The organism is Micromonospora sp. IBSANI012, from assembly GCF_052814045.1.
Window position 1 is genome coordinate 222609 of sequence record NZ_CP199933.1, and the last position, 53245, is coordinate 275853.

Here is a 53245-nt window from a genome sequence, read left to right on the forward strand (position 1 = left end):
CCGTCGGTGTCGAACTGGAACAGGTCGGCCTTGCCGTCACCGTCGGTGTCCACCACCCACACGTCGGTCTTCCCGTCGTTGTTGGTGTCGGCGCGGAGCAGGTCGACGCGCTCGTCGCCGCGCGTCTCCACGGTCTCCCCACCCTCGCTGGTGCCGGTGCCGTCCACGGTCTCCGGTGCCTGGCTCATGCGCTACGTCCTTCCCTTGACGTTGAGGGCCGTCTGTACCCGGTCCGGCGGTCCCCCACGCATGCCGCCCGGGGCACTGCTGCATAGGGTCGCACCCAGGAGCGGGCGGCAGGGCGCTACGGAGACCCCGGCGCGTCGCCGCGTGCAGCGAGGGAGCGTCATGAGTGGTCGTTTTGTCGTCGTCGGTGCCGGCACGATGGGGCTCGGGATCGCCTACGTCGCCGCCGGTGCCGGACACGCCGTCGAACTGGTCGAGGTGGACCGGGGCCGGTCGGAGGCGGCGGCCGCGCGCCTCGGTGAGCTGTGGGACCGGGCCGTGCAACGCGGGAAGCTGGGCGCCGACCAGGCCGCCGAGCACCGGGCCCGGGTGACCCTGCGCGCGGCGCTGGCTGAGGTCGCGCCGGAGCCGGACGTCGTCGTGGAGGCGGTGCCCGAGCGGCTCGACCTGAAGCGCGCCGTGCTGCGCGAGGCCGAGGGGCTGCGCCCGGTGCTGCTGGGCAGCAACACCTCCAGCATCCCGATCGCCGAGCTGGCCGACCCGCTGGAGCGGCCGGAGCGCTTCCTCGGACTGCACTTCTTCAACCCGGTCTGGGCGATGGCCCTGCTGGAGGTCGTGGTAGGCCCGGCAACCGCCCGGGAGACCACCGAGGCGGCCGTCGCGCTCGCCGGCCGGCTCGGCAAGGACCCCGTCGTCGTACGCGACATGCCCGGCTTCGCCACCTCCCGGCTCGGGGTCACCCTCGGCCTGGAGGCGATCCGGATGGTCGCCGACGAGGTGGCCAGCCCCGCCGACATCGACAAGGCGATGGTGCTCGGCTACCGGCACCCGGTCGGCCCGCTGGAACTCACCGACCTGGTCGGACTGGACGTCCGGCTCGACATCGCGCGCACCCTCCAGGCCGCCTACGGCGAACGCTTCGCGCCGCCGCCGCTGCTGGTGGAGATGGTCGCCGCCGGGAAGCTCGGCAAGAAGTCCGGCCAGGGCTTCTACCGCTGGGTGGACGGCCGGAAGGCCGACGGGGAAGGGGCGGGCCGGTGAGCGGGCTGCGGATCGAGGAGCTGCCGGACCGGCTGGTGGTGACGCTGGACCGGCCCGAGAAGCGCAACGCGATCGACGCCGACCTGATCGGCGAACTGCACGAGGTCTGCGCCGAGCTGGAGGCCCGGCCCCGGCTGCTGCTGCTCACCGGCGGCACCGAGGGCATCTTCGCCGGCGGGGCGGACATCGGCCAGCTGCGCGAGCGCGGCCGGACCGACGCGCTCGCCGCGATCAACCAGGCGGCCTTCGCCCGGATCCGGGCCCTGCCGATGCCGAGCGTGGCCGCGGTGGACGGGCCGGCGCTGGGCGGTGGCGCCGAGCTGGCGTACGCGTGCGATCTGCGGGTCTGCACGGCCCGGGCGGTCTTCGGCCAGCCCGAGGTGCGGCTGGGCATCCTGGCCGGCGCCGGCGCGACCTACCGGCTGCCCGCGCTGGTCGGCGAGGCCCGGGCCAAGGAGCTGCTCTTCACCGGCCGGCGGGTGGACGCCGAGGAGGCGCTGCGGATCGGCCTGGTCAACCGGGTGGTGACCGAACCGGCCGAGCTGCTGCCGAGCGCGCACGACCTGATCGACGAGATGGCGAAGGGCTCGGCGCTGGCGCTGCGGCTGACCAAGCTGGCGGTGGACGCGCCGCCGGCCGCGCACCCCCACCTCGACCTGGTCAGCCAGGCGGTGCTCTTCGAGGACGAGGAGAAGCGGCGGCGGATGACCGAGTTTCTGGAGCGGCGCCGCTCCCGCTGACCCACCCCGTACGCGCGACGGCCGCACCGGATGTCCCGGTGCGGCCGTCGTCGTCGGTGCTCAGTGCCGGATGGGCACGTCCGCGTCGTCCAACGCCCGGATCAGCCCGGCGGACTCGGCGAAGCCGATGACCAGCACCGCCTCCGGGGCGTAGCTCTTGATCTCCTTCGCGGTGCCGACGAAGTCGACGCCGTCGGCGCCCTGGCCGTCCGGCGGCGGCTCGTAGGTCAGCAGCTTCACCCGGTCGCTGCCGAAGCCGGCCCGCTCCAGCTCGACGCGGACGGTCTCCTGGAGACCCTCACCGTAGGAGTCCTTACGGGCCACCACGACGATCTTGTGCGGACCGTCGCGCAGTATCACGTCGGCCAGCGCCCGGCCCTGGAGGCTGTCCGGCGGGGCGGTGCGGAAGTAGAGGCCCTTGTCGTCGGCCTTGCTCAGCCCCGAGTCGGTGTTCGACGGGGAGAACAGGATCAGGCCGGCGGCGACCACGTCCGGCAGCACCGAGCTGGAGATGCCGGACCCGCCGGCACCGATGATGACCTGCACCTTGTTGCGGATGTGCGAGGCGACCGTGGCCTTGGCGACGGTCGGGCTGGTGCCGTCGTCGCCGTCGATCCAGACCATCGGCTCGCCCAACACGCCGCCGGCGGCGTTGATCTCCTTGACCGCCAGCGCCGCGCCCGCCGCGATCGGCGGGTTGGCCAGGGCCAGGTCACCGGTCTTCGGCAGCAGGCCGCCGAGGATCAGCGGGGAGCCGTCGCTGCGGTCGTTCTTGCCGCCGCGCTGCTTCTTGGGCTTCGGCGGGGCCTTGGTGCTCGCCGCCGTCTCGAAGCCCGCGCCGACGAACTCGGTCTTCGCGTCGTTGATCTTCTGGGCGTCGAAGTGCAGCGTCGCGTAGCTGGCGGTGGCCGGCTCTCCCTCGTCCGTGAAGCCGGCCCGGGTCAGCGACGGGCCGCGGTATTCCACGTCCTGTCCGTCGCGGGCCAGGGTCAGGCAGGTCTCGGCGTCCGAGCAGCGCTGACCGTTGGTGGTCACGCCGACTATCTGCTTGGCGATGTCCGCCGGGTCGGTACTGCCGGCGAGCTGCGCCGCCAACGCGCTGATCATCACCGCGTCGTACGCCTCGGCGGAGTAGAGGAAGTCGGTCAGCTTGGGGTCGACCGCCAGTAGCCGGTCCTTGAAGTCGTCCGTCAGCGGCGTCAGCGGGGTCGTGCCCTTCATGCCGTCGACCAGGTCGGCGCGCTCCTTCAGCTCGCCGGCGAAGGAGTTCAGCATGTTGCCGTCGGTGCCGTACAGACGCACCTGTTGGGTGGCCGTGTCTTCGGGCTTGTCGGTCGTCCCGCAGGCGCTGGTGACGAGCAGGAACGCCGCACCCGCCGCCAGGATGGCAGCGCGCGGGCCGCGTGTTACGAGCATGGTCGTCCTTACCTTTGGGGAGTTCCGCTGGGCACCATAGCGCGCCGGGGCGGCGGGTGGGAGCGTGGATGCCACCGGTAGGCGTCGGCCATCCGTCACGGATACGCTCCGTGATCAACGGGCTGTTCCGGGTCACCGCTTGACCCGCCCTCCTACTGTGCGGCAGGTGACCGAAGTACCTGACCAGACGCTCGACGACGCGACCGCCGTGCTCCGTTCGGCGCTGGCCGGGGACGGTGACGCGGTGGTGGGAACGTTCGACGCCGTGGTCGACCGGTCCGGGCTCGCCGGGGCGTACGGGGTGGCCTGGTGCCTGGCCGCCACCATGGTCGGTGACCCGCCGCCGCCCGGCGCCTGCGCGCTGGACTTCCCCGGCATCGACGAGGCCGGTTACGACACCCGCTGGGTGGCCCGCTTCGTCAGCGCGTACGCCAACCACGACGCGGACACCGGCGAGGCCCTGTTCGGGGCGGCGGCCGCCGACGGCCTGCTGCCGGACTGTCTGCTCACCCTCGCCGGCTCGACCGTGGCCACCCTGCGCAGTCGGGCCGGTTGACGGCGCGGCGCCCGGTTCGGGCGCCGCGCCGGCCTCCCTCAGTACGCGTGGTACGCCACCAGCGGCTCGTACTCGTAGCGCAGCGTCTCGAAGCGGACCTGGAACCGGACCCCGTCCCGCACGTTCGTCGCCACGGTGATGAAGCCCGACTTCGACGGCAGGTACGTCCGGTAGTTGCACTTGTCCGTCTTGTCCACGAAGATCACGCACGCCTCGACGCCGAACTCGCTGGCGTTGCGGACGTTGATGTCCTTGCACCGGGTGCTGGTGCGGTACGGGCCGGCGTCGCCGCCCCAGCCGCCGGTCTGGAAGTACGAGCGGACCGCGCCGCCGTAGCAGGTGGCGTACGACTCGAACAGGTTGGTCTCGGGGGCGGCCTGTGCGGGGGAGCCGAGGGCGAGCAGCGACAGCGCCGCCGTGGTTGCCGCCAGGCGGGCGACCGGGGATGCCATGCGGTTGCCTCCAGGGATGGGGGTGCACCCTGCGTTGCGGACAGGGTGCCGAGCGTGGTGATGGTACCGGCGGTTCGTCCGCAGTGGACCATCCCGCCGATGTGATAGCTCTGGTGACATGTCCGAGGCGATGCTGAGCAAGGTGCGCAAGTTGCTGGCCAAGGCCGAGGACCCGGCCTGTACGCCCGCCGAGTCGGCGGCCTTCACCGCCAAGGCCACCGAGCTGATCGCCCGGTACGGCGTCGACCGGGCGCTGCTGGCCGCCCGCGACCCGGCCACCGACCCGGTCGGCGACCGGGTGGTCGACGTCGTCGCCCCGTACGCCCGGGACAAGGCCGGGCTGCTCGCCGCCGTCGCCGACCCGCTGCGCTGCCGCTGCGTACGCCAGGCCCGGGGCGACGGCTTCGCCCTGCACCTGTTCGGCTTCGCCAGCGACCTGGAACGGGTCGACCTGCTCTTCACCTCGCTGCTGGTGCAGGCCGCGCACGGGCTGTCCGGGACGGCCGTGCCGGCCGGCGAGCATCCGGCCGCCTTCCGCCGCTCCTGGCTGGCCGGATTCGCCCGGGTGGTCGGGGAGCGGCTGCGGGCCGCCGAGGCGGGCGCGGTGGCCGAACGGGACGGCCCGTCGGTCGCGCTGGTCCTCGCGGACCGGTCGGACCGGGTGGCGCGCCGGGTGACCGAGGTCTACCCGAGGCTGCGTACCGCCCCGGTCCGCCGGCTGGCCGGCACCGGCTTCGGCGCCGGAGCCGAGGCGGGCCGCCGGGCGGACCTCGGCGGTCGCGGGGTGGTCGACGGCGCGGGCGGCCGGGGGATCGCGCGCTGAGCCGCGCCGGCCCCTTCACGGGCTCGGCCTGGTCCCGGCCTGCCGCTCGTGTCGCCGTTGCTCGGCAGCCGCGCGGATCGGCCTTCGTCGGCCCGGCCGCCGCCGGTGGGCGCACGGTCGGGTGGCTCAGTTCGACTCGGCGTCGTATCGGGTGAGGGTGTCCAGGTAGCGGCTGAGCAGCTCGTGCCAGCCGGCGGTGAGCGCCTCCCGGTAGCCCTCGGCGGCCGCGCCGTGCCGGTCGAAGTGCCGGTGCTCCACCTCGATCTTGGTCTGCCCCGACCCGTCGGGCAGGAACAGCACCTCCACCTCGCTGGCCCGCGCCGGATCTGGCACCGGCACCCGGTCGGGGCCGATCTGCCAGGTGAAGACGAGCCGCTTCGGCGGATCCCAGGTGAGCACCCGGCCCCAGTCGCTGCGGAAGCCGTACGGGCCGATCTCGTAGAGCATGCCGCCGGCCTTCGGCTGGATCCCCAGCTCGGCCAGCGCCTCCGGCCCCGACCAGGTGTATTCGCGGACCCACCAGTCGGCCAGCGCCCCAGTGAACACCGCGAACGCCTCCTCTGCCGTGGCTGGGGCGAGGAGGGTGCTGCGGAGTGCGTACCGCTCGACGTCCTGCCGGACGTCCGCCATCTCCTGTCCCATAGGCCCGGACCATACCGGCTCATGCCTCGCTGTGCAGCTTCGCGTACTGCCCCGTTTCGGACACTCGTTCGGAACCCACCGTGTCGGACCCGCCACGGATGGCCATCGGGAAACCGGGTAACCGTGCCTGACGTGGCCCGACGGCCGGGCCTCGGGTGAGGGAGCGGGAAGCATGAGCGAGAGCGGGACGGCGGCGCGCGGACCGGACCGGACCGGCGGGGGTCCGAAGGTCGAGCCGGACGTCCTGCTGGACGTCCCCGGGCTGTCCGTCGACTCGCTCCGGCTGGCGGTGGACGGGCTCGACGCGGATCTGTCGCTGCGCGCCCGGCTGGCCAACCTGCTCCAGCTCGACGCCGGCGTGCGGGTGCACCTGGAACAGGTGGAGCTGGACATCGAGGGTGTCCGCGCGGAGGCGGTGCTGAAGGTCCGGCTGGAGAAGGTGCTGGAGATCCTGGACCGGGCGTTGAGCACCATCGACCGCAACCCACAGATCATCGCCGCGCTGGCCAACAGCGCGAACCTCACGCTGAACGACGTCAACCGGGTGGCCGACCGGGTCGCCAACGTGACCACGCCGGTCGTCAACGAGGCCGGCCAGCAGGTGGGCCAGGTCCGCCAGGTGGTCGAGCCCCAGGTCGGCCAGGTCGGGCAGGTGGCGCAGCAGGGGATGCAGGCCGGCGGGCAGGTCGGTCAGGCAGCTGAGGCCGGGCAGCAGGGCGGGCAGCCGGGGCGGCAGGGTGCTGAGGCCGGACCTCAGGCGGGTCAGGCTGGTCAGCAGGGCGGCGCGGCGGCCGGCGCAGGCCCCGGTGGGAAACCGGCGGGCCCCGAGGGCCAGCCGGCCGGACAGACTGCTGGCCAACCGGCGCCGACCGCACCGGAGCGGCCCGTGGGTCCTCGCCCGGAGTCGCCGGCCGGTCCGTTGCCGGCGGGGTCGCCGCCGGAGCCGCCGCTGGGCCCGCCGCCGTCCGGCCGGACGGGAGCCGAGGGGGGCCGACCCGCCGACCGGGGTACGACTGCGGGCGACCGCGAGTCGCGCGGCGAGGCCGAGGGCGGCGGGCGAGGCGAAGAGAAGCCCGGCGAGCACGCTCCGGGCGGGGCTGAAGGCGCCCAGGGTGGGCGGCAGCAGGGCGGAGCCGCGCAGGCGTCCCAACTCGCCGGGCAGGCGGGCGAGACGCTACGGCAGGCCGGTCGGAGCGTCTGGGAGGCGATCCAGGGCGGCATGGCGCAGCGACGCCAGGGGCAGCAGCGTCGGGACCGCTGACGCGAGACCGCGCGCCTCGGCTCCGTCCGCGCTTCCGCTGATCCGGCTCCACGTCAGTCGGCCGGCGGCGAGCCGGCCACTCCAGCCCGTCCGGGTCGACGGGGAGCGTCGGTGGGAACCGTCACGGCGGCGGCCGACACCTCCGCCGCCAGAGCAGCCGGCGGCATCCACCATCGACGGAAGCCCAGCCGCGCCAGTCGTTCGTAGGTCAGCCCGCCTTCCAAGTGGCACAGGCTGGACCGACGATCCGTCTGATCGATCGTCGCCTTCCTGTGGCCTTGATTTACGCGACCCACCGCCAATCGCTACCCAGCCCGCAGCCACCAGCAGCAGTACGACCAGATGCCGTAGAGCGAGAATTCGCGCCGGTGTTGCTGCGGCTGTTCACAGGAATGCAAGAGGAATCATCGGTCTGGCGCTCGACGACGGTCGCGTCACGTCCTCCGGTCGGTGCAGCAGCCATCGGCGCAGCCCGGGGACCCGCCGGCGGCGTCGACGGCAGGCAGGGGTGCGCAGTCGTCGCAGTGTTCACCCCGCCAGGCTTCGACGCCTTCCTTGACCGCGACTGCGGCGATGACGAGCGCGGCGATCGGGTCGGCCCACGACCAGCCCCAGGCGGCGTTGAGAACCAGACCGACGAGCAACACCGCGGAGAGGTACGTGCACAGCATGGTCTGTGTCGAGTCGGCCATGACCGTTGCCGAGCCGAGTTCCCGCCCGGTGCGCCGCTTGGCCGCCACGAGGAGCGGCATCACGAGCAGCGACGCCACGGCGAGGCCGATCCCCACCGGGCTGGCGTCGGCGTCGCCGCCGGCCAGCAGCGAGCGGACGGCGTCGAAGGTCACCCAGGCCGCGAGGGCGAAGAACGACGCGCCGATGAGCCGCAGCGCCAGGCGTTCCCGATCCTCGGGCACCCGAGCGCGGAACTGCCAGATCAGCACGGCCGCGCTTGACACCTCGACGAACGAGTCCAAGCCGAAGCCGATCAGCGCCGTCGACGAGGCGGCCGCGCCGGCGGCGATGGCGACCAGGCCCTCCAGCAGGTTGTAGCCGGCGGTGGCGTAGGCCAGCCAGAGGCTGCGCCGGGACAGCACCGCCCGACGCTCGGGGGTCAGCAGCGAGGCGCTCACGCGCTCACCTCCGCCGGGGGCTCGGCCGACGTCCCGTAGGTCGGGCACAGGGCGACCGCCTCGCCGGTCGCGGCGAGGACCTGTTCGGCCGAGCGCAGCAGGTCCAGGAGCTCCGGCCGCGTCAGGGCGTAGAACGACTGGCGGCCCTCGGCCCGATAGTCGATCAGCCCGCAGTCACGAAGACACGCCAGGTGCTTCGACACCGTCGACTGCGCCAACCTCAGCTCGCTGGTCAGGTCCACCACCCGAGCCTCCCCGGTCGCGATGCGGCGCAGGATGGCCAGCCGGGTCGGGTCGCCGAGAGACCGGAACAACGCCACCGCCGGAGCCAGCCCGGTAGCGCAATCAATCGCCATAGCGTGATGATAGCCAAATTCAGCGATCGATCTGCAAGCCATGCCAACAGGGGCGGGAAGCCGGGACGGCCGGCTCCCAACGGCGACCTTGACACCGCGTCAATGATGGCCGCATGAACCCGAGTGACACGGACCCGCTGTTGGTGGCCGGCCGCCTGGTGATCGTGGTCGTCAGCCTCTTCGCGCTCGTACTCGGCGTGCGCGTCGCCCTGTCGCGACGGTTTCCCCGGGCCTGGCTCCGCTTCGGGCGTCCGACGAAGAGCCAGCCATCCCAGCCCGTCCGCATCGGCGGCGGCGTGGCGCTGGTTGGGGCGAGTCTGCTGATCCAGCAGGCTCCGTTTCTGATCCCTACGCCTTTCGTGCTCGGCACCGCTCTGCTCGCGGTGGGGATGCTCCTTGCCGCCGCCGCGGCGGGATGGTTCGTCCTGCGACGGGATTAGCCACCAACCGCCCGCTCCGGGGCGGTCGTGCGCTACGACTTCGGCGCCGGGCATGAACTGCTCGGCAGGCGGGTGCGCGACATCGGCTTGCAGCGGGGCCGCCTCTACGAGCTGCTGCACACCGGTCGCGGGCTGCTCCTCGACCGAACCGGTCGACTCTCGGTCACCGGGTGGGCCGACCGGATATCGACCACGTCGTCGACGGCAGCGAGGAACTGGATGTGCCCGCCGTGCTGCTGCGGCCGGACGGTCACGTGGCCTGGGCCGGCGAAGACCAGGCGGATCTCCTCAGCCAGCTGCCGAGGTGGTTCGGCACTGCCGTCAGCTGAGCAGCCCGGCGGTCACTGTCAAGCATGGCGTACTACGCAAGTGGACCGACAGGTTGCGCTCGCCGGTTGAGCCCCGTTCTGAGAAGGCCCATAGGACATGGTCCGATGCCCACCTCCCGCAGGGTGACCGTGTCGAAAACGGTGACCGATGTAAGAAGCGGCGTGCCCGAGACATTTACTGGTGACGGAGAAACTCTGACCGGAAGGGCCGAAGCCAGTGCCAGAACCCCCGGACGATCATTTCAACGCTGTGTACCAGGCGCACCACCGGCAGGTGTACGCGTATGCCGTCGCGCGCGCCGGTCGCGAGCCGGCCGATGAGGTCGTGGCCGAAACGTTCCTGGTGGCGTGGCGGCGGTTGACGGAGCTGCCGAGGGCAACGCCGCTACCGTGGCTGCTTGCCGTCGCCCGCAATGTTGTAGGTGAGCGATACCGCGCAGAGGAACGGCAGCAGGCCATCGCTGCCGAGATGCGCGCGTGGATCACCGACGAGGAGCTGTCCGTCGCCGACGTGGCAGACGGCGTCGCCGAGCGGGCCGCGGTGCTCACTGCTCTGGCTCAATTGTCCGACGGCGACCGCGAATTGTTGACGCTGGTGGCCTGGCATGGGCTGACGCCAAGTCACGCAGCTCGGGTCCTCGGCTGCTCTACAGCGACGTACTACGTGCGCCTGCATCGCGCCCGGCGTCACTTGAAAGACGCCATGGCTGTCGCCACCGAACTGGAATTGCCTCGACCCGCCGCCACGCTCGTCCCGAAGGAGTCGATCCGATGAGCCGATCACCAGATGTCATGAACCTGCTTGCCAAGGCCCGGCCGGCACGACTGGACCCACCGCCGAACCGGGGCGAGCACACCGCACAGGCCGTTGCCGGCATCTTGGCCAACGTTCGGGCGGCCGGAGGGCAGGCCGCGCTCGACCGGCCCCGCAGGCCTGGGCGGGTACGGCTGGCTGTGCTTGGGACGATGGGAGTGGCCGCGGCGGCCGTCACCGCCGTCGTGGTGGCCGTGCCCGGACCAGGCGCCGCTCCGCGCAATGGACCCGACGCCGCACCCGACGTCGTGTCGCCCGCCACGCAGGCGCCGATGGACTCCAGGCGGTTGTTGCTCGTGGCAGCCGAACGCAGCGACAACGCCCCGCAGACCGGCGGGCGTTATCTGACCATCCAAACGGAGAGCGGCCACGCGGTGCCAGTCGAGGCCGCCGACGGCACGTACACCATGTTCCACAAGACCGGTGGCCATTATTGGCTGGCCCGCTCCAGCGCCGACAGCAGTTGGGCAAGTTCGCAGCCGCTCGGCGCCGCGCCCGCCACACCGAGCGACGAGGCTGCCTGGCGCCGCAACGGTTCCCCGACCGTTGTCAGGATCACCAAGCCGAAGCCGTACGACCTGCAGATCGCCCCGGGCAAGGTCTACCGCGAAAGGGTGGACCCGGCACACCTCTTCGCCCTCGGCGACCGAAACGTGTCGCAGGCACAACTCGATGCGCTGCCGACCGACCCGGCCGCTCTCCGCGCCGCACTGCTCAGCCGCTTTCACGGGGGAGGTGGCGACATGCCCACCGACCGCGACCAGTGGCTGTTCACCGTCGCCGCCAGCTTGGTGATCGACCTGCCGGTCAGCAACGAGGTCCGCGCCGCCGCATACCGCATGCTCGCCACGGTGCCCGGAGTGCGCGGGCTGGGAGTTGTTCACGACATGCGTGGTCGGCCCGGACAGGCGGTTGCGTTCGCGCAGGACAGCCCCGGGAACGGCCGCTTCGAGGTGCGTCTGATCATCAACCCGGACACCGGGCAGGCCCTGGCCAAGGAGATGCGCGTGATGAAGCCGCGTGGCTCGTGGTCGTGGATCGCTCCGGGCGCGCTGTACACGTATGACCTCGTACTCGTATCGAAGAACACCAACGACAACCCGCCGACGGTGGACGTCGAGAACTGACCTCCTGAACACCCGGCCGGCGGCGGCACAACAGCGCCGCCGGCCGTCACCCGCCGGCGGCCGGCTTCGCTATCGTCTTGTCGGTGCCCGTCTGGACCATGCGCTCGGCGACTGTCGCCGACATCGCCGCCGTACTCGAGTTCTGGCAGACCGCTGCCGAGGGTGCGCACCGCCCGCCGGACAGTGCGCAGGCGCTCGAGGTGCTTCTCGAACGTGATCCTGAGGCTCTCCTCCTCGCCGTGGACGACTCAGCGCTGATTGGCACGGTCATCGCCGGGTGGGACGGCTGGCGTTGTCACATTTACCGGCTGGCAGTAGCACCCGAGCGGCGTCGGCAGGGCATTGGTCGCCTGCTGGTCAAGGCAGCCGAGGAACGGTTCCACCGACTGGGCGGGATCCGGGTCGACGCCATGGTGCTTGACGACAACGCCGCGGCACACCCTGCTTGGCAAGCATGCGGCTACGAGCGGCAGGCCGAGTGGTCACGGTGGGTCAAGCCGCTCCCGTAGGAGTCGGTAACCACCTACCTGGCCAAGGAGATAGCGAGGGTCAGACCAGACAGACGGACTGCCGGGGCGCAAAGCAAGAGCGCCGACCGGCGTTTCCGCTGGTCGGCGCTCTAGTAGCCCGGCGAAAGGCTATGTGGCCAGGGGCGGGGTCGAACCGCCGACCTGCCGATTTTCAGGCACCTGCATTTCCGCAGGTCAGAGTGCCACCCGAGACCGTCGTGCGATCTGTCGGGCGATTGCGGCCTTGACGTGCCTTCGATGATGGGCGCATGAGTCTGGATGACGGTGACCTGGTCTTGATCGCTTTGAGCCTTGCGGCCGTGGTCCTCGGCCTCGCCTGGGTTGTGCTCGGCGTGCGTGTGGCTGTGTCACGACGGTTTCCCGCAGCCTGGATTCGGCTGGTACGCCCGACGCCGAGCCAGCGGGCCCAGCCCGTGCGTATGGGCTGCGCCCAGGCCATGAGCGGTGCGGGCCTGGTCGCTTTTGGGGCAACGTTCCTCATCCCCATGCCCTATCCAGTTGGAGTTGCCCTGATCGCGGTGTTCCTGTTGCTTCTACTGACTGCGGCGGGATCGGTGGCGCTGCTCCCCCGCTAGCCGCGCATGGTGATGTGCCGGGGCAGTCGCGCGACATCACCGTGCGCGGCCAGCTCGGACAGGGCCTTGGCAATCTTCCGGTCGCGGCCGTCAACGGCGTGCAAGTACCGGCGGGCCGCCGCCATGGACGAGTGCCCGAGTCGCTTCATCAGGTCAGTCAGGGTCGCGCCGGGGACCTAGCGATCGATACATCTGCCGTCTCTCCGGATGAAACTGCCAATCAGGTGCACGAGCGCCTAGCGCAGCTCACCGGATGACGTTGCCGAATTGCGCTCTATCAGATCAAGGCGGCCCGCAAAGCGGGCCGCGCCGGCCCGGCCCCGGCCTGCTGGCGACCTCCGGCCGGCATCGGCCGGGCCGGCCGGCCACCTTGAGGGACGACGGACCTTGGAACACCTCGGGGCTCCGCCCCGAACCCCGGCCCTCCTCAGAGACCAGCCGCGGATCACCTCGTCGGGCACCACAAGGGCTACCAGCCTCCCGGGACGGGGCCAAGGTCGTTCGGACGTAGGGCGCTCCACCTTGTCCCCGTCCCGGGAGGCTGGACGGTCTACGACTGCCCGACGAGGAGATCCGCTTGAACGGCTACAGCCCTCGTTGCCGACGAGGGCCGTCAGAGTGGGGCGAGGCGGCGCTTGAGCAGGCAGAACTCGTTGCCTTCGGGATCGGCGAGGACGTGCCAGGACGCATCCGCAGGCTGACCGATGTCGACGGGTTTGGCCCCGGCGGCCAGGAGGCGCTCGAGCTCGGCGTCCTGATCGCGGTCGGTGGGGTTGACGTCGATGTGCAGCCGGGCATGCCCGTTCTTCGGCTCGTCGTTGCGGATGAGGAAGATCGTCGGCTGCGGGCCGCCGAACCCTTCGCGCGGGCCTATCTCGATGTAGACCTCCGCTTCGCGATCGAGCTCTATGAAGTCCAGGACCTCGCACCAGAACCGCGCCAGCACCTCGGGGTCGCGGCACTTGAGCACGAGCTCACCGATACGGCATGCCATTGACGAAACCTACTCTCAGCATGGGAACTGCCGGGGTGGCCGCACGCGCATCTCATGGGCTCCCTGCAGTGAGAACACTCTCGCGGACCGTACCGGGCGATGCGAGCAGGGGCGAAGTGATTTCAGGCCCTCGCCTGGCCGGGCTGCCAGGCGAGGGCCGTAGGTCGCGCAGTAGGGCAGCTGACTTTGAGACACACCCTAGAGGCGCCACTTGAGGGCCCGGCTTGGGAGCCACGGTTGGGAGCCACGGGGGGCGAACGTAGCCGGACGAGCCCGTACCGATTCAGTTGCCGAGGGCGCGGCCACAGGGCGACGCGGACGTTGCCGAACGGCTGCGGAGTGGTCTTGGGAATCTACGGATTAGAAGGTGGCTGTACAGCCATCCGTACAGCCAAGCCGGCCGACGGAGACGGCCCGGGGTCGACGCGAGACGACACGGCGGGCAGGTCAACGGCGGTCACTGACGCCGGCCGACAGCAGTCTTGATCTTTGCAAGGCAGCGGTCGGTGATGCTCTCCCGGCCAGCCGGGATGGCGAGTGGCCGTGCGATCTACGTGCGACAAGGGGCGGCCAGCAGCGGGATTCCGGGGTCAACGAGGGTCAGGCCGGACAGCCTGGCCTACGGGGCACAAAGCACAACGCCGACCGGCGTTTCCGCTGGTCGGCGTTGCTGTAGCCCGGCGAAAGGCTATGTGGCCAGGGGCGGGGTCGAACCGCCGACCTTCCGATTTTCAGGCACCCGCATTTCGGCAGGTCAGGGAGCCGCCGGAGGTTGCCGTGCAACTAGCGTGCAACTAGGCGCACGCCCCCTCGGTCGCCCGCTCCCGGTGCGTGGTTGCCGAGTCGTCCAACGGGCGCCCCGGCACCGCTATGCAGAACTGCCCAGGCTTGGCATTGCACACTGGGCAGTGGCGATATTCCGGTCTCTCGGGGCACGGCTGCCCCAGCTTTTCCAGCGCTCGGCTGATGCTTCCGGCCGCCTCGTGCAGTTGGTCGTCCTTGTGCCTTACGGCAGCGCGGTGAATGATCAGGAGCGCGTCCTGCATGTCGATGTTCATGTGCTGCTGTTGCTCGGTCACGAGGGAACCTCCTACAGCTCGCCCGGTGCGCCGTCTCCCCGTTCCAGGCTTCATGAAACACCCGGGAAAGGCTTCCATGGCACTCACCAACTAGTGCCGCATGGTGATGTGCCGGGGCAGCCGTGCAACATCACCGTGCGCGGCGAGTTCCGACAGGGCTTTGGCGATCTCACGATCACGCCCGTCGGCGGCGTGCAGGTACCGGCGAGCCGCCGCCATGGACGAGTGCCCGAGTCGCTTCATGAGGTCGGCCAAGGTCGCGCCGGTCTGCGCGGCGAGGGTCTGCCCGGTGTGCCGCAGGTCGTGGAAGGTCAGATCGTCGAGACCCACCTTCTTCCGTGCCCGGACGAACGCTTGATACAAGGTGTTGCCCCGCAGCGGCGTGCCATCCCGGCTCACGAACAGCCGATCTTTACCCGCGTACTCATCAAGGCGGCCCGCAAGCGGGCCGCGCCGGCCGCGCTCGGCCTGCTGGCGGCGCAAGCGCCGGCATCGGCCGGCGCGCCGGCCGATAAGACCTTTGCCTCCGGCGGGGGCCAGACGACTCCGAGATGGGGTTCCCGAACGGTTCCGGTGGGTGGGTGGTTGGGGAGCTGCCATCCCGTCTACCGCCGACCCAGGCGAGCCGAGCAGACCAGGGCCAGGGTGCCAAGGTCGTTCGTCCAGTAGGGCGCTCCACCTTGGCACCCTGGCCCTGGCCCGCTCCACGGTGTGTGGGTCGGCGGCAGACAGGGATGGCGGCAGTGATCTCCGAGCGGCGCTCCCTAGTTCTCTGGCTACGGCTTCGGGAAGGCGGAAGCCGAAGTCTGCTGACCTCGCGCCGCAGTGACGCGTGCCGCTCGGCTTGCCTTCACCCGGGCGACCTTCGCCGGTGACTGGAAGACCTCGCCCAGAATGTCGTCCATGAGGTCCAGGACCTCTTGCGCGTCCTCCTTTTCGACCACCATCGAGGCGAGGTCACCATGGGCTGCGTCGTTGCCAACCAGACGGATTGCATGAGCGGCCTCGCGTGTGTCCTCTCGAATCAGACCCTGCGCCGCCAGTCCGTCGATCTTCTTCTCAAGGGAACCACTCGTGATCCCCTTCTCCTTGGCTGTCGCCTCCACCACCGCGCGTGCCATCGCCATCGCTGCACGGTATGCCCTGATGCTGAAGCAGCGGTGTGCTTCGTCTGCGGCGGCGGCGATCTCCGACGGCACGTCCGGGAAGCTTTTCCCCCCAACGTGGGTCGGCCAGCTCTGCGCCACACGTGCGCTGCTGCCGGCATGCCGTACGCCGCCGATCACGCGACCGCAGGCTTCGTTTGAACACCGAAGCGCGATGTCGTAGAAGGCCTGGCCCGCGTATTCCGAGCCGGAGAAAACATCTCCACGCCACACCTCACCAAAGTTGGTGAGCGCCCGGCAGTGAGGGCAGACCAGAGCTGGCATGTCGTTCAGCGTAGCTGCGTAACCACAAACTTGCTGCTACCACACGGCGTCACAAGCGCCGCGTTCCCGTCATGTTCCCGCGACGGATTTGCAGGCTGCGCTTCGAACGCTCACGCCACCAGGTTCCCAGCGGTACTCAAGATAACGCCGAGTGCCAAGAAGGCTACGGTCGCCAGAGCGCTCCGAGCCGAGGAGCGACTGATGGCGTGCGTGATCAGAGTCCGGACGAACATGAGATCCCGCATGGTCATGTCAGGTTCAACGCCTCGTTGACGACGGTACTCAGCCTCAGCCTCCCCGTCGTCTCCGTGCAGCTCAACAGATGCTCGGATGATGGCAACGCGTGAGGCCGCCGTCCGGTAGGCAAGCACTGCAGAGACGGTGGCGATGCCGATGGCGAAGATTTCGAGGACGCCGCCGATAAGCGACAGCCACTTGCCGAGGGTCATGAGGCCATGGTGCGGCATCTGATCAACCCGGCAGGCGAGGGGCGGCGTGCAGCGAACGTGCAACTTATGGCGGTGATCACCGGCCAAGAGCGGTCAACCACGGCAAGGGCAACCGGCACCACACGGCCCCACAAAGCAAGATCCCCACCGGCGTTTCCGCTGGTGGGGACCTCTGTAGCCCGGCGAAAGGCTATGTGGCCAGGGGCGGGGTCGAACCGCCGACCTTCCGATTTTCAGTCGGACGCTCGTACCAACTGAGCTACCTGGCCGTGGTGCTCGGTCCATGCTACCCGGAAGGCGGGGTCTCCGCCGGAAGGGTCACATGCTCCGATACGCAGAACGCCGCGCAATGGTTCACGCGGCGTCGGCGCTGGCGGTCCTGACGGGACTTGAACCCGCGACCTCCGCCTTGACAGGGCGGCGAGCACTCCAACTGCTCCACAGGACCTGGCTGGTGTTGCATCCGGCGTGAGCCGGACCGTGCCCCCAACGGGATTCGAACCCGTGCTACCGCCTTGAAAGGGCGGCGTCCTGGGCCGCTAGACGATGAGGGCGGCCCCGCCATCATTGCACACTCGCAACTTCAAGCGGACTTGCTCCCATCCGGCCCCGCCGGAGGCATGAGAAGCATATGCCATGCCCGGTCAGTGGACCAAACCGGTATGGCCGGTGGCACATTCTCGAGCAAAACCGCAGGTCAGAGGGGGTGTCACCGGGGTGGGGCGATGCCGAAGCGCCGCTTCAGGTCGATGATCAGGTGCGGGCAGGCGGCCAGGGTGCGGCTGCGATCGCCCCCGCCGTCGTGCATCAGCACGATCGCGCCGGGGCGGGCGGCGCCGTGGACCCGCTGGGCGAGGGTGGCGGCGGTCGGCTTCGCCCAGTCCTGCGGGTCCACGCTCCAGTGCAGCGACTGCATGCCCAGCTGTCGGGCCACCGCCACCACCTCCGGGGTCCACCGGCCGCCCGGTTGGCGGTAGAACGGCACCTTGGCGCCCGGCACGGCGGCCTGGATGGCCCGGTTGGTCCGGGCCAGATCGGCCCGGATCTCGGCTACCGGCCGTCGGCCCAGGTCGAAGTCGTGCCGCCAGCTGTGGTTGCAGAGCTGGTGACCCTCACGGACGATCCGGGCGACCAGCTCCGGGTGCTTGCGTACCTCGGTGCCGACCAGGCAGAACGTCGCCTTCACCCGGGCGGCCCGCAACTGGTCGAGAACCTTCGGCGTCCAGGCCGGGTCCGGGCCGTCGTCGAAGGTCAGCGCGACGGCGCGTACCCCGGTGGCGCGCCGCAGGCCCGCGGGCAGCGTGGTGGGCTTCGGCCGCAGCTTGGGCTTGGGTTTCGTGGTCGGCCGCGGGGTCGCTGTGGGTGACGGGGCGGTCACCGGTGATGGAGTCGCCGCCACAGTCGAGGCGGGTGCCGCAACCTGCTGGGGGTCCCGTTGCGGTTCGCCGCAGCCGCCGGCGAGGAGCAGGACCAGGCCGAGGGCAGCCGCCAGGACGGGGCGTGCACGCATCGTCACTCCGAGGGGGGTCGGGTACGCGGTAGGCCCCGACGGTAGTGGACGACGCGCCGATTCGGCAGGGTCGGTCAGGCCTCGCCCGACTGATCCAGTGAGTCCCGGACGGCCAACGCCAGCGACACCGCCTCGGTCAGGTCGACCGGCCGGACCACTCCGGCGGGCAGCGTGTCGGCCTGCCAGCCGGGGCCGGCGGCCAGCACCAGCAGGGGCCGTCGAACCATCCCGAGCAGGGCGGACAGCTGCCGCGGGTCGGCGGTGGCGCGGGTGTGCGACCAGAGCACCACCGCGGCCGGCCCGGTCCGGTTCACCGCCTCGATCAGCGCCGCGAGCGGCACCCGGGCACCCAGCATGCGATACGCCACACCCGCCTCGGCGAGCGTGGCGGCCAACGCCTCCAACGGCAGGGTGTGCTGTTCCTCGTCGGCACAGGAGAGCAGGATCCGGCCCGGGCCGGCGGCCGGGCCGGGCCGGGCCACCGTGGCGAACGCCTCGGAGACGCACCGGGACACCAGGTGTTCGACCTCGATCAGACCGGCGGTCGCGGCGTGCCGCTCCCCGATGCCGGCCAGCACCGGGCGCAGCAGGCCGTCCCAGGTGGCGACCACGCCGTCCCGGGCGAGGGCGTTGGCGATGGTCTCGCTGATCGCCGCGGAGTCCAGTCGCATGGCGGCCCGGGCCAGGCCACGGGCGACCGGGCCGGCCCGGCCGATCGGGATCGTCTGCCCGCCGCCGGCCCGACCGGCTCCGGCGTGCAGCCGCACCTCGGCGGTGGGACCGACCCCGGGGCTCTGCTTCGCCCAGCGGGCCGCCTCGGCCGGGGTGATCCCCTCCGCGGTGAGCCGACGCATGATCTCCAGGCGCGCGAGGTCGGCCGGCGTGTAGCGCCGGTGGTGACCCGGTACGTGCTGGCTGGGACCGAGGCCGTAGCGCTGGTGCCAGGTACGCAGCGTGGTGACCGCCACGCCCAGTCGGCGTGCGACGGCCCCCGCGCTCAGCGCCTCATCGGCCACCCGACCGCTCCGACGCGTCGTCCGCCGGAACGCCGGACGGGATGGTGGTGTCGGCGGGGCCGCCGGCGCGCAGCAGCCGGCTCACCACCCCGCCCAGCCAGGGCGCGTACGCGCGGGGGTTTGCGTCGATCTCGGCCATCAGCCGTACCGGGTCGACCCAGCGCAGCTCGGACACCTCGTCGGGGTCCGGCAGCACGGTGACGTCGGCCGGCACGTCGGCCCGCAGTACGTGGTCGTACTCGAACTCGACCCGGCCGGTAGCCGGGTCCTCGGCGTAGTAGAGGTAGACGCCGACCTCGGTCAGCGTGACCGGGGCCGCGCCCAGTTCCTCGGCCAGCCGGCGGTTGGCGGCCTCCACCAGCGACTCGGCCGGTCGGGGGTGGCCGCAGCAGGAGTTGGCCCAGCGCTGCGGGAACCGGGTCTTCACGGGGGCCCGCCGTTGCAGCAGCACCCGGCCGGCCGGGTCGACCAGCAGCACCGAGAAGGCGCGGTGCAACCGCCCCGGCGCCTGGTGCGCCGCGGCCACGGTGGCCTCGCCGAGCACGTTGCCGCGGTCGTCGACCAGCTCGACCAGGTGCCCTTCCCGGGACGTCACCGGACCCGCCCCCCGTTCCGCGTGTGCATCGTGCCCGTCCTGCCTGTGCAGTGCCGCCGGGCCGCGCTCCGGGCGCTCACCGCCCGGCACCCGTGATCCGGTTGGCCGCCAGCTTGCCGGAGATCAGCACCATCGGTACGCCCACTCCCGGCTGGGTGCCGGAGCCGGTGAACACGACGTTGGGCAGCTGCCGGTGCAGGTTCGACGGGCGGAACGGGCCGGTCTGGAAGAGGCTGTGCGCGGCGGCGAACGGCGTACCGGCGGCCATGCCCTGCTCCTCCCACTCGGCGGGGGTGATGGTACGCAGCACCTCGATGCCGGCGCCGAAGCCCACGTACCCGCGCTCCTCCAGCGTCGCCACGAGCTGGTCGGTGTAGCGGCGGCTCAGGTCGCCGCGCCAGTCGAACGGGCCCCGTTCCAGGTTGGGCACGGGCGCCAGCACGTAGTAGGTGTGCCGCCCGGCCGGGGCCACCGTCGGATCGGTCCGGCTGGGGTTGGTGACCAGCAGCGACGGGTCGGTCATCAGCTCGCCGCGCCGGATGACCTCGTCGAAGGTGCCCTTCCACTTCCGTCCGAAGTGGATGTTGTGGTGGGCGATCTTCTCATACCCCTGGGTCGAGCCGACGTGCAGCACGACGCAGGAGGGTGAGTAGGTCAGCTTCCGTTGGCGGGCCGGGGGCAGCAGGTCGCGGTAGGCGACCGGCAGGTCCGGGTTGAGCACCACCACGTCGGCCGGGATCAGCTCGCCGTCGGCGGTCAGCACGCCGGTGGCCCGGCCGTTGGCGGTCTCCACCCGGGTCACCGTGGTGCCGTACCGGAACTGCACGCCGTGCTTCTCGGCGGCGCCGGCCATGCCGCGGGAGACCGCGTGGATGCCGCCGCGCGGGAAGTAGACCCCGGCCACCGAGTCGAGGTACGCGATGACGCTGTAGATGGCCAGCGCGTCGTGCGGCGCGAGGCCCGCGTACATCGCCTGGAAGGAGAAGATGCGCTGGGTACGCGGATCCTGGAAGAACTGGTTGATCTTCGTCTGGAGTCGCCGGAACGCGCCGTTGGCCAGCAGCTTCACCAGGTTGGCGGTGAGCAGGTCGGTCGGGGCGTCCAGGTTGCGGTCGATGAAGTCGGTCCGCTCCCAGTGCCACAGGTTGCGCGCGTAGTCCACGAAGCGCAGGTAGCCGTCGGCCTCGCGGGGGCCGCAGACCCGGGCGATCTCGGCGGCCATGCGGGTGGTGTCGGTGATGACGTCCAGCGTCGAGCCGTCGGGGTACCAGGCCCGGTAGGCGGGGTCGAGCGGGGTGAGGTCCAGCCAGGCGTCGAGCTCCTCGCCGACCGCGCCCAGTGCCTCGGCGATCAGGTCGGGCATGGTGAGCACGGTCGGGCCGGTGTCGAACTCGTACCCGTCGACGGCCAGCCGGCCGGCCCGGCCGCCCGGCACCGGCTCGCGCTCCACCACGGTCACCTGCCGGCCGCTGCCGGCCAGGTGCAGCGCGCACGCCAGCCCGCCCAGGCCCGCGCCGACGACCACCACCCGGTCCGTACGCCCGTTCACGGTCCGCACGTGACCACCTCCTTCGCAAGGTCGCTCATCATGCCCGCCGCATGGTCGCGGCGGTGGCGAGGCCGGTCAGCGCGGTGCGCGCGGTCTCGTCGATCGACGCGGTGTCCAGCGCGGTCAGCGCCTCGGACACCCGGTCGGAGATCATCCGCTCGACCCGGGTCACGGCCCCGGTGTCGGCGACCAGTTCGGCCAGCCGGGCCACGTCCCGGGCGCCGGTGACCCGGCCGGCCCGCTCCAGCGCTCGCCGCTGGCCGGGGGTGGCCAGTTGGCGGGCCAGCATCAGCAGTGCGGTCGGCTTGCCGGTACGCAGGTCGTCGCCGGCCGGCTTGCCGGTGGTCGCCGGGTCGCCGTAGACGCCGAGCAGGTCGTCGCGGAGCTGGAACGCCTCCCCGACGGCCAGGCCGTAGCGGGTGTACGCGGCGATCACTGGCGCGTCGGCGGCGACGCCGGCCAGGCAGGCGCCGAAGAGCAGCGGGCGCTGGACGGTGTAGCTGGCGGTCTTGTAGCGGGCCACCCGTAGCGCCCGGTCCACCGACCAGTTCGCCGGATCGTGCTCGCCCAGCACGTCGAGGTACTGCCCGGCGATCGTCTCGATCCGCATCTGGTCGTAGCAGCGCCGCACCTCGAACAGCCGGGCTGGGGGAAGGGGGGCGTGGCTGAGCAGCCGGTCGGCCCAGACCAGGCAGAGGTCGCCGACGAGCACGGCCACCGCCTCGCCGAACCGGGCCGGGTCGCCGGCGTACCCGGCGGCGACGTGCCGGGCGGCGGCGGCGCGGTGCGCGGTGGGTCGGCCGCGCCGGGTGTCGGAGGCGTCCATCACGTCGTCGTGCACCAGTGCGAAGGTGTGCAGCAGTTCCAGGGCGGCGAACGCCGGCAGCACCGTCGACAGTGGCTCCGCGCCGCCGACCACCCCGCGCCAGCCCCAGTACGCGAAGGTCGGCCGGACCCGCTTGCCGCCGGCCAGCACGCAGTCGCGGGCGGTGGCCGCGAAGCCACCGATCGCCGCGTCGATCTCGGTGAGCGAGCCGACCTCGGCGGCCAGGAAGGCCGCCAGGGTGTCGTCCACCCCCTTGATCAGCTCTTTCGTGAACGCGGCCAGTACGCCGCGGACCGGATCGTCCGTCGCTCCCGGCTGTGCCGGCGCGACGCGGAGCGTATTACCCGCGACTGCGTCGTTGGCCATGGGAGCGAGCGTACCTTAGGGTTACGAGTTGCGTCGATTGCTGCGTCGAATTTCGAGGAGGGCCGGTGAACACCGATCTCACCGCTGCCTATGCCCGCTGCCAGGAGCTGCACCGACGGCATGGTCGCACCTACTATCTCGCCACTCGGCTGCTCCCCGCCTGGAAACGACGTCATGTGCACGCCCTGTATGGATTCACGCGCTACGCCGACGAGATCGTCGACCGCACCGAGGACCTGCCGCCCGCCGACCGCGCCGCCCGGCTGGACGAGTGGTCGTCGGAGTTCGTCGCCGGCCTGCACGGTGAGCCGGTCGACGACCCGCTGCTCCCGGCCGTGCTGCACACCATCGCCGTCTTCGATCTCGACCGCGCCGACTTCGCGTCGTTTCTGCGCAGCATGGCGATGGACCTGACCGTGCTGTCGTACCCGACCTACGACGACCTGCTCGACTACATGGAAGGCTCGGCGGCGGTCATCGGCACCATGATGCTCCCGATCCTCGGCAGTTCCGACCCGGCGGCGGCCCGCGAGCCGGCCCGCCAGCTCGGCTTCGCCTTCCAGCTCACCAACTTCATCCGGGACGTCGCCGAGGACCTCGACCGGGGCCGCACCTATCTGCCCGACGAGGACCTCGCCAAGTTCGGCGTCAGCCGCGAGGACCTGCTCGCCGCGAAGGAACAGGCCCGCGCCACGCCGAGGATCCGGGACCTGATCGAGTACGAGGTGAGCCGCGCCCGGGCGCACTACGAGGCCGCCGCACCGGGCATCACCCTGCTCAGCCCCGCCTCGCAGGCGTGCATGCGGACCGCCTACGCGCTCTACGGCGGGATCCTCGACGAGGTCGCCGCGCAGGGCTACGACGTGTTCGTCCGCCGGGCGCTGGTGCCGCAGCGCCGCCGGCTGGCGGTGGCCGCCCGGGCCCTGCTCACCCCGACCGGCAGCCCGGTCGCCGTACCCGGACCGAGCCTGGTCTCGCGGTGAGTACGCGTACCGCCGTAGTGCTGTTCACCCGCGACCTGCGGGTGCACGACCACCCGGCGCTCGCCACCGCCTGCGCGGCGTTCGACCGGGTGGTGCCGCTGTACGTACTCGACCCGGCGCTGGCCGACCGGTCGCCGAACCGCACCCGGTTCCTGCACCAGAGCCTGGCCGAACTGCGCGAGGCACTGCGCCGGCGCGGCGGTGACCTGGTGGTGCGCCGGGGCGACCCGGTGGCCGAGACGATCCGCCTGGCCCGGGAGGTGGGCGCCGAGGGGGTCGGGCTCTCCGCCGACGTCAGCCGGTACGCCCGCCGCTGGGAGCGCGGGTTGCGTGCGGAGTGCGACCGGCCGTGTTCCGTGCCTACGAGGGTTGCGCACCTGCGCCGGCCGCCGAAAGCGTGTACTGACCGTGAGAGCGCCGCTGCCGTCCGGGCACCTGCTCGGACGCTTTGCTCTGCTGCCTTCCCGGCAACAGCAACCCTCGGTAACGGCTGGTGACCACCGCCGTCGGGTTTGCCTTGAGTGGGTGCACTGCTCAGCCCATGTGTTGCCGTGGCGGCAGCAGAGCAAAGCGTCCGAGTGGCAATGCGAGGGGAATCCTCGGCCGTCACGGTGGGTGATGCTTGGTGCTCGTCACGCAGGGTCACGCTGCCGCCGAGGTTAGAGGCAGGAGTGCAGCACCTCGACCAGTTCGTCCACCCGGTCGTGGTCGGCCAGGTGGGCCGTGGCGTAGGCGAAGACGTAGCCCCGCTCGGCGTCGGCCCAGGCGCTGCTGCCACCGATCCCGCCCATGCCCCAGCTCCCGTCCGGCTCGCGCTGCATCCCCAGCGTCCAGCAGGCCCGCCGATCGAGCAGCAGATCCGGGCCGTCGTACTGGACCCGGGTGGCCTCGGCGACCAGCTCGGGGCTGAACAGGCGTACCCCGTCGAGGGTGCCGCCGGCGGCCAGGCCCGCGTAGAGCCGGGCCAGCGCGGACGCCGTGGCGTGCAGGTTGACCGCCGGGACCTGCGCGCCCCGCCAGAGCGGGCTGTTGACCACCGCCAGGTCGAGGCCGCCGGGTGGGTTGCTCAGCGCCCGGGCCCGCAGCGACCCCGGCTCACCCAGCATCCGCACGGGCCAGGCCGGATCGCCGTACGACAGGTCCACGCACCGCCGCTGGTCCGCCGCCCCGAGGCCGAAGCCCAGGTCGAGACGCCACGGGTCGGCGATCTCCTCGGCAAGGAACCGCCCCACCGACCGCCCGTCGACTCGACGGACCAGCTCGCCCACCAGGTGCCCGTACGTCCAGGCGTGCTCGCCCGCGACGCTGCCCGGCTCCCACTCCGGGTCGGCGGCGGCCAGGTCGGCGCAGAGCAGCTCCCAGTCGGCGACCGCCTCGGCGGGCCGGGCCACCGGGAAGGCCGGCAGGCCGGCGGTGTGGCTCAGCACCTGACGGACCGTGGCGGGCGTGCGGAACCCGGGCCAGTGCGCCGAGACCAGATCGTCCAGGTCGAGCCGACCCTGGTCGACGAGCAGCAGCAGGCAGAGCGCGGCGACCGGCTTGCCGACCGAGTAGACGTTCACCAGGGTGTCCGGCCGCCACGCACCGCAGGCGTCGGCACCCAGGTCGACCACCGGGTGGCCGTCGTACCAGATGGTCAGGCCGGCGCCGGTCTCCCGGCCGGTGGCCAGCAGATCGTGGAAGCAGTCGCGGACCGGGGCGAAGCGATCGGGCATGCGGCCACCGTAGGCGGTAGGAATGATTACGGGCGCGGGAATTCTGGTGCGGTCGCTGGCCGGCGTCCGGTGGCTGGGGAATGCTGACGGCATGGCGGAGCCGGAAGTGGTGGACGTGGTCGTGGTCGGGTTGGGCGTCGGCGGCGAGGAGGTGGCCGGGCGGCTCGCCGAGGCCGGCCTGAGCGTCGTCGGCATCGAACGGGACCTGGTCGGCGGGGAGTGCCCGTACTGGGGGTGCATCCCCAGCAAGATGATGATCAGGGCGGCGAACGCGCTCGCCGAGGCGCGGCGGGTCAACGAGCTGGCCGGATCGGCCCAGGTCCAGCCGGACTGGGCGCCGGTGGCCAAGCGGATCCGCGAGGAGGCCACCGACACCTGGGACGACACGGTGGCGGTCGACCGGTTCACCGGCCGGGGTGGGCGGTTCCTGCGCGGCAGCGCCCGGCTCGACGGCCCCGGCCGGGTACGCGTCGGCGACCAGGTCATCCAGGCCCGGCATGGGATCGTGCTCGGCACCGGCACCCGGCCCTCCGTGCCGCCGATCGACGGGCTGGCCGACACGCCGTACTGGACCAACCACCAGGCGATCGAGGTCGAGGAGCTGCCCGGTTCGCTGCTGGTGCTCGGCGGCGGCGCGATCGGGCTGGAGCTGGCGCAGGTGTTCGCCCGGTTCGGCGTACGGGTGACGGTGGTCGAGGCGGCGGACCGGGTCCTCGCGGTCGAGGAGCCCGAGTCCTCCGAGGTGGCCGATAAGGCGCTGCGCGCCGACGGGGTGGAGATCCACACCGGCGTCAAGGCGGAACGGGTCAGCCACGACGGTGCCACCTTCACCGTGCACGCCGGCGACGACGCGTTCCGCGGGGAGCGGCTGCTGGTGGTCACCGGCCGCCGGGCGCACCTGGAGGAGCTGGGCCTGGACACGATCGGCGTGGACCCCGGGCAGCGCTACCTGCCGGTCGACGGGCAGATGCGGGTGACCGACGGCGTCTGGGCGGTCGGCGACGTCACCGGTGAGGGCGCCTTCACCCACATCGCGATGTACCAGGCGGCGATCGTCATCGCCGACGTGCTCGACCGCACCCGGCGCGCCGGCGGTGGCCCCGACCCGAGCGGGACGGCCAGCGTGGTGGGCGGTGCGATGGGCGCGGCCAGCGCGGTCGGCGGCGCGATGACCGCGACCGGCCCGAGCGGCGCCGCCGGTACCCTGCCCCGCGCCGACTACCGGGCGCTGCCCCGGGTCACTTTCACCGACCCGGAGGTCGGCGCGGTCGGGCTCACCGAGCACCAGGCCCGCCAGCGCGGCATCAACGTGCAGGTCGGCTTCGCCCAGTTGTCGTCGTCCGCGCGGGGGTGGATCCACAAGGCCGGCAACGAGGGCTTCATCAAGCTCGTCGCGGACGCCGACCAGGGCGTGCTGGTCGGCGCGACCTCCGTCGGCCCGGCCGGCGGCGAGGTGCTGTCGGCGCTGGTGGTGGCGGTGCACGCGGCGGTGCCGTTGAGCCACCTCCGACACATGATCTACGCGTACCCGACCTTCCACCGGGCGATCGAGGACGCCCTGCGCGACCTCAGCTGACGGTGCCGTGGCGGCCGGCGCCGGCGGCGAACCGGGCCGCGCCGGCCGCCGCGTCCGTGTCCAGCGACCGCATCCCGTACGCCAGCTCGGTGGCGAGCGCCTCCGGCTCGGTCAGGCCGGCGGTGGCGAGCACCGACGCGCGGTCGTTGCGCAGGCAGGTCTGCGGGTGGCGGGCGATCTCGGCGGCCAACCGCTCGGCCTCCGCCCGCGCCTCACCCGGCGGGACCAGCCGGTTGACCAGCCCCATCGCGTACGCCTCCTCGGCGGGCACCGGGCGGCCGGTGAGGATCAGGTCCATCGCCCGGCTCTCCCCGATCAACCTCGGCAGCCGGACCGTCCCGCCGTCGATCAGCGGTACGCCCCAGCGCCGGCAGAACACCCCGAGCACCGCGTCGGACTCGGCGACCCGCAGGTCGCACCAGAGCGCCAGCTCCAGGCCGCCGGCCACGGCGTACCCGGAGATCGCGGCGACGACCGGCTTGGACAGCGACATCCGGGTCGGACCCATCGGGCCGTCGCCGTCCGGCTCGACCCGATTGCCGCTGGGCGTGCCGATCGCCTTGAGGTCGGCGCCGGAGCAGAACGTGCCGCCGGCGCCCCAGAGCACCGCGGCCCGGGCCTCCGGGTCGGCCTCGAAGGCGCGGAACGCGTCGGCGAGCGCCCGCGCGGTGGGACCGTCGACGGCGTTGCGCGACGCCGCCCGGTCGAGGATCACCGTGGTCACCGGTCCGTCGTGCGTGACGTGTACGGCCATCGGCACAGCATGCCGCCCGGCGGCGCCGGCACGCCAGGGGCGTGCCGGCGTCCGATCGGTCAGTGGCCGCAGGCGGTGTCGAGCGCCTTCAGGGTCGGGTCCAGGTCCGGCGCCTCGACCTTGGTGGCGTTCGGGCCGGTCAGCCGCTTCTCGATCGCGCCGGCCAGGTTCTCCACCGCGGTGTGCACCTGCGGGTCGGCGGCGTGGGCGGCCTCCTTGCGCAGCCCCTGCGCCATCGCCGTGTAGTGGGCGCGGACCTTCTCGCCGGCCTCCTTGGCGCTGACCGGCTTGTGGATGGCCGCGATGGCGTCGTCCGCCATCCCGACGAAGTGCTCCTTGGCCACCGCGAGCGCGGCGTCGCAGACCTGCTTGCTGTTGGCGGCGACGTCGACCGTCGGGCTGGGCGCGCCGGTCGCGGACGAGGCGGCGGCCGGGGTCTTCTCCTGTTCCGTCGGCTGGCAGCCGGCCGCGACTCCGGCGGCGACGACCAGGCTCAGGACGGTACGGACGACGCGGGCAGGGTGGTTCGTCATTGGTGGTTCCCCCGTGGTGGTGTGTCTCCCCGGCGGTCGGATCGACCCGGGAGCCCGTCACTGTAGGGCGCGGCAGTCCGGGTGCGCATGCCCGTTCCGGCCTGCCGGGCCGCTAGCATCGCCGACGGCAACGATCATGCGAGGTGCCCCGCCTGCGCGGGGAGAATCGGGAAGCCGGTGGAAATCCGGCACGGGCCCGCCGCGGTGACCGGGGAGCCACCGTCCACGCGCGAGAGCGCAGCCACTGGCCGTACGGCTGGGAAGGCGGGCGGCCAGGCGTCGATCCGGGAGTCCGAAGACCGGCCTCGCGTCGACCGCCCACCCGTCCGGGGTGGGCCTTGCGCAGCGGGAGCCTGCCGTGGACCTCTACACCGCCATCCACCGTCGCCGGGACGTCCGGGCCGAGTTCACCGGGGCGCCGGTGCCGGACGACACCCTGCACCGCGTCCTCGACGCCGCGCACGCCGCGCCCAGCGTCGGCTACTCGCAGCCGTGGGACTTCGTCCTGGTCCGGGACGCCGGGCTGCGCCGCCGCTTCCACGAGCACGTGCGGACGGAACGGGACACCTTCGCGGCCACCCTGTCCGATGAGGCGGCGACACGGTTCGCCCGTATCAAGATCGACGGTGTGTTGGAGTCGACCCTGTCGATCGTGGTGACCTACGACCCGTCGCGGGGCGGCCCGGCCGTGCTGGGCCGGCACGCCATCGCCGACGCCGGCCTCTACTCGGTCTGCCTGGCCATCCAGAACCTCTGGCTGGCCGCCACCGCCGAGGGCCTCGGCGTCGGCTGGGTCTCCTTCTACCGGGAGCCGTTCCTGGCCGACCTGCTGGGCATTCCCACGGGCATCCGGCCGGTGGCCTGGCTCTGCGTCGGGCCGGTGACGCACCTGGAACAGGTGCCCGACCTGGCTCGGCATGGCTGGCGGCAGAAGCGCCCGCTGGCCGACGCCCTGCACACCGACCGGTGGGCGGGCGGCCGCTGACCCTGGGCCACCCGCGAGGCTGCCCCCTCCCACGGGGCGGGCTGTCGCGCGCTACGAATCTGATGACGTCAACGACTCATGGGCGTGGGGTGCCCGTCCCGGACCGCCCGCCGGCACCCCGCAGCCTGCGCCGGCGGGCTACGGGGCGTGGGTGACCGTGGGCAGGCCGAGCCAGGAGGCCAGGGCCGCCAGCTCGGCGTCCACCGCCGCGGTGACGGCGGGGTCGAACGGGACGTCCTGGTGGATCGCGTGCACCCGCAGGGCCCCGGCCCGGTGGTCGGCCGTGGCGTCCACCTTGCCGACGAGTCGGTCGTGGTGCAGCACGGGCAGCGCGAAGTAGCCCCAGCGGCGCTTCGCCTTCGGCAGGTACATCTCCAGGAGGTACTCGAAGTCGAAGAGCTCCCGGGCCCGCTTCCGGTCGTGGACCAGCCGGTCGAACGGCGACAGCAGCGCGGTACGGCCGGCGAACGGCTGACCGAGGGCTGCCGGGTCCACCCGCCACGCGCCGGCGGTGCCCTCGACCTGCGCCGGTTCACCGGCCTCCCCGACGACCGACGCCCGGGCAATGCCGAGCGAACGCAGCCGTCTCTCGTCACGCATCCTTCGGGCCTCGTTGGCGGGGACGACCGATGTGCCGGCCGGGTAGACCCGCTCGGCCAGATCCCACCGGCGCTGCCGCCCGACCCGGTCGGCGATGGCGATCTCGCCGCGGGCTGCGAGGAGCTCCAGCATCTGCGTGACGTTGCGGTTGTTCGTCCAGCCCGTCGACGGCCACGGCACCACGCTGGTGTCCGGCACCTCGCGGGACAGCAGCGGACCGGAGGCGCGCAGCAGATCGAGCACGTCGCGGCGGAAGGAGTCGTTGGCCTTCAGCCAGGCGCGCCGCCGCGGATCCTCCGGACACGTGGCCATCTCGGCGAGGTGGAGCCCGAGGTCCGCCATCGGCCGCACCATCGCGAGGTGCTGGAACTGCTCGAACGCGGTGCGGTCACGCTCCACCGCCTGCCGCAGGTGTGCCGGCGCGTACCCGGCGCCGAGCCGGGTCCACGCCACCAGGTCGGCGCTGGGCGCCACCGCCGCCGTCGGGTCCAACTGCAGGAACGTCAACCGGTCCAGGACCGTCAAGAGGTCCGTCGGCCGGTGCGCGTCGAGCAGCTGGGCCCGGACGGCGATGCGCCGGGCCTCACGACGATCGATTCGATGAAGCCGCATCAGGCGAGGCTACTCAGAAGTCGTCGTCCAGGCTGACCTCACCGCCGACCGCCACCTGGTACGCGGACACCCGCCGCTCGAAGAAGTTGGTCAGCTCCTGCACGTCCTGCAACTCCATGAACGGGAACGGGTTCGTCGACCCGTACGCGGGCGGCAGGCCGAGCCGGGCGAGCCGGGCGTCCGCCACGTACTCCAGGTAGCGGCGCATGTCGGCGGTGTTCATGCCCGGCAGGCCGTCCCCGCAGAGGTCCCGGCCGAAGGCCAGCTCGGCCGTCACCGCCTCGTCCAGCATGGTCCGCACCTCATCCGCCATCGCCTCGTCGAACAGCGACGGCTCCTCGGCGCGGACGGTGTCGACCACCGAGAAGGCGAACTCCATGTGCATCGACTCGTCGCGGAACACCCAGTTGGTGCCGGTGGCCAGCCCCGAGAGCAGCCCACGCGAGCGCAGCCAGTAGACGTAGGCGAAGGCGCCGTAGAAGAACAGCCCCTCCACGCAGGCCGCGAAGCAGATCAGGTTGAGCAGGAACGCCCGCCGCTCCGCCCGGCTCTCCAGCCGCTGCAGGCCGCCGATCGAGTCGATCCAGCGGAAGCAGAACTCCGCCTTGTCCCGGATCGACGGGATGTGCTCGACCGCCGCGAACGCCTTCGCCCGCTCGTCGTGGTCGGGCAGGTAGGTGTCGAGCAGGGTCAGGTAGAACTGGACGTGCACCGCCTCCTCGTAGAGCTGGCGGGAGAGGTAGAGGCGGGCCTCGGGCGCGTTGACATGCTGGTAGAGGTTGAGCACCAGGTTGTTCGCCACGATCGAGTCGCCGGTGGCAAAGAACGCCACCAGGCGGTGGACCAGGTGCCGCTCGCCGGCGGAGAGCGTGGCCAGGTCGGGTACGTCGGAGGCCAGGTCCACCTCCTCCACCGTCCAGGTGTTGCGGATGGCGGCCCGGAACCGCTCGTAGAAGTCCGGGTAGCGCATCGGTCGCAGGGTCAGGTCCATGCCGGGGTCGAGCAGCATCGTCACTGGCAGGCCTCGCAGATCTCGGGGTTCTCCAGCGAGCAGGCGACCGCGTCGCTCTCGCCGACGGACAGGGTGAGCAGGGCCGGTGCCGCCGGTCGCGGCGAGGGCACGGGTGCGGCGGCCGGCGCGGCGGCGACCGTGGTCTGCGCGATCCGGGTCGCCGGGCGGGACCGCAGGTAGTAGGTGGTCTTCAGCCCGGCCCGCCAGGCGTAGGCGTACATGGAGGAGAGCCGGCCGATGGTCGGGCTGGCCTGGAACAGGTTGAGCGACTGCGACTGGTCCACGTACGGGGCGCGGGCGGCGGCCAGGTCGATCAGCGCCTTCTGCGGCAGCTCCCAGGCGGTGCGGTGCAGCGCCTTCAGCTCCGCCGGCAGGTCCAGCTCCTGCACCGAGCCGTCGGCCCGCTTGATCGCGTCCCGGGTCTGCGGGGTCCACCGGCCCAGCCGCTTCAGGTCGGCGACCAGATGCCGGTTGACCTGGAGGAACTCCCCGGAGAGGGTCTCCCGCTTGAAGACGTTGGAGACCAGCGGCTCGACGCACTCGGCGCAGCCGGCGATCGAGGCGATGGTGGCCGTCGGCGCGATCGCCACCAGCAGCGAGTTGCGCAGCCCGTGCCGGGCCACCTTCTCCCGCAGCGCCGCCCACGCCTCCGGTCGGGTCGGTCGGGCGTCCGGCCAGTGGTCCGGGTGCAGCACCCCGCCGGCCGCCCGGGTCAGCGGGTACGCCGGGTGCGCGCCGCGCTCCGCCGCCAGGTCGGCGGAGGCGTCGTACGCGGCCAGGGCGACCTCCTCGGCGATCCGGGTGGACAGCGCCAGCGCCGCCGGCGAGTCGAACGGCAGCCGCAGCGCGGCGAAGACGTCGGCCAGCCCCATCACGCCCAGCCCCAGCGGCCGCCACCGCCGGTGCGCGGTGGCCGCCTGCTCGGTGGGGAACCAGTTCCGGTCGATCGCCCGGTCCAGCGCCCCCACCGCCAGCCGGACCGTCGCGGCGAGCCCGGCGAAGTCCATGCCACCGTCGACCAGGTGGGCGGCCAGGTTGACCGAGCCGAGCGTGCAGACGGCCGTCTCGGCGTCGCTGGTCACCTCCAGGATCTCGGTGCACAGGTTGGAGTGGTGCACCACGCCGCCGCCCGCGCCGACCTGGTTGCAGGTGCGGTTCGCCGCGTCCTTGAACGTCATCCAGCCGTTGCCGGTCTGCGCCAGGGTGCGCATCATCCGGCCGTACAGGGTGCGGGCCGGCAGCGTCCGCACCGCCTTGCCGGCGGCCTCCGCCGCCCGGTACGCGGTGTCGAACTCCGCGCCCCACAGGTCGACCAGCTCCGGCACCTCCTTCGGGTCGAACAGCGACCAGTCGGCGTCCGCCTCGACCCGGCGCATGAACTCGTCCGGCACCCAGTTGGCCAGGTTCAGGTTGTGCGTACGCCGGGCCTCGTCGCCGGTGTTGTCCTTCAGCTCCAGGAACTCTTCGATGTCGGCGTGCCAGGTGTCCAGGTAGACGCAGGCCGCGCCCTTGCGCCGGCCGCCCTGGTTGACCGCCGCCACGCTGGCGTCGAGGGTGCGCAGCCAGGGCACGATGCCGTTGGAGCGGCCGTTGGTGCCCCGGATCAGCGACCCCCGCGAGCGCACCCGGGACCACGAGATGCCGATCCCACCGGCGAACTTGGACAGCTTCGCCACCTGCGTGTAGCGCTCGTAGATCGAGTCCAGCTCGTCACGGGGCGAGTCGACCAGGAAACAGGAGGAGAGCTGCTGGTGCCGGGCGCCGGCGTTGAACAGCGTCGGCGAGCTGGGCAGGTAGGCCAGCCGGGACATCAGCCGGTACAGCTCGCCGGCCTGCTCCACGGTGTCGGACAGGCCGGTGGCCACCCGCAGCCAGAAGTGCTGCGGCCGTTCCAGCACCGCCCGGCTGCGCGGGTGGCGCAGCAGGTAGCGGTCGTGCAGGGTGCGCAGTCCGAAGTACTCGAAGGCGTCGTCGCCGGCGTGGTCGACCAGGGCGTCGAGGGCGTCGGCGTGCGTCGCGACGAAGCCGGCGAAGCCCGGGTCCAGCAGGCCTTCGGCGTACGCGGCGGCGACGCTGTCGCTGAAGCTGCCGATGCCCTGGCCGGTGGTCTCGTCGGCGATCCGCCCGGCGAGCAGGCGGGCGGCCAGCCGGGCGTACCCGGGCTCCTCGGCGGTGAGCCCGGCCGCCGCGGCGATGGCCAGCCGGGTCAGCTCGTCGGTGTCCGCGCCGGCGGTGCGCCCCGACTCGACCAGGGCGAGGATCCGCTCCGGGTCGGTGTCGGGCAGGTCGTGGTGGTGTCGGTGCAGCAGGTCCCGCAGTGCCCCGACCGGGGGTGGGGCGATGGTGGATGACGCCGTCACGTGCTCTCCTGGGTGGTCGGTGTGGACCGCGGGAGGGCACGACGGCACGCCGGATTGCCACCGGTCGGTGTGCCGGCGGTGCTCCGTACGGCTCGACGACCCTCCCACGAGGCCCCGAGGTGGTCCGCGCGCCCGGTGGGCACGCCCTGCTGGCAGGTCTTCGGACTCGCGGGCAGACGCGTCCGGCGCGTTCGCCTACTGGCCGTCGCTTCCCGGGCCCCGTCGGGCCCAGTGCTCGTGACGGCGGTCGTTCCCGCTCACCGCTGCGGGGCAGTCCCGGATTCGCACCGGGTTCCCTGTTCGGCGCGACGCCTGGCGGACGTCGACGCCTGGCGGACCCTTGGGGGGTCGCACCAGCAGTGAAAGTGATCCTAGATGTAGTGGGTCGCAAAAAGCCAACACACCATATGCTGTGGGCGTGTCGCGTCGTTGAGAAAATCCGCGCCGCGTACAACCTGGACGGCGGCCGACCCCGTCAGCGGGGTGAACGTTCACGGACGGGATGGGTGGATGCGGGCGGACCTGGAACAGGAGTACGTCGAGTACGTCACGTCACGGCTGCCGGCGCTACGCCGGATCGCCTGCCACCTGACCGGGGACGCGCACCGTGGCGACGATCTGGTCCAGACCGCCGTCACCCGGCTCTACGTCGGCTGGCGGCGGGCCCGGGAGGCGGACAACGTCGACGCGTACGTGCGTACCGTGCTGGTCCGGGTCTTCCTCGACGAGAAGCGCCGGCTCTGGTCCCGGGTCCGCCTGGTCGACACGCCACCCGAGCCGGCACCCGCCCCGACCGGCGACGCGGTGGAGGACCGGGAGCTGCTGCACGCCGCGCTCGCCCAGGTGCCGCCCCGGCAGCGGGCCGTGCTGGTGCTGCGCTTCCTGCACGACCGGCCGGTGGACGAGGTGGCCGCCACCCTCGGCTGCACCGCCGGCACGGTCAAGAGCCAGACCTCGCACGGCCTGGCCAGCCTGCGCCGGCTGCTCGGCACGGACGCCTACGCGATCACCGGAGAGGGGATGTGATGGAGGAGAAGCTGCTGGCGCCGCTGCGGGACGTACCGCTCCCGCCGTCCGCCGTGGACCTGCACCGGGCCGTACGCGACGGGCGTCGGCAGGTGCGGCGGCGACGGATCGCCGCGACGGCCACCGCCGGGCTCGCGGTGGTCGCGGTCCTGGCCGCCGCCCCGGTGCTGGTCGGCCGGGCGGACCGGCCGACGCCGGTCACCCCCGCGATCACGCCCTCCCCGACGGCGACCGCCGCGCCCATGCCGGCGGCCGCCCCGGCCGCCTTCGACCCCGCCCGGCAGTACGCCGAGTTCGGTTGGGTGCCCCCCGTCATGACCGACCGGACCGTCCGGACCGGAACCGACCAGCTCGCGTTGACCGCCTCGGCGCCGCAGACGTCACAGCTGCCCGTCAAGGACGCGCCCGCCGCCGAACTGCGGCTCGTTTCCGCCGGCAGGGACATCACGCTCGGCATCGACCGGGACTTCGCCGTGGCCGCCGGCCGGGCGGGCTCCGCCGGCCTGGAGCCGGCCGAACCGGTCAACGGCCGGACCGCCCGCTGGAACGCGAACGCCACCGTCGAGCCCCGGTCCGCTGCGCTGCGCTGGGAGTACGCCCCGGGCGCCTGGGCCGAGGTGATCGTGCGGCACACCCCCGTAAGCGCCGGCGACCCGCGCGCCGTCGCCCGGCGGATCGCCCTCGACATCCGCTACGCCGTGGATTGGCCGATCCGGCTGCCGGTGCGCTTCGCCACGCCCCCGGCCGGCCTGAAGCCGATGGCGTACCTGGTGACCAGGAGGGCGCACGGCGGCTGGGACGTCGAACTGTCCTACGGCGCCGGCAAGCGGACGAAGTACGGGGACTGGCCGCTGGTCGTGCTGGTGCTGCCCCTCACGTTCCCGACCGGCGACGGGGTGATCGCCCCGCCCGACTCCCGGATCGACGGCCACCCCGCCCGCCGGCGCTCGTCGGTCGACGGCGGCGCCAGCCTCCAGGTCTACTGGGTCCAGGGTCTCTACCTTGAGATGACCGCGCACGACAAGGCCACCCTGCGCAAGCTCGGCGGCAACCTGGACGGGCTGTTCCGCAGCGCCACCCTCCACCCGGAGGTCGACGACTGGCGCTGACGTCGACCGGGCGGCGGAATTCGTCCCCGCCGCCCGGTTTGCGACCGCATCTGCCGGGAAGTCGGGGAACGTGCGAGCGCTGATGAACAAGATCGAGCAGAACGCCGCGCTGGACCCGGTCGGCGACCGGCTCCAGCGGGCCGTCCAGTCGACCCTGCGCGGGCAGCGGGTCCGTGACCTGCTGCATGGCGTCTGGCTGGGCCATCCGCTGCACCCGGCGATGGTGCAGGTGCCGGTGGGCGCCTGGATCAGCGCCGCCGTGCTGGACCTGCTGCCCGGCCAGCGCAAGGCCGCGACCACCCTGATCGGGCTCGGTACGGTGAGCGCCCTCCCGGCCGCCGTCGCCGGGCTGAACGACTGGGCCGCCCTGGCCCGGGACCAGCGCCGGGTCGGGCTGGTGCACGCCGCCTCCAACTCCGTCGCGCTGGTGTTCTACGCCGGCTCGCTCGCCGCCCGGATGCGCGGCCGGCACGGCATGGGGCGGGCACTGGCGTACCTGGGACTGAGCGCGGCCAGCGCCGGGGCGTACATCGGCGGGCACCTGGCGTACAAGCAGGGCGCCCAGGTCAGCCAGAGCATCTCCGAGCTGCACCGGATGACCGACGAGTGGAAGGCCATCGCCGACCTGTCGACCCTGCCGCAGCGCGAGCTGATCACCCGCGAGGTGGACGACGTCTCGGTGATCCTCTACCGGCACGGCGACGACGTCACCGTGATGCTGGAACGCTGCCCGCACCAGAGCGGCCCGCTCGGCGAGGGCGAGGTGCAGGAGATCGACGGCCACACCTGCGTGGTCTGCCCCTGGCACGGCTCCGCGTTCCGGCTCAACGGCGGCGAGGTCGTGCACGGCCCGGCCGCCAACGACCAGCAGCTCCTGCCGACGCGGGTGGTCGACGGAATCCTCCAGACCAAGCTGCCCTGACCTCCCACCGGCCACCTGGCCGGACCGCGGTGGCCCGGGCCAGGCGGCCTGTCGGCCCACCGATTGCGGGCACGGCAGGGCCTCGCCGTGGGCCGGGCCAGGGACCTGCCGGTTCCGGTCGCGAGCGCCGCTGATCACGCCGGCCCGCTGTTCGTGGGCGCGGCCGGATGCGCGTACCCGGCTCAGTCGCGGCGGTGGCGAGCGCGGGCGGCCGCGACGGCCCGGGCCGGACGGCGGCGCAGCCCGAGCACCGCGCCGATCTGCGCGCCGACGATGCTGGCCACGGCGAGCACCGCGGAGACCGCCAGCGGCCGGTTCATCCCGTCGTCGTCGGTGGCCCGCGACGCCCCGGCCGCCATCGCCGGGGGCGCCCCCGCCGGCCGCTCCACCTGCGGCGGCATCGTCCGCGGCGCCGGCTGTCCCGGCGTCGCGCCGGTCCCGCCCGGTCCGACCTGACCGCCCGGAGTACCCGGTCCGACCTGACCGCCCGGAGTACCCGGTCCGACCTGACCGCCCGGAGTACCCGGTCCCGCCTGCTCGTCGGGGACCGGCGACCCGATGCCGCCGGGGGACCCCTTCGGCGAGCCCGGGGACGCGGCCGGCGGATGCGGCGACGGCTTGCGCGGCGTCGACGGTTCGGCCACCAGCCGGCCGGTCGCGTGCGTGCGTGCGCCGCCGTCCTCCGCCTGCGCCGGCAGCTTGATCAGCTGGCCCGGCCGGATCCGGTCGGCGTCGGGCAGCCGGTTGAGGCGGGCCAGCTCCTGGTAGCGGTCGAAGTCGTCCAGGTAGCGTTCCGCCACCTCGCCCAGGTAGTCGCCCTTGGCGACCCGGTAGACCGGCGGGGCCGGCTGCGGCCGGGCAGCCTCGGCGGCGGCGCCCTCCGGGACCGCCCCCGTCGACCCGACGGGCGGCGCCGCGAGGACCATGGTCGTGCCCGCCGCCGGCAGCGCCGCGCCCGTCGCCGGGTGCCCGGTGCTGGCCGTCGCCGGGTACGTCATGGCCGCCGCCGCGCTGGCCGCCGGGCTCGCCGCGATGATCAGCGCGACCGAACCGACCAGGGCCGCCGCGGCCCGTTGCTGCCGGCTCATTCCGGGCAGCCGGGGCGCCGGTCGCCGCGTCGCCTGCGCCGCCAGCTCCACCAGCACGGAGAAGGCGAACGTCGCCCAGCCGAACCAGCCGACCACGGCCAGCGCGCGCAGGAACAACCGACCGTCGTCCCGGCTGGTCAGCGCCGTGCCGACCTCGGACAGGGTGGGTAGCTGGTCGGGCAGTGGATTGCCGGCGAAGGCGAGCAGCGCCACCGGCGCGCCCACCAGCAGCGCGACCAGGACGACCAGCGACCCGAACCCGGTGAGCATCTGGCCGGTCCGCCGAACGGCGGAGCCACGCGGTGCGGTCATGGCGGCCTTCCCTTCCTACGGTGCCCCGGTGAGCGCCCGCGCGGTGGCCTCACCCGAGACGGTGACGGTGTCGTCCATGCCGAAGAGGCCGAGCATGTGCCGGCGGTAGGTGACGGTGACGCGTACCCGGATCTGCTTCTCGCCGTCGACCACGGGGAAGCTCACCGAGTGCCCGGTCGCGCCCGCCGCCGAGAGGTAGTCGCGGACGGCCGCCCGCGCGTCGCCCTCGTCGATCTCCTTCGGGCCGCCCTCGATCGCGCGGGCCCGGTCGACGGCCTGGCCGCCGCTGCGGGCCGCCTCGGCGGCGAGGTCGTCGGCGCGTTGCAGCGAGCGGAGCTGACCGGCGCCGTCGTAGGCGACGCCGATGACCGCGAGCACGCCGGTCATCGTGACGGCCAGGAACAGGCTGACCCGTCCCTCGTCGCGGCCGGCCCGACGGGGGGTCATCCCCGGCTCCGGTAGCGGTCCAGCGGGGAGGTGAAGGTCGCCGAGGCGGTGGTCCGCAGCGGTATCCCGGGCAGCGCCGGCAGCCGCAGGTCGCGGTGGGACACCACGCAGGTCACCGAGACGGTCACGCTCGCCGGCTGCCCGGCCGGGCTGCGGTACGCCGCGTCGAAGCTGGTCGACCGGCCACGTACCGAGCCGCTGAAGGTCATCCGGGGCGCGCCGGCGCAGTTCAGGCGTCGCCAGTCGAGCTGGCGGCGAGCGGCGTCGCGGGCCGCGTCGCGGGCGGTGCCGGCGTCCCGGGAGATCGAGGCGGCCCGGGCGGCGTCGTGCGCGGCCGCCTCCACCGCCTCGTCGGCGATCGCGGTACGCCCGGTCACCCCGGCCAGCACGATCAGCGCGATGAAAGCCGGGGCGAGCACGGCCACCTCGATGGAGACCGAGCCCCGGGCGCGGCCGTCCGCGACGGCGCTCACGGGTTCGTCCAGCGCTCGACGGTGCCGTGCGCGGTCTGCCGGACCCGGAAGCTGACGCCCGGGATGACCGACAGGGACCGGCCGGTGACGGTGCAGGTGACCTCGGTGGCCCCGGTGACGCAGGTCGGCCCCGGGCTGTCCCAGCCGACGAGCCAGTCACCGGCCGCGCCGAGGAACCGGGTGGCCCGCGCCTCGCCCGCCCCGGCCGGCGCCTGGAGCACCCGCTGCGCGTTCACCCCGCTCTGCGCGGCGTTCAGCGCGGTGGACCGGGCGACGAACCACGCGGCCACCTGGACCGAGGCGAAGAGCAGCACCAGCACTGCCGGCATGACGACGGCCAGCTCGACCGGGTTCGCGCCCCGGTCCGTACCCCCGACGGCGAGCCGTCGCCGCGCGGCCCGCACCACGCCACGCACGGCGACCGGTACGGCCCGACCGGCCCCGCCGTTCCGGGCGGCCCGCTCGGGCCGGGTTGCCTGGTCCGGCTGTGCGGCGCGGCCGGACCCAGTCGGGTGGCCGGACCGGGCGGTGTCGTCGGCCGGGACCGCGCGCGCGGCCCGGGTCGTCGGCCCGGGGTGAGGACGGCCGGACACGCCCCGGGGCCGGCCGGTCGGGGCCGCCCGGCCGCTCCGGGGTGCGTCCGGCCAGCTCGTCGGAGGGGTCACGGCGCGGTGGGGACGCTGTCCATCCAGTCGGTGGCCCGCGTCATCACCAGACCGGTGACCGCGATCGCCGCCGCGACCAGCCCGAAGATGATCACCGCGGTCGGCACCGGGCTGTCACCCCGGTCCCCCTCGCGGCGCAGCTCCGCCAACCGTGCGGCCAGCGTGACGTGCAGGTAGGCGATCAGTTGCATGGCGTGCTCCTTGTCGGGGTGGGGACCTACAGGCGGGCCACGAACGGGTAGAGCATGAAACCGAGCAGGACGAAGACCAGCAGCGAACCGGGGATGTCCAGCCGGCTGGTCACCCCCTCGGCGCGGGCCAGGTTGTCGGTGCGGATCTGGTCCCGCAGCGAGTCGGCACGACTGCGCAGGGTCTCGTGGACCTGCGCGCCCTCGCTGCCGGAGGAGCGCATGATCGCCCCGACGTCGCCCAGCTCCGGGATGCCGATCCGCTCGGCCAGTTCCTGGAGCTCGTCCCAGGGCGAGTGCATCTGCATCTGCGCGATCCGCAGCGACTCGCGGATCCGGTCGAAGACCCAGCCGTCGCACACCGCCGCCGCCCGTTCCAGCGACTGCACCGGGCCGTGCGCCGCCGACAGTTGCAGCGCCACCAGGTCGAGGTAGGTGCAGACGGCCGCGCGGAACTCGTCGCGCGCCGCGTCCGCCCGCGCCAGCACCGCGCGGTGGGCGAGCAGCCCGCAGACCAGCGCCATCCCGATGCTGCCCAGCACCGGTACGACCACCGGCAGGCGTACCCCGCCGAGGAAGAGCACCGCCCCCAGCACGGTCGGGGTGGCCAGCCCGATCAGCGCGGAGACCAGCACCGACAGGGCGTACTGCTCAGGGGTCTTGTCGATCAGCGCGAGCTGCCGGTGCGGCGGGCTGAGCCAGCGGGAGAACCCGCCCAACCAGTCCAGGCCCCGGCTCGGGGCGACCGTGCCCGGTGGCTGGTGCAGCCGGCGCAGCGCGGGGCCGAGCGCCGGGGCGGCTGGCAACGCCTCCCGGACCGCCAGGAACAGGCCCAGCCCCACCGTCGCCCCGCCGAGCACGGCGATCGCGAGCTGCCAGTTGACGATCACGCGATCGCCTCCTCCGGGTCGGGGGCGGGGAGGAAGCGGGCCGGCGGCGGGGGCTGGCTCATCGACCGCACCCAGACCAGCAGCCCGACGAAGGTCGCGCTGAGCACCGCCATCACCAGCTGCCCGAACACCGTGCCGTACGGGCGGACGTACTCGGTGTTCAGCAGCCCGTACGCCAGCACGGCCAAGGTCATCCCGGTGAGGAAGCGGACCGCGAACCGGGGCTGGGTGCGCTTGGCCTCCACCTCGCGGCGGGTGCCCACCTCGGCGGCGGCGGCCGAGGCGATCGACCCGAGCACGTCACCGAGGCGTTCGCCCCGGTCGGTCAGGTGCAGGATCAGCGCGGCCACCACCTGGTCGCAGACCGGGTCGCCGATCTCGTCGGCGAAGGCGAGCAGCGCGGTACGGGCCGTCCAGCCGGCCTGGAGGCGGGCGGCGAGCAGCCGTACCTCCTCCTGGATCTCCTCGGGGACGGTGGCGATGGTGCCGATGATCGCCTGCTGGAGGCCCTGCCCGGTGGCGGAGACGTCCTTCAGCCGGCGGGTCCACTCGCCGACCGCCTCGATCCGGGCGATCGCCCGTTCCTCTGCCCGGCCCACCGAGAACAGCCAGGGCACCCCCGGCACGGCCACCGTCACGATCAGCCCCACCACCGGCAGCCCGGTGAGCAGGAAGGCCAGCGCGCCCGCCGCCACCGCCACGGCCAGCCGGACCTGGTGCGTCCGCTGCGCGCGGCGGCCCGCGCCCGAGCCCAGCCAGAGCCGGCGCAGCCCGCGCCGGGCCCCCGGCGCCGAACGGGCGGGCGCGCGGGTGCCGACCAGCGCGACCACGGCCAGCACCAGGCCGGCGACGCAGGCCGCCCCGGAGACGACGGCGATCAGCTCGATGTTGGTCACCGGACCGGCTCCGTTCGCGACTGCGGGGCGCGCGGCCCCGGCGCACTCCTCGCGCTCACCGGACCGGCTCCGTTCGCGCCTGCGGGGCTCGCGACCCCGGCGCACTCCTCGCGCTCGCCGGAGCGCGCCCGTCCATCCCCGCGCCGACGCCCGCGCTCACCGGCGCACCGCCGGGCCCAGTCGGCTGTGCCGCGGGCGGCGCCAGGCGCCGGTGCCGGCCTCGATGAAGCGGGTCAGCAGCCGGGCGTCGTAGCCGACCCGCAGCAACTGGTCGCGGATGCGTTCCGGCAGGTGGCGGGGGACGGCCCGGCCGTCCGGGCCGGGGCCGAAGACGCTGGTGGTGACGATCCGGTTGCCCTCGCCGACCCCGATCACCTCCTCCACGTGGGAGACGAACCGGTGCTTGCGCCCGCCGATCGCGGTCTCGTCCTCGACGGTCACGTAGACGATCAGGTCGAGGGCGTTGCCGGCCATCCGGCGGGCCTGGTCGACCGTCATCTCCCGGCCGTGGGCCAGCGCCAGCTCGATGATCCGCTCGCTCACCCCGGCCGGGGTACGGGCGTGGATGGTGCACATCGAGCCGCGGCTGGTGGTCATCGCCTGGAGCATCGGCACGATCTCCCGGGACCGGACCTCGCCGACGATGATCCGCAGCACGCCCATCCGCAGCGACACCGGGATCAGGTCGGCGATGCTCACCTCGCCCGCCGGCCGCCCGTCCATCCCGCGCTCGCCGTGCCCCTCGCGGGATTCAAAGCTCATCACCGCCCGGTGCTTGCGACCCCGGCGGGCCGGCAGCAGCTCCCGGCTCTCCTCCAGCAGCACGTACGGCTCGTCGGGCGGGATCTCGTCCATCAGCGCCCGGATGACCGTGGTCTTACCCGCTCCGGCCAGCCCGGCGACCATGATGTTGAGCCCGGCCCGCATGGACGCCCGCAGGAAGTCGCGCAGCAGCGGGTCGATCATCTCGTCCAGGTCGGGGCGGGAGCCGGCGATCTCCTCCAGGCTGACGTCCAGCGTGTTGTGCTTGCGGATCACCGCGTAGGGGCGGTGGCTGACCAGGAACACCGCCGCGAGGCGGCTGCCGTCGGGCAGTTGCAGGTCGAGCGTCGGCTTGGACGTCGACAGGGACCGCTCGGTCGCGCCGGCCCGGCGGGCCGCCGCCTGGAGGATCTCCACCAGCTCGTCGTCGCTGTCGGCGATCGGCTCGACCCAGTCGACGCCCCCGCCGTGCCGGGTGATGCGCACCTGGTCGCAGCCGAGGATGTGCACCTCCTCGATGGTGTCGTCGACCAGCAGCGTCTGGAGCCGGCCCAGCCCGACCAGTTCGGCGGTGACCTGGTCGAGCAGGATCCGCTCCTCGTCGGCGGCCATCGGGGTGCCGGCCCGGCGCACCGAGTCGGCGTACCCGGAGACCACGGCGACCGCGAGCCGGGCCCGCTCGACCTCCTCGGCGTTCGCGTCGAACTCCCGGCCGCGCTGCCACTGGGTGAGCCGTTCGCTCAACTCCCGGCGCAGCTCGCGGACCACCGCGAAGTCCACCCGCAGTCGTGGCGGCGGGGTGGGCGTGGGTGGCGCGACGGGCGGCGCCGGCTGGTGGCGCCGGCCGTTCACCGGGGGCAGCGGCGGCATCGTCGAGGTCGCCCCCGGCTGCTGGCGCGGGTCGTGGGAGACCGGCTCAAACCGCATGACGTGCCTCCCCGGGCCGCTCACACCACATCCGGCACCTCCTGGGCGGCGGGCCAGGCCAGCCGGGCCCGGCGGCGGTCCAGCAGCGCCCGGACCGGCACCTCGAGCGCGCCGGCCGCGCGCATCAACGGCCGCCCGGCGCGTACGGTGCCGCCCAGGCTGAGCACCTCGGCGGTACGCGGGTCCGCCGGCAGGGTGGCGATCACCGGCACCCGCAGCGCCTTGCTGATCTCGCCCTTGCCGTGCCCGTCGCCGACCACCAGCAGCCGCAGCGTGCCCGGGGGCACCCGGTGCTCGGTGAAGTCCCGTTCGATCGCCCGGATCATCGACCGGGTGGCGGAGAGATCGGGCAGCTGCGCCCGGGTGACCAGCAGCACCACCGCCGCGGCCCGCAGCACCGGCCACGGTGGACCGGCCACCTGGAGCCGCCCACAGTCGACGATCACGTCGTACTGCGGCTGGCCCTTGTCCAGGCTGCCGAAGAAGTCGGCGAACCGCTGCCAGAGCGGGCTGATGCTGCCCGCCTGGGCCGGGTCGACCACGCCCGGCAGCAGCAGCCGTTCCCGGCACGGCGCGTCCAGGTCGACCAGCTGCGACCAGAAGGCGGTCTCCAGGTTGCCGTCGCGCAGCTCGCCGACGGCCAGTTCGCCGATGCCCCGGGGCCCGTCCAGCGCGCCGCCGAGGTAGCCGGCGAGGATGGTGCCGCCGGCCGGGTCGCACTCGGCCAGCACCAGCCGCCGGTGCCAGCTCAGCGCGCAGGCCAGCGCGGTGGTGGTGACCCCGGGCGACCCCTTCGCCGAGACCAGCGCGATGATCGCCATGGTCAGGCCGCCTCGACCAGCACCAGGGCGATCCGCTCCTGGGCGGCCAGCACGACCACGGCCGGCACGTCCCGCACGGGCAGCGCCACGTAGACCACCACGTCGTCGTTCTCCGGGGTGGCCGTGTCGATCACCGTGCCGGTGAACCGGGTGCCCGGTGCCTGGCTGTCGTCGTTGTCGGCGGGGGTGCTGACCAGCAGCACCTTGTCGCCGGGATGGAGCTTGCGGGCGGGGACCTGGCTCTGCTTCAACCCGAGCGCGATCTGCTGCTGCCCCTCGCCGAGCAGTGGGGCGTCGGTGAGCTGCCCCATGGTCAGCAGCGTGCCGGGGGTGAGCGACACCGCCGCCCGCTTCCCGACCACCTCGTCGAGCTTGCCGGCCGGCACCGGGGAGAGCCCGGCCCCGCCGGAGACCTGCACGCTGACCAGGTCGTCGGCGCTGAGCTGCCGGCCGACCTCGACCGGGCGGGCCACCGCCAGGTAGCTGCCGGTGGCCCGGACCGAGGTGACCGCGAAGGCCGCGCCGAGGCCGCCCAACGCGATCAGCAGCACCGCCAGCCCCAGCAGGCCGGGGCGGGTCCGGCGCTGGCGGAGCACCTTCGGCGGGGCGACCGGCGCGTCGGCCGGGATGCCGTTGCGGGTGACCAGGCTCATCGGGTAACCACCTGAAGCTCGTCGATCTCGATCGGAGTCGTCCCGCTGGTCCGGGTCTGGGCGATCACGCCGCTCTCACCGCCGCCGCGCCAGGTCACCGACCAGTACGTGGTGGCGCTGACCCGGTAGGTGCCGGCCTTCGGGTAGCCGGAGTCGTAGCCGCAGTCCGGTGAGGTCTTCCCGGCGCGGGGCCCCTGCGGGTCGTACGGGGTGCCCTCGTCGGCGCAGGTGACCTTGACGCCGTTGCCCATGGTCCAGACGATCCGGTCGACCTTGGCGGTGATGTCCACCCGCAGGCCGCGGTCCTCGTCCCCGGCGTGGATCGGGCCGAAGTAGTTCCGGCCCGGGCTGGCCCACATCCAGACCGGCAGGCCGACCAGGCCGGGGCCGGTGTTGCGGCGGGGCGCCACCGCGATCCGGGGCGGCAGCAGCGAGATCGACGCCAGGACCCGCCGGGCCAGTTCCTCCGGGTCGGGCGGCGTGCCGAACCCGGGTGGCGGGGTGTCCAGCAGCACCACCGTCTGGCTGCCGAGGTCGCCGCCGTTGCAGGTGCGGACGTACCACTTGGTGCCGTCGGGGGCCTCGGGCTGCGGCTCGGCCAGCTTGTAGTAGCAGCCGTCGGCGTTGTTGAACCAGCCGAGGAACTGGTTGTAGCAGGGCAGCGGCTTGCCGTTCCACTGGCACTTCGGGGCGGCGCCGCCGCCCGGATCGCCGCCGGTGTCCCCGCCGCCGCCCGGGTCGCCGGGGGTGCCCGGGTCGTCGTCCCAGATGCTGCAGTCGTTCTGCCCGGGCGGGCACTGCGGCCCCGGCCCCTCGGCGGCCGCCGGGACCGGCGCGGCGAGCGCGACCAGCAGGGCCAGCAGCGTTGCGGCGAGCAGCCGCCGGGGCGTCCCGGCCCGGGGTCCGCGGGCCGGGACGCACCCTCCTCCCCAGGTCAGCACGGCTGGTCCTCGTAGGCGGCGCCGGAGTTGATCAGCCAGCGGCCGTCCGGGTACCGGGTGGCGGTCGCGGTGGCGAGGTGTCGGCCACCGCCCGAGCCGGGCACCACCCGCCGGTCCTTGGCGTACACCAGCCGGTAGCCGGTGGCGTCCAGGCAGTCCTGGATCTCCACGGTCGGCGGGACGGCGTCCAGGCTGACCGAGGTGACCGTGGGGTCGGAGCGCAACGTGCCGGTGCGGATCGCGCCGTGCGTCCGGGCCTGGCCGATCGCCACCCGGACCCGGGTGAGCAGCGGATCGGCCAGGAAACGGGTGAGCGCGGGGTGGCGGGGGTCGCTGTCGCGGCTCGCCTCCCGGGACGCGGTGAGGTACCCGGAATAGGCGGCCAGCGCGGCCTGCTCCGCGGCCCGTTCCTCCTCGGCCGAATGCCGGGGCTCGGCGGTGGCCTTGCGGGCGGCGGGCCCGGCGGCCGTCTCCGACCCGCCGCCGCAGCCGGCGGTCGACCCGACCACCGTGGCGATGACCAGGCAGGTTGTCCATCGGCGGGGATGCCGTGTACGCAACGCCGTGCCCTCCTCGGTGCCACCCGGCGGCCCGTCTCCGGTGGCCTCCGGGCATGCGCCAGCGCGCCCGGATGATGCCGTCCGGACCTCGATTTACCGCTGTCGCATTTACCTGTGCGGATGTTCTACGAAATGGTGGAACCTGATGTCTCGAGTGGCCTCCGACGCTGTTGGCGGGGGTTGCGCCGTACCCAAGGGGCGAGCATAGGCTCACGTCCGCCGATGCAACAGAGGCAATTCATTCGAACACGGTGGGTGATGAGTGGAGGTGGTCAGGCGTGGCCGAGGGCGAGTCCGGAACGCCGGGACGGGTCGCCGCACCCGGTCGGGGGACGGGTGCCGACGGTCGGCCGGGCCCGCCCGCCGATCCGGCAGTCGGGCCGGAAGATATGGCACCTGTCGATGCGTCTCGCCCGATCCGTCCCCTCGTCGAAAAAGCTACGAGAGGGGATTCCCGCGAATTCGACCGCCCGGGCGACGCAAGCTATCCACCACCACTGCCGGCGGTGGATCATCACCCGGGCCGGGGCTGGAAATCACTCTCCGTACGTGTCTTCGCCGCCCTGGCCGTGACCCCGGTGCTCCGGCTCGCCGTCGCCCGGTACGCCGTACCGTTGGGGTCGCCGGCGCGGGTGGGCTGCGACGACTGCGGCGCGCCGATCGGGATCGGGCGCCCGGGGCTCGGCCCGGCGGCCCGGTGTCCGGCGTGCGCGGCCCGGATCGGCGCGCCGCCGGGCAGCGTCGAACTGGCGGCCGTCGCGGCCCTGGCGGTGCTGGTCCTCACCGAGGCGACCCTCGCCGAGCGGGCCGCGCTCGCCTGGTGGCTCGGCTGGGCGGCGCCGCTGGCGCTGGTGGACCTGGCCGTGCACCGGCTGCCCGACCGGCTCACCTGGCCGGCCGCGGCAGGCACGGCCGCGCTGCTCGCGGTGGCCGCGCTGACCGGCCCCGGGCCCGGCCCGTGGCTGCGTGCCCTGACCGCCGGGGCCGCCCTGGGGCTGGCCTTCGCCGCCACCACGCTGCTGCTCGGCCGGCGCGGCTTCGGCCTCGGCGACGCGAAACTGGCGCTGAGCATGGGCATGTTGCTCGGCTGGTACGGCTGGCCGGTGCTGGTCGCCGGGCTGCTGCTCACCTTCGCCCTCTCGGCGGTGGTCAGCCTCGCGCTGCTGCTGGCCCGCCGGGTCAGCTGGTCGAGCCACCTCCCCTTCGGCCCCTTCCTGATCCTCGGCACCTGCACCGCCCTCCTCCTCCCCACCTGACCCACCCACCCCGTCGACGGGGTGGTGGTGCGGGCGGCCGGGTGGGGTCAGGGGTGATCGGCGGTGGCGGGGAGTCGGTCCGGGTGGGTGGTGTGGCGGGCCAGCAGGTCGGCGACGGGGCGGGCGATCAGCGGCGTGCCGGCCAGCGTCACCAGGGCGCCGAGGAACAGGCCGGCGGCCACGTCGTGCGGGTAGTGCACGCCGACGAAGACGCGGGAGAGCGCGGCCAACAGCGCCAGCGGCGCGGCGACCAGCCCGAGCCGGCGGGAGAGCAGCAGGGTGGCCGCAGCGAGCGCGCCGGCGATGGTGGCGTGGTTGCTCGGGAAGGACCAGTCGCCGACCGGCGGGCAGTGCCCGGCCACCACGGTCGCGGCTGCCCGGCAGGGCCGTGCCTCGTCGAAGACCGTCTTCAGCGCCTCGCTGCACGCGTACGCGAGGACCACGGTGACGGGCGCGACCAGCGCGACCGCCCGGTCCCACGGCTTTCCGCGCAGCAGCCGGGGCGCGGCGGCGAACAGGAACAGCGCGCCGAGCAGCAGGATCGCCGCCTCGGTGAAGTGCACCGCGAACCACTGCACCGGCGTCGGGGCGGAGTCAGCTACCTCGGTGATCTCCCGGTACCACTCCACGCTGATGTCGGGAACGTCCGTCGTGCCGGTCTGTACCATGCCTCACCTCACCAAATGTTCATACCCCGTTTACCTTGGGCAGACGGTACGAATCACGGAGGCGGCCGGCACCGTGCGATGGTGAGGGTTTGACCCTGACCTTCGTCTCAGCGAGTTCACAGCCCCGGGCGGATTGGGTGGCCGCCGACCACGGGTAACGGGAGTTCCGTGCGTAGTGACGAGAACTGGCTGGTGCGGCGTACCGCGGCCGACAGCGACCGGCTGGGCGAGACCGAGTCGGTCTTCGCGCTCAGCAACGGCTGGGTGGGCTGGCGCGGCACGCTGGACGAGGGCGAGCCGTACGGGATGCCCGGCAGCTACCTCAACGGCTTCCACGAGCAGCGCGAACTCAGCTACCCGGAGGAGGGGTACGCCTTCCCGGAGCGCAGCGACACCGTGGTCAGCGCGCCCAACGCCGCCCTGATCCGGCTCTGGGTGGGCGGCGACGCGCTGGACCTGCGCACCGGGACGCTGCGCGCCCACGAGCGGGTGCTCGACCTGCGCGCCGGCGTGGTGCGCCGGGACACCGAGTGGATCTCGCCGGGCGGGCACGGGGTCCGCGTCCGCAGCACCCGGCTGGTGTCGCTGCCCCGGCATCCGATCGCCGCCGTCCGCTACGAGGTCGAGCCGCTGGGCGACGCGCCGGTCGAGCTCCGGCTCTGCTCGGACGTGCAGGCCAACGAGCGGGTGCCGGAGCGCCCCGACGACCCCCGGGCCGCCTCGGCGATCCGCGACCCGCTGAACTCCGAGGCCCACCGCTGCGACGGCGGCTCCGGCGTGCTGGTGCACCGCACCGACCGCAGCGCCGAGCGGGTCGCGGTCGCGGTCACCCACGAGTCCGAGATACCGGAGGGCTTCGCCACCTCCGACGACTGCACCGCCGACCGCCTCCGGATGTGCGTCGAGGGCCGGCTGCGCCCCGGCCAGCGGCTGCGGATCACCAAGTACGACGCGCACGAGTGCACCCCGGTCGACGGCATGGCGGCGAACGAACTGGCCGACCTGGTCGTCGCCGAGGCCGATGCCGCCCGGGAGTACGGCTTCGACGCCCTTCTGGCCGACCTGGTCGTCGCCGAGGCCGATGCCGCCCGGGAGTACGGCTTCGACGCCCTTCTGGCCGACCAGCGGGCCGCCCTCGACGGGCACTGGCAGACCGGCGACGTGGAACTCGACGGCGACCCCGAGCTCCAGCAGGCCATCCGGTTCGCCGTCTTCCACCTGCTCCAGGCCGGCCGGGCCGAGGGCGACCGGACCATTGCGGCGAAGGGGCTGACCGGCAACGGCTACGACGGACACGTCCTCTGGGACACCGAGGGCTACGTGCTGCCGGTGCTGACGTACCTGGCGCCGGAGGTGACCCAATCGGCGCTGCGCTGGCGGCACGCCCACCTGCCCGAGGCCCGGGAGCGCGCCGCCGAGCTGCGGCTGCCCGGCGCGACCTTCCCGTGGCGGACCATCAGCGGCCGGGAGTGCTCCGGCTACTGGCCCGCCGGCACCGCCGCCCTGCACGTCAACGCCGACATCGCCGACGCGGTGCTGCGCTACGTCGCGGCCACCGGGGACGACGACCTGCTCGCCGGGGTCGGGCTGGAGCTGCTGGTCGCCACGGCCCGGCTCTGGCACGGCTTCGGGTACTGGTCGGACGAGGGCGCCTTCCACCTCACCGGCGTCACCGGCCCGGACGAGTACGCCGCCCTGGTCGACGACAACCTCTTCACCAACGTGATGGCCCGGCGCAACCTGCTCGGCGCCGCCGACGCCGCCGAACGGCACCCCGGACGCGCCGAGGAACTGGGCGTCAGCCCGGCCGAGATCGCCGGCTGGCGGGCCGCCGCCGACGCGGTCCACCTCCCGTACGACCGCAAGCGGGGCGTGCACCAGCAGGCGGCCGGTTTCACGGAGCAGCCCGAGTGGGACTTCGCCGCGATGACCGAGGACGACTACCCGCTCCTGCTGCATTTCCCCTACCTGGAGCTCTACCGCAAGCAGGTGGTCAAGCAGGCCGACCTGGTGCTGGCCATGCAGCGCTGCCCGGGCGAGTTCACCGCCGAGGAGAAGCGACGCAACTTCGCCTACTACCAGGCCCGGACCGTCCGCGACTCGTCGCTCTCCGCCGCCTCGCAGGCGGTGCTCGCCGCCGAGATCGGGCACCTGGACCTGGCGTACGACCTGTTCGCCGAGGCGGCGCTGCACGACCTGGCGGACCTGGGGGACAAGACCAGCGACGGGCTGCACCTAGCCGCGCTGGCCGGCGCCTGGACGGCGGTGGTGGAGGGGTTCGGTGGGCTGCGCGACCAGCGGGGCGAGTTGTCCTTCGACCCCGGCTGCCGGCCCGGCTCGACCGGCTGGCCTTCGGCCTGCGCTGGCGCGGGCAGCGGCTGCGGGTCACCCTCACCCGGGACGAGGCCCGCTACGAGCTGCCCGACGCCGCCCCGGAGGTCGAGGTCACGCTCCGGCACGCCGGGGAGCCGGTGACCGTCACCGGTCAGACGGCGGTGACCCGGCCCATGCCGCCGGTGCCGGACCCGGGCCCCGAGCCGCCCTCCCCGGCCGGCCGGCGTCCCGCGCGCCGCTCAGCCGGCTAGGGTGGCGCGGGTGCCCGAACTCCAGCGCCTGACGCCCGATCACGCTCCCGCGCTGCTCGCCTTCGAGCGAGAGAACCGGGCGTACTTCGCCCGCAGCGTGCCGGACCGGGGCGACGACTACTTCGCGCAATTCGACGCCCGGCACGCGGCGCTGCTCGCCGAGCAGGAGACCGGCCGCTGCCACTTCCACCTCCTGGTCGACGACGACGGCGAGGTGCTGGGCCGGTTCAACCTGGTCGACGTGGCCGACGGTGCGGCCGACCTGGGCTACCGGGTCGCCGAACGGGCCGCCGGGCGCGGCCGGGCGACCGCCGGCGTACGGCAGGTCTGCGACCTGGCCCGCGACGCGTACGGGCTGGTTCGGCTGACCGCCTCGGCGACGCTGGACAACGCCGGCTCGCTGACGGTGCTGCGCCGGGCCGGTTTCACGCCGGTCGGTGAGGTGCTGCTCGACGGCCACCCCGGGCTGCGCCACGTCAGGGAACTGGCCGGCTGACCCCGTTCGCCATCCGCTCCCGCACCGCCTCCAGCGCCTCGAAGGCGTACGCCCAGTTGTGGCACTTGAAGCTGCGTAGCCCCTCGATCGGGGTGTGGCAGTCGACGCAGTGCACCCCGGCGATGCCGTCCGGCACCTCGGTGTTGACGTACTTGCGGTCGCCGAGAATGACGGTGGCGATCATCGCCTTGTCGTGCACGCCCTTCAGCGCCGAGGAGACGATGTCCAACCAGGTCTGCCGGCGGCCGCACTTCGGACAGTCCGGCTCGTCGCCGCTGACCCAGAGCGGCGCCCCGATGCTCGCCTGCGGCATCCCGAGCAGCTTCTCGATCCGGCGCACGTCGTGTTCCGGAGTGACCCACCGGTGCCGCCCGGGCAGCGCGGCGGGCGAGTCGTACACGGCTCGGAACAGGACCGGATCGACCTCGACGGTCTCCCGCTGACGGGTCATCGCGTACCTCCTCGGCGACGGTCGTGCCCCCGTCGTACGGCAGCGGCGGGCGCACCGCAGCCGGATCACCGACACGACGGGTCAGCGTAGCGTCGCTGCGGGTGCTAGACAGGCAGGCGCGACGTCGCCGAGCGAGGGGAGTTTCCGGTGACCGTGCCGACCGACGCCGAGCTGCGGCCCAACGTGGCCCGGATGTACGACTACTTCCTGGGTGGCTGCCACAACTTCGCCGCCGACCGGGCCGCCGCCGAGCAGATCCTGTCGATCTTCCCGGACACCGCTGGGCGGCCGCCGGCGGAAACCCTCCCCGTTCGGACACCTGTCGGCGGGCCGCCCGGCCTGGTGTGATTCCTGGCGGGCGCTGTCGGCCACGTCCTCCGGCCCGGCGCCCGGCGCACCGGGGGAGGCGTGCGCCGGCGACCTCGTCGGACCCTTCGCGGGGCGCGACACGCCTGGAGGAAACAGGGGGGTGTGCCCTCCGGGCCGCGTGGGACGTGGTCCGGAGGGCACGCGTACGTCAGCCGGGCAGCCCCGCCGCTCCCCGGCGCACCGCCTCGCCGGCCAGCCGGGACCGGCGCCGCTCGTCGTTGGTGACCAGCCCGAACTTGTCGTACAGGTTGGTCAGGTGCTTCTTCACGGCGCTCTCGCTGACGCCGAGCGCGGTGGCCAGCGCCCGCACGGTGGGCGGCTCGGGGAAGGCGCTGCCGCCCTCGACGTACGGGCGGCAGAGCACCTCGACCAGTTCCTGTTCCCGCCGGGTCAGCGCCGGGGGCGCCGGCGGCGGCTCGACGCCCACCGTCCGGGTGCCGGTGAGTTCCGCCGGCGCGCGGAACAGCAGCCGGGCCGGGCCGATCTCCACCCGGTCGCCGTCGCGCAGCAGCCGGGCCTCCCGCACCGCAGCGCCGTTGACGGTGGTGCCGTTGGTGCTGCCCAGGTCGCGGATCGTCCAGCCGGACGGGAACCGTTCCACCAGGGCGTGCAGCCGGGAGACCAGTTTGCTGTCGATGGGCAGCTCGTTGCCGGGCGCCCGGCCGATGGTCAACGCGTCGGTGGTCAGCGGCACCAGCCGGACCGCGCCCACCCCGTGGACCTCGAGGTATCCGGCGGTCACCGGTCGCACCAGGGCTCGGTGGTCGCGGTGGTGGCCACCTTCGACCGGTCGGCGGTGACCGTCGCCGTCGCCGTGGTGCACCGCCCCGCCGACGGGTACGGCTCGGTCCACAGCTCGTACGGCTGCCCGACGGCGCGCTGTCGGGCGGTCGTGGGCCGGTCGGCGCGTACCCCCAGGTCGACGGTCCAGGTGCCGCCGTCGGTGGCCGCGTTGTCCCGGTACTGCTTCCACACCCAGACGTACGCCATCGTGGCCCGGCAGCTCGGCGACCAGTACTGCTTGACGGAGATCGCCCGCAGCCCGCCCGCGTGCCCGTACGCGGACGCGCCGACCTGGTAGGCGTCGGCGTAGCAGGGGCCGGGCGGCGCGTCGTCCCGGCTGGCGGACCGGGGTCGGCCGGTGCCCACGACCGGGGTGGCGAGCCGCCGGCCGTCCACGGTCAGCTCGAGTGACGCCCGGATCGGCCCGGCGGCGTGCGGGACGGCGACCAGCCGCACCGCGCACCGGTCGCCCGGCGCGAGCGGTCGGGTGGTGCACCCGTCCGCGACGATCCGCAGGTCGCTCCGGGACGGCCCGGTCAGCGTCAACCCGGTCAACCGCACCGGCCGGTCCGCGCGGTTGCCGACGGCCACCACC

General features: G+C 73.2%; 58 protein-coding genes, 3 tRNA genes, 2 pseudogenes and 2 riboswitches (2 of these 65 only partly in view). Of the genes and pseudogenes, 22 read left to right on the forward strand and 41 right to left on the reverse strand.

The annotated features are described in order from the left end of the window. Positions 1–188 carry the 5' portion of a hypothetical protein gene (locus ACTWM8_RS01095; protein WP_154940649.1) on the reverse strand. Its footprint begins 118 nt before the window's first position, so the window shows 188 of its 306 coding nt (coding positions 1–188); the start codon lies at positions 186–188; its stop codon lies beyond the left edge, outside the window. Between the two features lie 160 nt (positions 189–348). Between ACTWM8_RS01095 and ACTWM8_RS01100 the strand changes: the two genes are divergently transcribed. Together ACTWM8_RS01100 and ACTWM8_RS01105 are read left to right on the forward strand one after the other, a co-directional pair. Then, positions 349–1227, forward strand: coding sequence for a 3-hydroxyacyl-CoA dehydrogenase family protein (locus tag ACTWM8_RS01100; RefSeq protein ID WP_446212147.1), 879 nt, complete (start codon positions 349–351; stop codon positions 1225–1227). Beyond that, complete coding sequence (locus ACTWM8_RS01105; protein ID WP_446212148.1) at positions 1224–1967, forward strand: enoyl-CoA hydratase/isomerase family protein; 744 nt, start codon at positions 1224–1226, stop codon at positions 1965–1967. Before ACTWM8_RS01100 ends, ACTWM8_RS01105 begins: the two co-directional genes overlap by 4 nt. Positions 1968–2027: 60 nt before the next feature. Here ACTWM8_RS01105 and ACTWM8_RS01110 read toward each other — a convergent pair whose 3' ends face one another. Then, entirely contained in the window at positions 2028–3383 is a 1356-nt protein-coding gene (locus ACTWM8_RS01110) for an ABC transporter substrate-binding protein (protein ID WP_446212149.1), read from the reverse strand. A gap of 166 nt (positions 3384–3549) precedes the next feature. On the opposite strand from ACTWM8_RS01110, the gene ACTWM8_RS01115 reads away from it, so the two are divergent. Continuing rightward, positions 3550–3939, forward strand: a complete 390-nt coding sequence (locus tag ACTWM8_RS01115; RefSeq protein ID WP_154940641.1) for a hypothetical protein — start codon at positions 3550–3552, stop codon at positions 3937–3939. Between the two features lie 38 nt (positions 3940–3977). On the opposite strand, the gene ACTWM8_RS01120 is transcribed toward ACTWM8_RS01115, so the two are convergent. Next, on the reverse strand, positions 3978–4391 hold the full coding sequence (locus ACTWM8_RS01120; RefSeq protein WP_154940639.1) for a hypothetical protein: 414 nt from the start codon (positions 4389–4391) through the stop codon (positions 3978–3980). A gap of 118 nt (positions 4392–4509) precedes the next feature. Between ACTWM8_RS01120 and ACTWM8_RS01125 the strand changes: the two genes are divergently transcribed. Beyond that, on the forward strand, positions 4510–5214 hold the full coding sequence (locus tag ACTWM8_RS01125; RefSeq protein WP_446212150.1) for a DUF2786 domain-containing protein: 705 nt from the start codon (positions 4510–4512) through the stop codon (positions 5212–5214). A 126-nt stretch (positions 5215–5340) separates the two neighbouring features. Here ACTWM8_RS01125 and ACTWM8_RS01130 read toward each other — a convergent pair whose 3' ends face one another. After that, on the reverse strand, positions 5341–5856 hold the full coding sequence (locus ACTWM8_RS01130; RefSeq protein ID WP_446212151.1) for an SRPBCC family protein: 516 nt from the start codon (positions 5854–5856) through the stop codon (positions 5341–5343). Positions 5857–6028: 172 nt separating this feature from the next. Between ACTWM8_RS01130 and ACTWM8_RS01135 the strand changes: the two genes are divergently transcribed. Continuing rightward, positions 6029–7117 (forward strand): hypothetical protein, encoded by a 1089-nt coding sequence (locus ACTWM8_RS01135; protein ID WP_446212152.1) that lies wholly within the window; start codon positions 6029–6031, stop codon positions 7115–7117. Between the two features lie 434 nt (positions 7118–7551). On the opposite strand, the gene ACTWM8_RS01140 is transcribed toward ACTWM8_RS01135, so the two are convergent. Continuing rightward, complete coding sequence (locus ACTWM8_RS01140) at positions 7552–8247, reverse strand: cation transporter (RefSeq protein WP_446212153.1); 696 nt, start codon at positions 8245–8247, stop codon at positions 7552–7554. After that, on the reverse strand, positions 8244–8603 hold the full coding sequence (locus ACTWM8_RS01145) for an ArsR/SmtB family transcription factor (protein ID WP_446212154.1): 360 nt from the start codon (positions 8601–8603) through the stop codon (positions 8244–8246). The genes ACTWM8_RS01140 and ACTWM8_RS01145 overlap by 4 nt, the downstream gene beginning before the upstream one ends. A 113-nt stretch (positions 8604–8716) precedes the next feature. Between ACTWM8_RS01145 and ACTWM8_RS01150 the strand changes: the two genes are divergently transcribed. From ACTWM8_RS01150 to ACTWM8_RS01175, 6 genes and pseudogenes are all read left to right on the forward strand, one after another. Beyond that, positions 8717–9043 carry a hypothetical protein gene (locus ACTWM8_RS01150; protein WP_446212155.1) on the forward strand — a complete coding sequence of 109 codons (327 nt, stop codon included), beginning with the start codon at positions 8717–8719 and terminating at the stop codon, positions 9041–9043. Between the two features lie 27 nt (positions 9044–9070). After that, a pseudogene (locus ACTWM8_RS01155) lies at positions 9071–9372 on the forward strand (aromatic-ring hydroxylase C-terminal domain-containing protein); the annotation flags it as partial. Between the two features lie 250 nt (positions 9373–9622). Then, complete coding sequence (locus tag ACTWM8_RS01160) at positions 9623–10147, forward strand: RNA polymerase sigma factor (protein ID WP_446212156.1); 525 nt, start codon at positions 9623–9625, stop codon at positions 10145–10147. Next, a complete protein-coding gene (locus tag ACTWM8_RS01165; protein WP_446212157.1) occupies positions 10144–11313 on the forward strand; it encodes a CU044_5270 family protein in 1170 nt (389 codons plus the stop codon). The genes ACTWM8_RS01160 and ACTWM8_RS01165 overlap by 4 nt, the downstream gene beginning before the upstream one ends. A gap of 83 nt (positions 11314–11396) precedes the next feature. Further along, positions 11397–11822, forward strand: a complete 426-nt coding sequence (locus tag ACTWM8_RS01170) for a GNAT family N-acetyltransferase (protein WP_446212158.1) — start codon at positions 11397–11399, stop codon at positions 11820–11822. A gap of 269 nt (positions 11823–12091) precedes the next feature. Continuing rightward, on the forward strand, positions 12092–12418 hold the full coding sequence (locus tag ACTWM8_RS01175) for a hypothetical protein (RefSeq protein WP_446212159.1): 327 nt from the start codon (positions 12092–12094) through the stop codon (positions 12416–12418). 613 nt (positions 12419–13031) lie between these two features. Here ACTWM8_RS01175 and ACTWM8_RS01180 read toward each other — a convergent pair. From ACTWM8_RS01180 to ACTWM8_RS01240, 13 genes are all read right to left on the reverse strand, one after another. Continuing rightward, positions 13032–13412 carry a VOC family protein gene (locus ACTWM8_RS01180; RefSeq protein ID WP_446212160.1) on the reverse strand — a complete coding sequence of 127 codons (381 nt, stop codon included), beginning with the start codon at positions 13410–13412 and terminating at the stop codon, positions 13032–13034. Between the two features lie 794 nt (positions 13413–14206). Further along, positions 14207–14491, reverse strand: coding sequence for a hypothetical protein (locus ACTWM8_RS01185; RefSeq protein WP_334572323.1), 285 nt, complete (start codon positions 14489–14491; stop codon positions 14207–14209). A 90-nt stretch (positions 14492–14581) separates the two neighbouring features. Continuing rightward, on the reverse strand, positions 14582–14974 hold the full coding sequence (locus ACTWM8_RS01190) for a tyrosine-type recombinase/integrase (protein ID WP_446212161.1): 393 nt from the start codon (positions 14972–14974) through the stop codon (positions 14582–14584). A gap of 293 nt (positions 14975–15267) precedes the next feature. Beyond that, a complete protein-coding gene (locus ACTWM8_RS01195) occupies positions 15268–15921 on the reverse strand; it encodes a DUF4145 domain-containing protein (RefSeq protein ID WP_446212162.1) in 654 nt (217 codons plus the stop codon). 110 nt (positions 15922–16031) lie between these two features. Then, positions 16032–16370 carry a hypothetical protein gene (locus ACTWM8_RS01200; RefSeq protein ID WP_446212163.1) on the reverse strand — a complete coding sequence of 113 codons (339 nt, stop codon included), beginning with the start codon at positions 16368–16370 and terminating at the stop codon, positions 16032–16034. 195 nt (positions 16371–16565) lie between these two features. After that, a tRNA-Phe gene (locus ACTWM8_RS01205) sits at positions 16566–16639 on the reverse strand. Between the two features lie 102 nt (positions 16640–16741). Further along, positions 16742–16818: transfer RNA gene (locus ACTWM8_RS01210), tRNA-Asp, on the reverse strand. 33 nt (positions 16819–16851) lie between these two features. After that, positions 16852–16924: transfer RNA gene (locus tag ACTWM8_RS01215), tRNA-Glu, on the reverse strand. 155 nt (positions 16925–17079) lie between these two features. Further along, positions 17080–17880: a polysaccharide deacetylase family protein gene (locus ACTWM8_RS01220; protein ID WP_446212164.1), complete on the reverse strand. Its 801-nt coding sequence runs from the start codon at positions 17878–17880 to the stop codon at positions 17080–17082. 74 nt (positions 17881–17954) lie between these two features. Continuing rightward, positions 17955–18896 carry a MerR family transcriptional regulator gene (locus tag ACTWM8_RS01225; protein ID WP_446212165.1) on the reverse strand — a complete coding sequence of 314 codons (942 nt, stop codon included), beginning with the start codon at positions 18894–18896 and terminating at the stop codon, positions 17955–17957. Continuing rightward, positions 18886–19491: an isopentenyl-diphosphate Delta-isomerase gene (gene idi, locus ACTWM8_RS01230; RefSeq protein WP_446212166.1), complete on the reverse strand. Its 606-nt coding sequence runs from the start codon at positions 19489–19491 to the stop codon at positions 18886–18888. Before idi ends, ACTWM8_RS01225 begins: the two co-directional genes overlap by 11 nt. Before the next feature lie 76 nt (positions 19492–19567). Beyond that, complete coding sequence (gene crtI, locus ACTWM8_RS01235; protein WP_446212167.1) at positions 19568–21049, reverse strand: phytoene desaturase family protein; 1482 nt, start codon at positions 21047–21049, stop codon at positions 19568–19570. A 28-nt stretch (positions 21050–21077) separates the two neighbouring features. Continuing rightward, the gene (locus ACTWM8_RS01240) at positions 21078–22232 is read right to left on the reverse strand and encodes a polyprenyl synthetase family protein (RefSeq protein WP_446212168.1); all 1155 of its coding nucleotides are present in this window, start codon (positions 22230–22232) and stop codon (positions 21078–21080) included. Between the two features lie 65 nt (positions 22233–22297). Here ACTWM8_RS01240 and ACTWM8_RS01245 point away from each other — a divergent pair, with 65 nt between their 5' ends. Then, a complete protein-coding gene (locus ACTWM8_RS01245; protein ID WP_446212169.1) occupies positions 22298–23215 on the forward strand; it encodes a phytoene/squalene synthase family protein in 918 nt (305 codons plus the stop codon). After that, positions 23212–23712 carry a deoxyribodipyrimidine photo-lyase gene (locus ACTWM8_RS01250; RefSeq protein ID WP_446212170.1) on the forward strand — a complete coding sequence of 167 codons (501 nt, stop codon included), beginning with the start codon at positions 23212–23214 and terminating at the stop codon, positions 23710–23712. The genes ACTWM8_RS01245 and ACTWM8_RS01250 overlap by 4 nt, the downstream gene beginning before the upstream one ends. 162 nt (positions 23713–23874) lie before the next feature. Here ACTWM8_RS01250 and ACTWM8_RS01255 read toward each other — a convergent pair whose 3' ends face one another. Continuing rightward, complete coding sequence (locus ACTWM8_RS01255; protein ID WP_446212171.1) at positions 23875–24930, reverse strand: serine hydrolase domain-containing protein; 1056 nt, start codon at positions 24928–24930, stop codon at positions 23875–23877. 91 nt (positions 24931–25021) lie between these two features. Between ACTWM8_RS01255 and ACTWM8_RS01260 the strand changes: the two genes are divergently transcribed. Beyond that, positions 25022–26506 carry a dihydrolipoyl dehydrogenase family protein gene (locus ACTWM8_RS01260; RefSeq protein WP_446212172.1) on the forward strand — a complete coding sequence of 495 codons (1485 nt, stop codon included), beginning with the start codon at positions 25022–25024 and terminating at the stop codon, positions 26504–26506. On the opposite strand, the gene ACTWM8_RS01265 is transcribed toward ACTWM8_RS01260, so the two are convergent. Both ACTWM8_RS01265 and ACTWM8_RS01270 read right to left on the reverse strand, forming a co-directional pair. Next, a complete protein-coding gene (locus tag ACTWM8_RS01265; protein WP_446212173.1) occupies positions 26499–27260 on the reverse strand; it encodes a crotonase/enoyl-CoA hydratase family protein in 762 nt (253 codons plus the stop codon). The genes ACTWM8_RS01260 and ACTWM8_RS01265 overlap by 8 nt on opposite strands. Before the next feature lie 59 nt (positions 27261–27319). Then, positions 27320–27793, reverse strand: a complete 474-nt coding sequence (locus ACTWM8_RS01270) for a hypothetical protein (protein ID WP_446212174.1) — start codon at positions 27791–27793, stop codon at positions 27320–27322. Positions 27794–27917: 124 nt separating this feature from the next. After that, a riboswitch (cobalamin riboswitch) is annotated at positions 27918–28115 on the forward strand. 36 nt (positions 28116–28151) lie between these two features. Between ACTWM8_RS01270 and bluB the strand changes: the two genes are divergently transcribed. Then, positions 28152–28778, forward strand: coding sequence for a 5,6-dimethylbenzimidazole synthase (gene bluB / locus ACTWM8_RS01275; protein WP_446212175.1), 627 nt, complete (start codon positions 28152–28154; stop codon positions 28776–28778). A gap of 138 nt (positions 28779–28916) precedes the next feature. Here the strand turns inward: bluB and ACTWM8_RS01280 are convergent, their stop codons facing one another. Genes ACTWM8_RS01280 through ACTWM8_RS01290 form a run of 3 tightly spaced genes read right to left on the reverse strand, consistent with a single transcriptional unit; the run spans position 28917 to position 33362 of the window. Further along, positions 28917–29990 carry a DNA glycosylase AlkZ-like family protein gene (locus ACTWM8_RS01280; protein ID WP_446212176.1) on the reverse strand — a complete coding sequence of 358 codons (1074 nt, stop codon included), beginning with the start codon at positions 29988–29990 and terminating at the stop codon, positions 28917–28919. Between the two features lie 13 nt (positions 29991–30003). Next, positions 30004–30999: a ribonucleotide-diphosphate reductase subunit beta gene (locus ACTWM8_RS01285; RefSeq protein ID WP_446214436.1), complete on the reverse strand. Its 996-nt coding sequence runs from the start codon at positions 30997–30999 to the stop codon at positions 30004–30006. 2 nt (positions 31000–31001) lie between these two features. Further along, a complete protein-coding gene (locus ACTWM8_RS01290; RefSeq protein ID WP_446212177.1) occupies positions 31002–33362 on the reverse strand; it encodes a ribonucleoside-diphosphate reductase subunit alpha in 2361 nt (786 codons plus the stop codon). A gap of 141 nt (positions 33363–33503) precedes the next feature. Continuing rightward, a riboswitch (cobalamin riboswitch) is annotated at positions 33504–33727 on the reverse strand. A 145-nt stretch (positions 33728–33872) separates the two neighbouring features. Between ACTWM8_RS01290 and ACTWM8_RS01295 the strand changes: the two genes are divergently transcribed. The 3 genes from ACTWM8_RS01295 (at position 33873) to ACTWM8_RS01305 (ending at position 36419) form a co-directional block, all read left to right on the forward strand. Continuing rightward, positions 33873–34388, forward strand: coding sequence for a SigE family RNA polymerase sigma factor (locus tag ACTWM8_RS01295; protein WP_357910601.1), 516 nt, complete (start codon positions 33873–33875; stop codon positions 34386–34388). Next, positions 34388–35497, forward strand: coding sequence for a hypothetical protein (locus ACTWM8_RS01300; protein WP_446212178.1), 1110 nt, complete (start codon positions 34388–34390; stop codon positions 35495–35497). The genes ACTWM8_RS01295 and ACTWM8_RS01300 overlap by 1 nt, the downstream gene beginning before the upstream one ends. An 82-nt stretch (positions 35498–35579) precedes the next feature. Further along, on the forward strand, positions 35580–36419 hold the full coding sequence (locus tag ACTWM8_RS01305; RefSeq protein WP_446212179.1) for a Rieske 2Fe-2S domain-containing protein: 840 nt from the start codon (positions 35580–35582) through the stop codon (positions 36417–36419). Positions 36420–36601: 182 nt separating this feature from the next. On the opposite strand, the gene ACTWM8_RS01310 is transcribed toward ACTWM8_RS01305, so the two are convergent. The 12 genes from ACTWM8_RS01310 to ACTWM8_RS01365 form a co-directional block, all read right to left on the reverse strand. Beyond that, complete coding sequence (locus ACTWM8_RS01310) at positions 36602–37819, reverse strand: LysM peptidoglycan-binding domain-containing protein (RefSeq protein WP_446212180.1); 1218 nt, start codon at positions 37817–37819, stop codon at positions 36602–36604. 15 nt (positions 37820–37834) lie between these two features. Continuing rightward, the gene (locus ACTWM8_RS01315; RefSeq protein WP_446212181.1) at positions 37835–38266 is read right to left on the reverse strand and encodes a hypothetical protein; all 432 of its coding nucleotides are present in this window, start codon (positions 38264–38266) and stop codon (positions 37835–37837) included. Continuing rightward, positions 38263–38739 carry a TadE/TadG family type IV pilus assembly protein gene (locus ACTWM8_RS01320; RefSeq protein ID WP_446212182.1) on the reverse strand — a complete coding sequence of 159 codons (477 nt, stop codon included), beginning with the start codon at positions 38737–38739 and terminating at the stop codon, positions 38263–38265. Before ACTWM8_RS01320 ends, ACTWM8_RS01315 begins: the two co-directional genes overlap by 4 nt. Next, positions 38736–39155 (reverse strand): TadE/TadG family type IV pilus assembly protein, encoded by a 420-nt coding sequence (locus ACTWM8_RS01325; protein WP_446212183.1) that lies wholly within the window; start codon positions 39153–39155, stop codon positions 38736–38738. Before ACTWM8_RS01325 ends, ACTWM8_RS01320 begins: the two co-directional genes overlap by 4 nt. Before the next feature lie 245 nt (positions 39156–39400). Then, a complete protein-coding gene (locus ACTWM8_RS01330) occupies positions 39401–39595 on the reverse strand; it encodes a hypothetical protein (RefSeq protein ID WP_179802641.1) in 195 nt (64 codons plus the stop codon). A 26-nt stretch (positions 39596–39621) separates the two neighbouring features. Further along, positions 39622–40479: a type II secretion system F family protein gene (locus tag ACTWM8_RS01335; protein WP_446214437.1), complete on the reverse strand. Its 858-nt coding sequence runs from the start codon at positions 40477–40479 to the stop codon at positions 39622–39624. After that, a complete protein-coding gene (locus ACTWM8_RS01340) occupies positions 40479–41378 on the reverse strand; it encodes a type II secretion system F family protein (RefSeq protein ID WP_446212184.1) in 900 nt (299 codons plus the stop codon). The genes ACTWM8_RS01335 and ACTWM8_RS01340 overlap by 1 nt, the downstream gene beginning before the upstream one ends. A 156-nt stretch (positions 41379–41534) precedes the next feature. Then, complete coding sequence (locus ACTWM8_RS01345) at positions 41535–43067, reverse strand: CpaF family protein (protein ID WP_446212185.1); 1533 nt, start codon at positions 43065–43067, stop codon at positions 41535–41537. 20 nt (positions 43068–43087) lie between these two features. Further along, on the reverse strand, positions 43088–43888 hold the full coding sequence (locus ACTWM8_RS01350) for an AAA family ATPase (RefSeq protein ID WP_446212186.1): 801 nt from the start codon (positions 43886–43888) through the stop codon (positions 43088–43090). 2 nt (positions 43889–43890) lie between these two features. Further along, a complete protein-coding gene (locus ACTWM8_RS01355; RefSeq protein ID WP_446212187.1) occupies positions 43891–44541 on the reverse strand; it encodes an SAF domain-containing protein in 651 nt (216 codons plus the stop codon). After that, a complete protein-coding gene (locus ACTWM8_RS01360; protein ID WP_446212188.1) occupies positions 44538–45482 on the reverse strand; it encodes a hypothetical protein in 945 nt (314 codons plus the stop codon). Before ACTWM8_RS01360 ends, ACTWM8_RS01355 begins: the two co-directional genes overlap by 4 nt. After that, positions 45476–46042 carry a hypothetical protein gene (locus ACTWM8_RS01365; RefSeq protein ID WP_446212189.1) on the reverse strand — a complete coding sequence of 189 codons (567 nt, stop codon included), beginning with the start codon at positions 46040–46042 and terminating at the stop codon, positions 45476–45478. The genes ACTWM8_RS01360 and ACTWM8_RS01365 overlap by 7 nt, the downstream gene beginning before the upstream one ends. 506 nt (positions 46043–46548) lie before the next feature. Here ACTWM8_RS01365 and ACTWM8_RS01370 point away from each other — a divergent pair. Next, complete coding sequence (locus ACTWM8_RS01370) at positions 46549–47298, forward strand: prepilin peptidase (protein WP_446212190.1); 750 nt, start codon at positions 46549–46551, stop codon at positions 47296–47298. A 47-nt stretch (positions 47299–47345) separates the two neighbouring features. On the opposite strand, the gene ACTWM8_RS01375 is transcribed toward ACTWM8_RS01370, so the two are convergent. Next, positions 47346–47966, reverse strand: a complete 621-nt coding sequence (locus ACTWM8_RS01375; protein WP_446212191.1) for a phosphatase PAP2 family protein — start codon at positions 47964–47966, stop codon at positions 47346–47348. Between the two features lie 168 nt (positions 47967–48134). Between ACTWM8_RS01375 and ACTWM8_RS01380 the strand changes: the two are divergent. Both ACTWM8_RS01380 and ACTWM8_RS01385 read left to right on the forward strand, forming a co-directional pair. After that, positions 48135–50551 (forward strand): annotated as a pseudogene (locus ACTWM8_RS01380) (glycoside hydrolase family 65 protein). A 10-nt stretch (positions 50552–50561) separates the two neighbouring features. Next, positions 50562–51047, forward strand: a complete 486-nt coding sequence (locus ACTWM8_RS01385) for a GNAT family N-acetyltransferase (protein ID WP_446212192.1) — start codon at positions 50562–50564, stop codon at positions 51045–51047. Here the strand turns inward: ACTWM8_RS01385 and ACTWM8_RS01390 are convergent. Then, positions 51028–51498, reverse strand: coding sequence for a hypothetical protein (locus ACTWM8_RS01390; RefSeq protein ID WP_446212193.1), 471 nt, complete (start codon positions 51496–51498; stop codon positions 51028–51030). The two genes, ACTWM8_RS01385 and ACTWM8_RS01390, sit on opposite strands and share 20 nt — an antisense overlap. A gap of 147 nt (positions 51499–51645) precedes the next feature. On the opposite strand from ACTWM8_RS01390, the gene ACTWM8_RS01395 reads away from it, so the two are divergent. After that, positions 51646–51846 (forward strand): SAM-dependent methyltransferase, encoded by a 201-nt coding sequence (locus tag ACTWM8_RS01395; RefSeq protein WP_446212194.1) that lies wholly within the window; start codon positions 51646–51648, stop codon positions 51844–51846. A 169-nt stretch (positions 51847–52015) separates the two neighbouring features. Here ACTWM8_RS01395 and ACTWM8_RS01400 read toward each other — a convergent pair whose 3' ends face one another. Both ACTWM8_RS01400 and ACTWM8_RS01405 read right to left on the reverse strand, forming a co-directional pair. Further along, entirely contained in the window at positions 52016–52609 is a 594-nt protein-coding gene (locus ACTWM8_RS01400) for an FHA domain-containing protein (protein ID WP_441171630.1), read from the reverse strand. Next, positions 52606–53245 carry the end of a protein kinase domain-containing protein gene (locus ACTWM8_RS01405; protein WP_446212195.1) on the reverse strand. Its footprint extends 1178 nt past the window's final position, so 640 of the gene's 1818 nt are visible here — the last part of the coding sequence; its start codon lies off the right edge, out of view; the stop codon is at positions 52606–52608. The genes ACTWM8_RS01400 and ACTWM8_RS01405 overlap by 4 nt, the downstream gene beginning before the upstream one ends.

Bases quoted from the DNA above. Each gene is read 5' to 3' on its own strand.
- ACTWM8_RS01100 (WP_446212147.1), top strand. From the start codon at position 349: ATGAGTGGTCGTTTTGTCGTCGTCGGTGCCGGCACGATGGGGCTCGGG.
- ACTWM8_RS01110 (WP_446212149.1), bottom strand. From the start codon at position 3,383: ATGCTCGTAACACGCGGCCCGCGCGCTGCCATCCTGGCGGCGGGTGCG.
- ACTWM8_RS01120 (WP_154940639.1), bottom strand. From the start codon at position 4,391: ATGGCATCCCCGGTCGCCCGCCTGGCGGCAACCACGGCGGCGCTGTCG.
- ACTWM8_RS01125 (WP_446212150.1), top strand. From the start codon at position 4,510: ATGTCCGAGGCGATGCTGAGCAAGGTGCGCAAGTTGCTGGCCAAGGCC.
- ACTWM8_RS01130 (WP_446212151.1), bottom strand. From the start codon at position 5,856: ATGGGACAGGAGATGGCGGACGTCCGGCAGGACGTCGAGCGGTACGCA.
- ACTWM8_RS01135 (WP_446212152.1), top strand. From the start codon at position 6,029: ATGAGCGAGAGCGGGACGGCGGCGCGCGGACCGGACCGGACCGGCGGG.
- ACTWM8_RS01145 (WP_446212154.1), bottom strand. From the start codon at position 8,603: ATGGCGATTGATTGCGCTACCGGGCTGGCTCCGGCGGTGGCGTTGTTC.
- ACTWM8_RS01150 (WP_446212155.1), top strand. From the start codon at position 8,717: ATGAACCCGAGTGACACGGACCCGCTGTTGGTGGCCGGCCGCCTGGTG.
- ACTWM8_RS01165 (WP_446212157.1), top strand. From the start codon at position 10,144: ATGAGCCGATCACCAGATGTCATGAACCTGCTTGCCAAGGCCCGGCCG.
- ACTWM8_RS01175 (WP_446212159.1), top strand. From the start codon at position 12,092: ATGAGTCTGGATGACGGTGACCTGGTCTTGATCGCTTTGAGCCTTGCG.
- ACTWM8_RS01180 (WP_446212160.1), bottom strand. From the start codon at position 13,412: ATGGCATGCCGTATCGGTGAGCTCGTGCTCAAGTGCCGCGACCCCGAG.
- ACTWM8_RS01195 (WP_446212162.1), bottom strand. From the start codon at position 15,921: ATGCCAGCTCTGGTCTGCCCTCACTGCCGGGCGCTCACCAACTTTGGT.
- ACTWM8_RS01200 (WP_446212163.1), bottom strand. From the start codon at position 16,370: ATGACCCTCGGCAAGTGGCTGTCGCTTATCGGCGGCGTCCTCGAAATC.
- ACTWM8_RS01220 (WP_446212164.1), bottom strand. From the start codon at position 17,880: ATGCGTGCACGCCCCGTCCTGGCGGCTGCCCTCGGCCTGGTCCTGCTC.
- ACTWM8_RS01240 (WP_446212168.1), bottom strand. From the start codon at position 22,232: ATGGCCAACGACGCAGTCGCGGGTAATACGCTCCGCGTCGCGCCGGCA.
- ACTWM8_RS01255 (WP_446212171.1), bottom strand. From the start codon at position 24,930: ATGCCCGATCGCTTCGCCCCGGTCCGCGACTGCTTCCACGATCTGCTG.
- ACTWM8_RS01260 (WP_446212172.1), top strand. From the start codon at position 25,022: ATGGCGGAGCCGGAAGTGGTGGACGTGGTCGTGGTCGGGTTGGGCGTC.
- ACTWM8_RS01265 (WP_446212173.1), bottom strand. From the start codon at position 27,260: ATGGCCGTACACGTCACGCACGACGGACCGGTGACCACGGTGATCCTC.
- ACTWM8_RS01270 (WP_446212174.1), bottom strand. From the start codon at position 27,793: ATGACGAACCACCCTGCCCGCGTCGTCCGTACCGTCCTGAGCCTGGTC.
- ACTWM8_RS01280 (WP_446212176.1), bottom strand. From the start codon at position 29,990: ATGCGGCTTCATCGAATCGATCGTCGTGAGGCCCGGCGCATCGCCGTC.
- ACTWM8_RS01285 (WP_446214436.1), bottom strand. From the start codon at position 30,999: ATGCTGCTCGACCCCGGCATGGACCTGACCCTGCGACCGATGCGCTAC.
- ACTWM8_RS01295 (WP_357910601.1), top strand. From the start codon at position 33,873: ATGCGGGCGGACCTGGAACAGGAGTACGTCGAGTACGTCACGTCACGG.
- ACTWM8_RS01300 (WP_446212178.1), top strand. From the start codon at position 34,388: ATGGAGGAGAAGCTGCTGGCGCCGCTGCGGGACGTACCGCTCCCGCCG.
- ACTWM8_RS01305 (WP_446212179.1), top strand. From the start codon at position 35,580: ATGAACAAGATCGAGCAGAACGCCGCGCTGGACCCGGTCGGCGACCGG.
- ACTWM8_RS01310 (WP_446212180.1), bottom strand. From the start codon at position 37,819: ATGACCGCACCGCGTGGCTCCGCCGTTCGGCGGACCGGCCAGATGCTC.
- ACTWM8_RS01315 (WP_446212181.1), bottom strand. From the start codon at position 38,266: ATGACCCCCCGTCGGGCCGGCCGCGACGAGGGACGGGTCAGCCTGTTC.
- ACTWM8_RS01330 (WP_179802641.1), bottom strand. From the start codon at position 39,595: ATGCAACTGATCGCCTACCTGCACGTCACGCTGGCCGCACGGTTGGCG.
- ACTWM8_RS01345 (WP_446212185.1), bottom strand. From the start codon at position 43,067: ATGCGGTTTGAGCCGGTCTCCCACGACCCGCGCCAGCAGCCGGGGGCG.
- ACTWM8_RS01350 (WP_446212186.1), bottom strand. From the start codon at position 43,888: ATGGCGATCATCGCGCTGGTCTCGGCGAAGGGGTCGCCCGGGGTCACC.
- ACTWM8_RS01355 (WP_446212187.1), bottom strand. From the start codon at position 44,541: ATGAGCCTGGTCACCCGCAACGGCATCCCGGCCGACGCGCCGGTCGCC.
- ACTWM8_RS01375 (WP_446212191.1), bottom strand. From the start codon at position 47,966: ATGGTACAGACCGGCACGACGGACGTTCCCGACATCAGCGTGGAGTGG.
- ACTWM8_RS01390 (WP_446212193.1), bottom strand. From the start codon at position 51,498: ATGACCCGTCAGCGGGAGACCGTCGAGGTCGATCCGGTCCTGTTCCGA.